General features: G+C 73.7%; 34 protein-coding genes, 2 tRNA genes and 1 pseudogene (1 of these 37 only partly in view). 8 read left to right on the top strand and 29 right to left on the bottom strand.

What is annotated here, in order from left to right:
• Positions 1–17: 17 nt before the first annotated feature.
• Both ACZ6Z8_RS25235 and ACZ6Z8_RS25230 read left to right on the top strand, forming a co-directional pair.
• Positions 18–89: transfer RNA gene (locus ACZ6Z8_RS25235), tRNA-Val, on the top strand.
• Between the two features lie 44 nt (positions 90–133).
• Positions 134–205, top strand: a tRNA-Val gene (locus ACZ6Z8_RS25230).
• Positions 206–553: 348 nt separating this feature from the next.
• Here ACZ6Z8_RS25230 and ACZ6Z8_RS25225 read toward each other — a convergent pair.
• A complete protein-coding gene (locus ACZ6Z8_RS25225; RefSeq protein WP_465612334.1) occupies positions 554–754 on the bottom strand; it encodes a hypothetical protein in 201 nt (66 codons plus the stop codon).
• Positions 755–1160: 406 nt separating this feature from the next.
• Between ACZ6Z8_RS25225 and ACZ6Z8_RS25220 the strand changes: the two are divergent.
• A pseudogene (locus ACZ6Z8_RS25220) lies at positions 1161–2405 on the top strand (serine/threonine-protein kinase); the annotation flags it as partial.
• Positions 2406–3571: 1166 nt separating this feature from the next.
• Here the strand turns inward: ACZ6Z8_RS25220 and ACZ6Z8_RS25215 are convergent.
• Both ACZ6Z8_RS25215 and ACZ6Z8_RS25210 read right to left on the bottom strand, forming a co-directional pair.
• A complete protein-coding gene (locus tag ACZ6Z8_RS25215; protein WP_465612333.1) occupies positions 3572–4168 on the bottom strand; it encodes a 2'-5' RNA ligase family protein in 597 nt (198 codons plus the stop codon).
• Between the two features lie 109 nt (positions 4169–4277).
• Positions 4278–5099, bottom strand: coding sequence for a TrmH family RNA methyltransferase (locus ACZ6Z8_RS25210; protein ID WP_465612332.1), 822 nt, complete (start codon positions 5097–5099; stop codon positions 4278–4280).
• Positions 5100–5188: 89 nt separating this feature from the next.
• Between ACZ6Z8_RS25210 and ACZ6Z8_RS25205 the strand changes: the two genes are divergently transcribed.
• Positions 5189–7930: a SpoIIE family protein phosphatase gene (locus tag ACZ6Z8_RS25205; protein WP_465612331.1), complete on the top strand. Its 2742-nt coding sequence runs from the start codon at positions 5189–5191 to the stop codon at positions 7928–7930.
• 37 nt (positions 7931–7967) lie between these two features.
• Here the strand turns inward: ACZ6Z8_RS25205 and cobA are convergent, their stop codons facing one another.
• The 16 genes from cobA to ACZ6Z8_RS25125 form a co-directional block, all read right to left on the bottom strand.
• Positions 7968–9215, bottom strand: a complete 1248-nt coding sequence (gene cobA, locus ACZ6Z8_RS25200) for a uroporphyrinogen-III C-methyltransferase (protein ID WP_465612330.1) — start codon at positions 9213–9215, stop codon at positions 7968–7970.
• A 130-nt stretch (positions 9216–9345) separates the two neighbouring features.
• Complete coding sequence (gene cobT / locus ACZ6Z8_RS25195; RefSeq protein ID WP_465612329.1) at positions 9346–13293, bottom strand: nicotinate-nucleotide--dimethylbenzimidazole phosphoribosyltransferase; 3948 nt, start codon at positions 13291–13293, stop codon at positions 9346–9348.
• A 483-nt stretch (positions 13294–13776) separates the two neighbouring features.
• On the bottom strand, positions 13777–15033 hold the full coding sequence (gene cbiE / locus ACZ6Z8_RS25190; RefSeq protein ID WP_465612328.1) for a precorrin-6y C5,15-methyltransferase (decarboxylating) subunit CbiE: 1257 nt from the start codon (positions 15031–15033) through the stop codon (positions 13777–13779).
• A 136-nt stretch (positions 15034–15169) separates the two neighbouring features.
• Positions 15170–15805 (bottom strand): GNAT family N-acetyltransferase, encoded by a 636-nt coding sequence (locus ACZ6Z8_RS25185; RefSeq protein ID WP_465612327.1) that lies wholly within the window; start codon positions 15803–15805, stop codon positions 15170–15172.
• Between the two features lie 198 nt (positions 15806–16003).
• Positions 16004–16828, bottom strand: coding sequence for a MetQ/NlpA family ABC transporter substrate-binding protein (locus ACZ6Z8_RS25180; protein WP_465612326.1), 825 nt, complete (start codon positions 16826–16828; stop codon positions 16004–16006).
• A 58-nt stretch (positions 16829–16886) separates the two neighbouring features.
• Positions 16887–17621 carry a methionine ABC transporter permease gene (locus ACZ6Z8_RS25175; protein ID WP_465612417.1) on the bottom strand — a complete coding sequence of 245 codons (735 nt, stop codon included), beginning with the start codon at positions 17619–17621 and terminating at the stop codon, positions 16887–16889.
• A 5-nt stretch (positions 17622–17626) separates the two neighbouring features.
• Entirely contained in the window at positions 17627–18652 is a 1026-nt protein-coding gene (locus tag ACZ6Z8_RS25170) for a methionine ABC transporter ATP-binding protein (RefSeq protein ID WP_465612325.1), read from the bottom strand.
• 609 nt (positions 18653–19261) lie between these two features.
• On the bottom strand, positions 19262–19765 hold the full coding sequence (locus ACZ6Z8_RS25165) for a GNAT family N-acetyltransferase (RefSeq protein WP_465612324.1): 504 nt from the start codon (positions 19763–19765) through the stop codon (positions 19262–19264).
• Positions 19766–19994: 229 nt separating this feature from the next.
• On the bottom strand, positions 19995–20252 hold the full coding sequence (locus ACZ6Z8_RS25160) for a sigma-70 RNA polymerase sigma factor region 4 domain-containing protein (RefSeq protein ID WP_465612323.1): 258 nt from the start codon (positions 20250–20252) through the stop codon (positions 19995–19997).
• A 109-nt stretch (positions 20253–20361) separates the two neighbouring features.
• On the bottom strand, positions 20362–21786 hold the full coding sequence (gene argH / locus ACZ6Z8_RS25155) for an argininosuccinate lyase (RefSeq protein WP_465612322.1): 1425 nt from the start codon (positions 21784–21786) through the stop codon (positions 20362–20364).
• Between the two features lie 114 nt (positions 21787–21900).
• Positions 21901–22449, bottom strand: coding sequence for an arginine repressor (locus tag ACZ6Z8_RS25150; RefSeq protein ID WP_270148298.1), 549 nt, complete (start codon positions 22447–22449; stop codon positions 21901–21903).
• Between the two features lie 23 nt (positions 22450–22472).
• Positions 22473–23678: an acetylornithine transaminase gene (locus tag ACZ6Z8_RS25145; protein ID WP_465612321.1), complete on the bottom strand. Its 1206-nt coding sequence runs from the start codon at positions 23676–23678 to the stop codon at positions 22473–22475.
• Positions 23675–24550 (bottom strand): acetylglutamate kinase, encoded by an 876-nt coding sequence (gene argB, locus ACZ6Z8_RS25140; protein WP_465612416.1) that lies wholly within the window; start codon positions 24548–24550, stop codon positions 23675–23677. Before argB ends, ACZ6Z8_RS25145 begins: the two co-directional genes overlap by 4 nt.
• Before the next feature lie 151 nt (positions 24551–24701).
• Entirely contained in the window at positions 24702–25871 is a 1170-nt protein-coding gene (gene argJ / locus ACZ6Z8_RS25135) for a bifunctional glutamate N-acetyltransferase/amino-acid acetyltransferase ArgJ (protein WP_465612320.1), read from the bottom strand.
• Complete coding sequence (gene argC, locus ACZ6Z8_RS25130) at positions 25868–26896, bottom strand: N-acetyl-gamma-glutamyl-phosphate reductase (RefSeq protein ID WP_465612319.1); 1029 nt, start codon at positions 26894–26896, stop codon at positions 25868–25870. The genes argJ and argC overlap by 4 nt, the downstream gene beginning before the upstream one ends.
• Before the next feature lie 271 nt (positions 26897–27167).
• On the bottom strand, positions 27168–28379 hold the full coding sequence (locus ACZ6Z8_RS25125) for a methyltransferase (RefSeq protein ID WP_465612318.1): 1212 nt from the start codon (positions 28377–28379) through the stop codon (positions 27168–27170).
• A gap of 81 nt (positions 28380–28460) precedes the next feature.
• Between ACZ6Z8_RS25125 and ACZ6Z8_RS25120 the strand changes: the two genes are divergently transcribed.
• Both ACZ6Z8_RS25120 and ACZ6Z8_RS25115 read left to right on the top strand, forming a co-directional pair.
• Positions 28461–28865 carry a VOC family protein gene (locus ACZ6Z8_RS25120; RefSeq protein ID WP_465612317.1) on the top strand — a complete coding sequence of 135 codons (405 nt, stop codon included), beginning with the start codon at positions 28461–28463 and terminating at the stop codon, positions 28863–28865.
• Positions 28866–28963: 98 nt separating this feature from the next.
• Positions 28964–29338 carry an RNA-binding S4 domain-containing protein gene (locus ACZ6Z8_RS25115; protein WP_402816353.1) on the top strand — a complete coding sequence of 125 codons (375 nt, stop codon included), beginning with the start codon at positions 28964–28966 and terminating at the stop codon, positions 29336–29338.
• Positions 29339–29351: 13 nt separating this feature from the next.
• Here ACZ6Z8_RS25115 and ACZ6Z8_RS25110 read toward each other — a convergent pair whose 3' ends face one another.
• The 3 genes from ACZ6Z8_RS25110 to ACZ6Z8_RS25100 form a co-directional block, all read right to left on the bottom strand.
• Positions 29352–29861: an FBP domain-containing protein gene (locus ACZ6Z8_RS25110; protein ID WP_465612316.1), complete on the bottom strand. Its 510-nt coding sequence runs from the start codon at positions 29859–29861 to the stop codon at positions 29352–29354.
• 38 nt (positions 29862–29899) lie between these two features.
• The gene (locus tag ACZ6Z8_RS25105; RefSeq protein WP_465612315.1) at positions 29900–30466 is read right to left on the bottom strand and encodes an HD domain-containing protein; all 567 of its coding nucleotides are present in this window, start codon (positions 30464–30466) and stop codon (positions 29900–29902) included.
• Positions 30467–30661: 195 nt separating this feature from the next.
• Positions 30662–31546, bottom strand: coding sequence for an SAM-dependent methyltransferase (locus tag ACZ6Z8_RS25100; protein WP_465612314.1), 885 nt, complete (start codon positions 31544–31546; stop codon positions 30662–30664).
• A gap of 206 nt (positions 31547–31752) precedes the next feature.
• On the opposite strand from ACZ6Z8_RS25100, the gene ACZ6Z8_RS25095 reads away from it, so the two are divergent.
• Positions 31753–32652 (top strand): polysaccharide deacetylase family protein, encoded by a 900-nt coding sequence (locus tag ACZ6Z8_RS25095; RefSeq protein ID WP_465612313.1) that lies wholly within the window; start codon positions 31753–31755, stop codon positions 32650–32652.
• 54 nt (positions 32653–32706) lie between these two features.
• On the opposite strand, the gene ACZ6Z8_RS25090 is transcribed toward ACZ6Z8_RS25095, so the two are convergent.
• Entirely contained in the window at positions 32707–33525 is an 819-nt protein-coding gene (locus ACZ6Z8_RS25090; protein ID WP_465612312.1) for an SDR family NAD(P)-dependent oxidoreductase, read from the bottom strand.
• Between the two features lie 318 nt (positions 33526–33843).
• Between ACZ6Z8_RS25090 and ACZ6Z8_RS25085 the strand changes: the two genes are divergently transcribed.
• Positions 33844–34713 carry a 3-hydroxybutyryl-CoA dehydrogenase gene (locus tag ACZ6Z8_RS25085; protein ID WP_465612311.1) on the top strand — a complete coding sequence of 290 codons (870 nt, stop codon included), beginning with the start codon at positions 33844–33846 and terminating at the stop codon, positions 34711–34713.
• Between the two features lie 72 nt (positions 34714–34785).
• Here the strand turns inward: ACZ6Z8_RS25085 and ACZ6Z8_RS25080 are convergent, their stop codons facing one another.
• From ACZ6Z8_RS25080 to pheT, 6 genes are all read right to left on the bottom strand, one after another.
• Positions 34786–35871, bottom strand: coding sequence for a substrate-binding domain-containing protein (locus ACZ6Z8_RS25080; protein ID WP_465612310.1), 1086 nt, complete (start codon positions 35869–35871; stop codon positions 34786–34788).
• Between the two features lie 246 nt (positions 35872–36117).
• Positions 36118–36960, bottom strand: a complete 843-nt coding sequence (locus tag ACZ6Z8_RS25075; RefSeq protein WP_465612309.1) for a chitosanase — start codon at positions 36958–36960, stop codon at positions 36118–36120.
• 117 nt (positions 36961–37077) lie between these two features.
• Positions 37078–38043, bottom strand: coding sequence for a hypothetical protein (locus ACZ6Z8_RS25070; RefSeq protein WP_465612308.1), 966 nt, complete (start codon positions 38041–38043; stop codon positions 37078–37080).
• Entirely contained in the window at positions 38040–38978 is a 939-nt protein-coding gene (locus ACZ6Z8_RS25065; RefSeq protein ID WP_465612307.1) for an ATP-binding cassette domain-containing protein, read from the bottom strand. Before ACZ6Z8_RS25065 ends, ACZ6Z8_RS25070 begins: the two co-directional genes overlap by 4 nt.
• Positions 38978–39415, bottom strand: coding sequence for a GntR family transcriptional regulator (locus tag ACZ6Z8_RS25060; RefSeq protein ID WP_270148273.1), 438 nt, complete (start codon positions 39413–39415; stop codon positions 38978–38980). The genes ACZ6Z8_RS25065 and ACZ6Z8_RS25060 overlap by 1 nt, the downstream gene beginning before the upstream one ends.
• Positions 39416–39529: 114 nt before the next feature.
• Positions 39530–41684, bottom strand: the 3' portion of a protein-coding gene (gene pheT / locus ACZ6Z8_RS25055; protein ID WP_465612306.1) for a phenylalanine--tRNA ligase subunit beta. It continues 347 nt past the right edge of the window; 2155 of the gene's 2502 nt are visible here — the last part of the coding sequence; the start codon falls outside the window, past its right edge; its stop codon occupies positions 39530–39532.

Raw genomic sequence — 41684 nt, 5'->3', positions numbered from 1 at the left:
CACAACCGCCACACCAGGCGCGATTAGCTCAGCGGGAGAGCACTACCTTGACACGGTAGGGGTCACTGGTTCAATCCCAGTATCGCGCACAGTAACGGGCCCCTCGGGGCCTGCTGCACAACCGCCACACCAGGCGCGATTAGCTCAGCGGGAGAGCACTACCTTGACACGGTAGGGGTCACTGGTTCAATCCCAGTATCGCGCACAGTAACGGCCGAGGCCGCGATCCGTCAGGGTCGCGGCCTCGGCCTTTTCGCCGTTCCGGCGGTGGGCGGGTGGGTGGCTGGGTACTCGGTGGAAGGCTGGGGCTGGGGCGGGAAAGAGAAGAGCCGCGTACGGTCGCCCTCACCGACGTCCGTACGCGGCGTCTCCGCCTGCCGGGGCGCTCTGCGCACCGCTCTCGCCCGTCCGCGTGTCATCGCGGCCGCGGCCTCCCCGGCGGCACTGCTCCCCGTCCCCTGGGGAACAGTGCCCGTCTTGGTGTTCCTCTTTCCGTGGCTTCCTGGCTTCCTCGGCCTCGGCGGCCTGGGTGGCCTCCGCGGCTCCGGCGGCCTCAGCGGCCGATCAGATCGGCCAGGGCTTCGGCCTGGTTCGCCATCTGCTCCCACCCGCCGAACAGCAGCACCAGGAGCACGGCGCACGGCAGGGCCATGGCCAGCGCCACGGCGGGGTGCCGGGTGGGCTGCTCGGCGGACTGGGGCTGGGTGAAGGCCGGCCGCCGACGGCGGGTGGCGCCCGTCTGCTGCGTTGCCATGGCCTTGCTCCTGATCCGGTCGATTGAGCGCGGTGGACGGCTTACCTCGGGGGACGAGCTCCCCGTCCACCGCTGGGCACAACGCTATTCGTCAGGGGGCCGTTCGGACGTCATGCCGTCGTACTGTTCCTCGGGCATCCCGGAGGATGACGCTCAGACTCAAGGCGTACTACCGGAGGGGGAGGGTCGACTCACCCCGTCCCCGAGGGAACCCTGAGGGGCGACCCCGAGAAACGATTCGGCGCCCCTGTGACCTGCAGCTCAGAGCACGATCCGACAATCGCACGGTGGCTTGAGGTGTTGCGTATCAGCACACCGCAGCGGGCAGTCCGTAAGCTGTGCCAGACAGGAACTGACGATGCCCCAACCGACGGGGCCTCACCCACAGGCTGACGGGGAACGAGACATGGCGATGATGCGGCTGAGGCGTGAGGACCCCCGCATCGTCGGGCCGTACCGCCTCCACCGGCGACTCGGAGCCGGCGGCATGGGCGTGGTCTACCTCGGCTCCGACCGCCGCGGGCAGCGCGTCGCCCTCAAGCTGATCCGCGCCGAACTCGCCGAGGACCAGGAGTTCCGCACCCGCTTCGCCCGCGAGATCGCCGCCGCCTCCCGGATCCGGGGCGGCTGCACCGCACGGGTCGTCGGCTCCGACATCGAGGCCGACCGCCCCTGGCTCGCCACCGCGTACGTCCCCGGGCCGTCCCTCTACAAGCAGGTCGGCGACGAGGGGCCGCTCAGCTGGCCGGACGCCGCCCGGATCGGGGCCGCGCTGGCCGACGGGCTGGTCAAGGTGCACGAGGCCGGGGTCGTCCACCGTGACCTCAAACCCTCCAACATCCTGCTCTCACCGCGCGGCCCGCGGATCATCGACTTCGGCATCGCGTGGTCGCGCGGCGCCAGCACGCTCACCCACGTCGGCACCGCGGTCGGTTCCCCCGGCTTCCTCGCGCCCGAGCAGGTGCGCGGCGCCGCCGTCACCCCGGCCACGGACGTCTTCGCCTTCGGGGCCACCCTCGCGTACGCGCTCACGGGGGACACACCGTTCGGGTCCGGGGCGTCCTCCGAAGTGATGCTGTACCGGGTCGTCCACGAGGAGCCCGACCTGTCGGCCGTGCCGCCGCAGCTCGCCCCGCTGATCCGGGCCTGCCTGGCCAAGGAGCCCGCCGAGCGGCCCGGCGCGGCCGCGCTGCACGAGCGGCTCAGCGAACTGGCGGCCCGCGGGGCGGCGACGACCGGCGGCAGCGGGCGCACGACGCGGCGGGGCCCGGCCCCGGCCGCCGCAGCCGCCGAGGCCGCGGCGCCGGCCGGTGCGCCCCTGGCGCCGCAGGCACCGCAGCAGGACGGCGGGCGGCAGAGCGTTCCGGCCCCCGGGCGCTCGCCCGACCCGGCCGCGTCGGCCCCCCGCGCCCGGGCCGCGGCCCGGCGCCCACAGGGTGGCCCGCTCCCCCGACCCGAGGCGACGCCGGTCACCCGTCCACTGCGGGAACGCCCGCACACTCCCCCGCCGGCCCGCCCGCGACCCCGGGACCGCCAGCACACCCCCGCCCCCGGCGGACGGCCCGGCACGGCGCGGCAGCGACTGCTGCGGCAACGGCTGATCGTCTTCGTCACCGTGACGATCGGCGTCGCGCTGGCCATCGCGGCGGCGCAGGGCTGCGAGAACCGGAGCAACCAGGGGGCGCGGCCGGTGGTCGGACAGACCGCGACGGCGAGCACCGGGCACGGCGGCGAGCAGTCGGTGCCCGGGAGCTCGGCGGACGTCGCGGCGCAGACCTCCGCGACCCCGCTCCCGGCGGCCGCGCGCGGCACGGCGAACGGGGCGCTGGCGGCCGCGCAGGGGCCGGGGCCCGTGGTGGACTGGCCCAACCGCAGCTACTCCGACGGGGCGGGCGGGCCCGCGGTCACGCTGAAGGACGGGCACTCGGCTGGGGCCGGACCGCAGCTCGCGCTGAGCGCGGTGCTGCCGGCCCGGTACAAGGGCCAGCCGGCCACGGTCGTCGTCCTGCGTCGGGCGGAGGGATCGGCGCCGGTCGACCTCGTCCAGCTCTACACGTTCACCGGCGACACCCCCGTCGCCACCACCACCCGGACCTCCACCGCCGACCCGCAGGCCACCGCCAGCTGGCGCCTGGACGGCAGCGCGGTCGTCCGCGAGGAGCGCGTCGCCGCCACCGGCGCGGTCATCTCCACCCGCTACACCGTGCGCGCCGACGGCACCCTCGACGAATCCTGGCCCGGCGCCGGCGCCTCCGGCGGCGCCCCCACCACCCCTCCCCCAGCCGCCGCCCCGGCCCCACCCACCGCCGCGTCCACCACCGGCTGACCCGCACCGGAAGTCGGCCCGGCCGACTTCCGGTGCGAGGTGGATTGATGCGAGAGGCAGAGCTGACGCCGCAGGATCCGGAAGCGCCTTCGGACGGCGCACTGCCAAGCCGGGACGCGTGAGGTTCTAAGGCCAGAACGAGAAGTCCGACGGGCCGACCTCCTGTACACCGACAGGCAGGCGTGTGGAGCGGCGAGCCAGCGCCCCAGGGCCGGGACCAGGCGCGGACTCCGCAGACAGGCGGAACCGGCATCGGACGCGACTCCAGCCGACGGGCCGCGGGAGAGCTCACGCCAGTGAAGCAACTGCGGGCGGGGATCAGGGGGTGGTGACGGCGTAAAAGGCTACGGCGGCGGCGCCGACGTTGAGCGAGTCGATGCCGGACCGACCGGCGAGAGGGCAACCCGTCCAGCAGGGTGAACGGCGGGATACCGGCCACCCAGTTACCGCCGATGACCTCGAACGCGTCGGTGGGGGGCTGGGACTCGCGCTCACGCGGGTCCGGGGTCCGGCAGCTGCCGGACCTCGCCCGTGCCCAGCTCGACCGTGAACCGGGCCCGCATCGGGCCGTCGCCCCGGCGGGAGAGGAGCGTGAGTTCGGTGACCGATGCCGAGGTGGTGCCCAGGCGGGCGGCCAGTTCGGGTGCGAGCCGGCGCGGGTGCTGGGTCCGCCCCAAGGACAGGTGGGGTGTGAAGTCGTCCGCCCGACCCCGGCAGCGGGGGAAGCGCTCCACCAGGGAGCCGTGGAGTGCCTGCCACGGGCCGGGGCCGCCACCCGCCGGGTCGAGCCAGACCGTGGCGTCGTGGCGGTGGGGGAAGTGACGCACCCCGTGCAGACGCGCGGTGAACGGGGCGTGCTCGGCCGCGGCGGCGCCCAGCAACGGGAGCGCGGGCCCGAAGTCCGACTCCGGGACGAAGCCGAACAGCACGTTGACGTGCGGCGGCCAGCGGCGGATCTGCGGATCGTGCTCCTCCCGGATCCGCTGGACGGCCTGCCACAGTTCCGCCGGCGGCAACCAGGCAAGCGCCGTCCGGGGCGTCGGTCCGACGTCCAGGGCGCCCGGAACGCCGATCGGGTGTCTGTCCACCCCTCCATGGTGACCGCTCCTGCGGGCACCCTGTCGTCCCTTTGACCTGACTGTAGGGCGGCGATGATCACGGGGAGGGGGGCCAAAACCCAAGCGTTGCCCTGAGCAACTACCGGACGAGCTCGCGTCGCGGGCGGGTGGCGTAGAAGGCCACCGCCGAGGCTGCTGCGACGTTGAGCGAGTCGACCCCGGCGTCCATCGGAATGCGGACGTGCTCGTCGACCGAAGCGAGCGTCTTGGCGGCGAGGCCGTCGCCCTCCGTGCCGAAGACCAGGGCGAGCTTCTCGTCGTCCCGCGAAGCGAGTTCATCGAGGGTGATCGCCTGGTCACTCAGGCACAGTGCCGCGACCGTGAAGCCTGCGGTATGCAGAATCTCGACGTCCTTCGGCCATGCCTCCAGGCGGGTCCACGGCACCTGGAAGACAGCCCCCATCGACACCTTCACGGACCGGCGGTAGAGGGGATCGGCGCAGCGTGGAGTGAGGAGGATCGCGTCGACGCCCAGGGCGGCTGCGTTCCTGAAGGCCGCCCCCATGTTGGCGTGATCGACGATGTCCTCGAACACGGCGACGCGGCGGGCGTCGGTGAGGAGGGCGGCGGCGTCGGGGAGGGGCTTGCGTTCCATCGAGGCGAGGGCGCCGCGGTGGACGTGGTAGCCGGTGACGGCTTCGGCGAGTGCGGGTTCGACCACGTGGACGGGGGCGTCGGCGTCGGCGATGACGTCGGCCATCACGTCGAGCCACTTGGCGGTCAGCAGCATCGACCGCATCCGGTAGCCCGCGGAGAGGGCGCGGCGGATGACCTTCTCGCCCTCGGCGATGAACAGGCCCTCGGCGGGTTCGCGGTGGCGGCGCAGTTCGACGTCGGTGAGGCCGGTGTAGTCGGCGAGGCGGGGGTCGGCCGGGTCGGTGATGGTGCTGGGTTCGGACACCCTGCGATCTTGCCAAGCCCGGACGGGGAAGGCCAAACGGCCCAGGGGGCGGGGTGGTCCCGGGCTGGCCGGAGTGCAAATATGACCGTATGGCCCGAAATCCGGGCCGATCTTGGGCTCCGTCGGCCTCTGGTGCCACCGGCGACGCCGGCTCCTTCGGTAGGCGCCCACACGGTCGGCAAGAACTGCCACGCGCGAAGCGTCCGCGACCGGCTCGGCACCGGTCGGTCGCCGGGCAGGTGTTCGCGCTCCAGATCCTCGTCGTCCTGCTGCTGGTGGCGGGGGCCGCGGTGGCGCTGGTGGTGCAGTCGCACACCGACGCCGACCGCGAGGCGCGCAACCGGTCGGTGGCGGTCGCGCAGTCCTTCGCCAACTCGCCGGGCATGGTGGACGCGCTGCGCTCCCCCGACCCGACCGCGATCCTGCAGCCGAAGGCGCAGTCCGCGCGGGTCGCCTCCGGCGTGGACTTCATCGTGGTGCTGAACAACCAGGGCATCCGCTACACCCACCCCAACCCGGCGCGGATCGGCCAGAAGTTCATCGGCACGTACGAGCCCGCGCTGCACGGCCAGGTGGTGACCGAGCACCTCACCGGTACGCTCGGCCCGCTGGTCCAGGCGGTGGTCCCGGTCTACGCGCCGGACGGCTCGGTGGTCGGGCTGGTCTCGGCCGGGGTCACCCTGAGCAACGTCTCCACCGTGAGCGAGCGCCAGCTGCCGGTGGTCCTGGGCGCGGCGGCGGGCGCGATAGGCCTGGCGACGCTGGGCACGGCCCTGATCAGCAGGCGGCTGCGGCGGCAGACCCACGGGCTCGGCCCGGTCGAGATGACCAGGATGTACGAGCACCACGCGGCGGTGCTGCACGCGGTACGCGAGGGCGTGATGATCGTCGCCGGGGACGGGCGGCTGTTGCTCTGCAACGACGAGGCGCGCCGCCTGCTGGACCTGCCGCCGGACGCCGAGGGCCGTCAGGTGACCGAACTGGGCCTGGACCCGGCGCCGCTGGAGCTGCTGACCGCCGACCGTCCGGTGACCGACGAGGTGGTGCTGGCCGGGGAGCGGCTGCTCGCGGTGAACGTCCGGCTGACCGACCGGGACGGCGGCCCGCCGGGCTGCGTCGCCACCCTGCGCGACTCCACCGAGCTGATGGCGCTGACCGGCCGGGCCGAGGGCGCCCAGCGGCGGCTGCGGCTGCTGTACGACGCGGGCATGACGGTGGGCAGCACGCTGGACGTCACCCGGACGGCGGAGGAGCTGGCGCAGGTCGCCGTGCCGCGCTTCGCCGACTTCGTCACGGTGGACCTGGCGGAACAGGTGCTGTCGGGCGAGGAGCCGCCGCGGGGCACCTCGCTGAACCGGATGCGGCGGGCGGCCGTCGTCGGGACCGGCGGGCACGGCCCGTTCTACCCGGTGGGCACCGCCCTGGACGTGGTGCCGGCCACGCCGCTGGCCAGCGCACTGCACAGCGACCTGCCCCGGCTGGAGCCCCGGCTGGCCGAGGCGCAGGGCTGGCGGGAGCAGGATCCCGAGGGGGCGGAGCAGGCGCTGGCGTACGGGGTGCACTCGCTGGTGCGGGTGCCGCTGCGGGCGCGCGGGGTGCTGCTGGGGGTGGCCCGGTTCTGGCGGGCGGAGCGGCCGGAGCCGTTCGAGGCGGAGGACCTGACGCTGGCCGAGGAGCTGGTGGCGCACGCGGCGGTGTGCATCGACAACGCCCGCCGGTACACCCGTGAGCACGCGATGGCGGTGACGCTGCAGCACAGCCTGCTGCCGCGCAGCCTGCCGGAGCAGAACGCGCTGGAGGTGGCGCACCGCTACCTGCCCGCCCAGGCCGGGGTGGGCGGGGACTGGTTCGACGTGATCCCGCTGCCGGGCCTGCGGGTGGCCCTGGTGGTCGGCGACGTGGTCGGCCACGGGCTGCACGCGGCGGCGACGATGGGGCGACTGCGGACGGCGATCCACAACTTCTCGACGCTCGACCTGCCGCCGGACGAGCTGCTGGGCCACCTGGACGAGCTGGTGAACCGGATCGACCAGGACGCGGCGGGCGGCGGCGAGAGCGGCGGGCTGACCGGGGCGACCTGCCTGTACGCGATCTACGACCCGGTGTCGCGGCGCTGCACGCTGGCCAGCGCCGGGCATCCGCCGCCGGCCGTGGTGGACCCCCAGGGCCGGGTGACGTTCCCGGAGCTGCCGACCGGGCCGCCGCTGGGGCTGGCGGTGCTGCCGTTCGAGACCGCCGAGCTGGAGCTGGCCGAGGGCACTCGGCTGGTGCTGTACACGGACGGGCTGGTGGAGGACCGCGAGCGGGACATCGACGACGGGCTGGCGCTGCTGCGTGAGGCCCTCGGCGGGCCGCCGCGCACGCCGCAGCAGACCTGTGCGGACGTGCTCGGGGCGATGCTGCCGGCTCATCCGCAGGACGACATCGCGCTGCTGGTCGCGCAGACCAGGGTGCTGGCGGAGGACCAGGTCGCGCAGTGGGACGTGCCCACCGATCCGGCGGCGGTGGGGGCGGTCCGGGCCCAGGTGGCGGAGCGGCTGGCGGACTGGGGGCTGGACGAGGCCTCGTTCGTCACCGAGCTGATCCTCAGCGAGCTGGTGACCAACGCGATCCGGTACGGCTCCGCGCCGATCCGGGTACGGCTGCTGCACGACCGTTCGCTGATCTGCGAGGTGTCGGACGGCAGCAGCACCTCGCCGCACCTGCGGTACGCGGCGACGGAGGACGAGGGCGGCCGCGGGCTGTTCCTGGTCGCGCAGTTCGCGGACCGCTGGGGGACGCGCTACACGGCGACCGGGAAGGTCATCTGGACGGAGCAGCAGTTGGAGTAGGAAGTCGGACCGGCCGACTTCCCACTCCGCGGAGCCGTCAGCGCCGGAAGGCGGCGGCCAGCACGTTCACCACGTCGCCGACCACGATCACCGCCGGGGGCTTGACGCCCTCGGCCTCGACCACGGCGCCGACGGTGGCCAGGGTGGCGTCCACCCGGCGCTGGGCGGCGGTGGTGCCCTCCTGGACGACGGCGACCGGGGTGTCGGCCGGGCGGCCGTGCTCGACCAGCTTGGCGGCGATCGCGCCGATCTTGTCCACGGCCATCAGCAGCACCAGGGTGCCGCTCATCCCGGCGACGGCCTGCCAGTTGGTGACCGAGCGCGGGTCCTCCGGGCCGACGTGGCCGGAGACCACGGTGAACTCCTGGGTCAGCCCGCGGTGGGTGACCGGGATGCCGGCCGTCTCGGGGACGCTGATCGAGCTGGAGATGCCGGGCACCACGGTGACCGGGATGCCCGCCTCGGCGCAGGCCAGCAGCTCCTCGCCGCCGCGGCCGAAGACGTACGGGTCGCCGCCCTTGAGCCGGACCACGAACCTCCCGGCCTTGGCGTGCTCGATCAGCGCCTGGTTGATCGCCTCCTGGGCCATCTGGCGGCCGTACGGGATCTTCGAGGCGTCGATCACCTCGACGTGCTCGGGCAGTTCGGCGAGCAGCTCGCGCGGGGCGAGGCGGTCGGCGACCACCACGTCGGCGTCGGCGAGCAGGCGGCGGCCGCGCACGGTGATCAGGTCCGGGTCGCCGGGGCCGCCGCCGACCAGGGCCACGCCGGCGCCGTGCGAGCGGTACGAACGGGTGGCCAGCGAGCCGTCCCGCAGACCGCCGACGATGGCGTCGCGCAGGGCTGCGGAGTGCCGCGGGTCGCCGGTGAGGACGGCCACGGTGGCGCCGGCGTCGCGGCCGCTCGCCGGGGTCCAGGCGGTGGCGGCGGAGGCGTCGTCGCTGCGGGAGCAGAACACCCGCTCGCGCTCGGCCTCGGCGCTGACGGCCGTGTTGACCGCCGGGTCGTCGGTGGCGACCAGGGCGTACCAGGCGCCGGCCAGGTCGCCGTCGGCATAGGGGCGGGCGTGCCAGGTCAGCTCGCCCGCGTCGGCCATGGCCTGGACGGCCGGGGTGGTGACCGGGGATATCAGGTGCAGCTCGGCACCGGAGGCGATCAGGGCCGGCAGCCGCCGCTGCGCGACCTGGCCGCCGCCGACCACCACGACACGGCGGCCGGCCAGCAGCAGGCCGACCGGGTAGGGGGTGCGGCCCTCGGTGCTCGGGTGCGGGGTGGGCGCGGTCATCGGCGGTGCTCCTGATCGGGAGTGAGGGTCTGGGCAGTGCGGTGGCACGCCACCCGGCGGACCGGGTGGCGGTACGCCGCTCCGCGGGCCGGCGCGCCTCGGGCCGGTCCGCGGAGCGGTGAGCAGATCGTCAGGCCTTCTCGGTGACCCCGGCGGAGTCGAAGGTGGCTACATCGTGCATCGCGCGGGCCGCACTCTGCACCAGCGGCAGCGCCAGCAGGGCACCGGTGCCCTCGCCGAGCCGCAGGTCGAGGTCGATCAGCGGACGCAGGCCCAGCTTCGCCAGCGCGGCCTGGTGGCCGGGCTCGGCGGAGCGGTGGCCGGCGATGCAGGCGGCCAGCACCTCGGGGGCGATCGCCTTGGCGACCAGCGCGGCCGAACCGGCGATGACGCCGTCCAGCACCACCGGGGTGCGCAGCGAGGCGGCACCCAGCAGGAAGCCGGCGATGGCCGCGTGCTCCAGGCCGCCGACGGCGGCGAGGACGCCGATCGGGTCGTTCGGGTCGGGCTGGTGCAGCGCCAGCGCGGCGCGGATGACCTCGATCTTGCGGGCGTGGGTCTCGTCGTCGATGCCGGTGCCGCGGCCGGTGACCTCGGCCGGGTCGAGGCCGGTGAACACCGAGATCAGGGCGGCCGAGGCGGTGGTGTTGGCGATGCCCATGTCGCCGGTGACCAGTGCCTTGTTGCCCGCCGCGACCAGGTCGCGGGCGGTCTCGATGCCGACCTCGATGGCCTGGAGGGCCTCCTCGCGGGTCATCGCCGGGCCCTGGGTCATGTCGGCGGTGCCGGGCTTGACCTTGCGCGGCAGCAGTCCGGTGGCGCGGCCCTGCTGGACGGCCTGCGGCAGCTCGGCGGCGACGCCGACGTCCACCACGCAGACCTCGGTGCCGATCTGCTTGGCGAAGGAGTTGATCACCGCTCCCCCGGCCAGGAAGTTGCCGACCATCTGGGCGGTCACCTCCTGCGGCCACGGGGTGACGCCCTGGGCGTGCACGCCGTGGTCGCCCGCGAAGATCGCCACGCAGGCGGGCTCCGGGATCGGCGGCGGGCACTTGCGGGACAGGCCGCACAGCTGGGCGGAGATGATCTCCAGCATGCCGAGCGAGCCGGCCGGCTTGGTCATCCGCTTCTGGCGGTCCCAGGCCTCGCCGAGCGCCTTGGCGTCCAGCGGGCGGATGCCGCGCAGGGTCTCGGCGAGCAGGCTCTGCGGCTCCTCGCCGGGCAGGGCGCGGTTGCCGTACTGCTCCTCGTGGACGACCCAGGCCAGCGGGCGCTTCTTGGCCCAGCCCTGCTGCTCCAGCTCCGGCTCGTCCGGAAAGGAGTCGACGAAGCCGACGCACAGGTAGGCGACGACCTCCAGGTGCTCGGGCAGGCCGAGCTCGCGGACCAGCTCCTCGTCGTCGAAGAAGCTCACCCAGCCGACACCCAGACCCTCGGCGCGGGCGGCCAGCCAGAGGTTCTCGACGGCCAGGGCCGCCGAGTACGGGGCCATCTGCGGCTGGGTGTGGCGGCCCAGGGTGTGGCGGCCGCCGCGGGTGCGGTCGGCGGTGACCACGATGTTCACCGGGGTTTCGAGGATGGCCTCGATCTTGATCTCGCGGAACTGCTTGGCCCGGCCCTTGGGCAGCGAGTCCGCGTACGCCTCGCGCTGGCGCTCGGCCAGGGCGTGCATCCGCCTGCGGGTCTTCGCCGAGCGGATCACCACGAAGTCCCAGGGCTGCGAGTAGCCGACGCTGGGCGCGGTGTGGGCGGCCTCCAGGACGCGGATCAGCACCTCGTGCGGGATCGGGTCCGGGCGGAAGCCGTTGCGGATGTCGCGGCGCTCGCGGATCACCTGGTGGACGGCGTCGCGGCCGGCCTCGTCGTAGCCGGGGGCGGCCGGGCCGCGGGGCTCGGCGGGCTCGGCGGGCTGCTCGTCCTCGGCGGCGGGGGCCTCGGACGGCTCGGCCGACTCGGCGGTCCCGGCGGACTCGGCGGACTCTGCGGACTCTGCGGACTCTGCGGACTCTGCGGTCACGGCGGGCTGCTGGTCGGCGGGCTGCTCGTCCCGGGCCTCGGGCTGCGGCTCCTCGGCGGCGGGGGCCCCGGGCTGCTCGGCGGGCTGCTCCGCGACCGGCTCGGCGGAGGGGGCCTCCTCCTGGACGGCCTCCGGGGCGGCGGGCTCGGCCTGCGGCTCCGCGGCGGCGGGCGCCTCGGCGGCCGGGCCCTCGGCGGGCTGCTCGGCGGTCTCCGCGTTCTCGGCGACGGCCTCGGTCGTCGGCTGCTGCTCGGCCTCCGTGGCGGCGGCGGCCTCGACGGGCTGCGCGGCCTCGGCCTCGGCACCGGTCTCCACGGGCTGCTCGACCGCCTGCTCCGCGACGGCTTCGACGGCCTGCTCCGCCACCGGCTCGGCCGGGGCCTCGGCGGGCTGCTCGGCGGCCACGACCTGCGGCTGCGGCTGCGGCTGCTCACCCTCGGCGGCGACCGGCTCGACGGCGACCGCCTCGGTGACGGCGGCCTGGGCGACGACGGCCTCGGGCTCGGTGGCAACCGGCTCCTGGCCGGCGGACTCGGCGACGGCCTGCCCGGAGGGCATCTCACCGGTGCCGGCGGCGGTCTCGGCGACCGCCTCGACCACGACGGCCTGAGCGGCCTCGACGGCCTCCACGACCTCGGCGGCCTGCTCGGCCGGCTCGGTCTGCTCCGCCACCTGGGCCACCTGGAACGCCTCGCCCTCCGGGCCCTGCTCAACGGCCTGCGGCGCGTCGGCGACCGCTATGGGGGCGGGCTGCTCCTGCGCCGCCTCCTCGGCCACCGGGGCCTGCTGGGCCGCCTCGACCTTGGGCAGGCCGTGCGGCGTCGGCGCGGCGAGGAAGGCGGAGATCCGACGCGGCTGACCGGCCGGAGCGGCGCCCTCGGGCTGCTCGACGGGCGCGACACCCTCCGCGACGACGGTCTCGGCAACGGCCGTCTCCACGGCGGCGGCGTCGACGGCCATGGTCTCGACCGCGGCGTTCTCCACCGCGACCGCCTCGGCGACCGGCTGGGCGACCGGCTGGGCGGCGGCGTCGGCCGGGACCGGCTCGACCACGACGGCCTGAGCGGCCTCAGGAGCCACCGCCTCGGGAGCCGCCACGGCCTGCACGGCCTCGGCGGCCGGCGCGGCGGCCTGGACGGCCTCCGGCAGCTCGACGACCTCGACCACCTCGATCGCCCCGACCGTCTCGACGCCCATCAGGCCCTCGACCGGCTGCCCGGCCAGCGGCACCTGCTGGTAGCCCGGTGCCTGCGGCACCTGGTGAACCTCCGGCCCGCCCTCGACCGTGGTGGCCACCGGGGGCACCGGCGCGGCGGGCGCCATCGGGGCGGCCTGCGGCACACCCTGCGGCACGGCACCCGGGACGGGCGCGGCGGCCTCGCCCATCGGCGGGCGGCCGACGACCGGGATGCCGTGCGCGGGCGTGCCGCCCTGCGACGGGCCGCGGTCGGCCAGCGAACGGACCGGCACCTGACCGGTCATCAGCGAGGGGTCCGGGATCGGCGGACCGGCGTGCAGCGGCCGGCGCGGCGGCTGAGCCTGCGTCATCGGCTGCTGGACGTGCGGCTGCGCCTGGGCGGCCTGGAGGTGCTGCTGGCCGTGCTCACCGCCGAGCACCGGCGGCTCCACCGGCGGCCAGGACGGCTCGACCGGGGTGCCCTCCTGCTGCGCGAACGGCGCCTGCTCGGCACCCCAGGAGCCCTGCGGACCGGGCATCAGCAGGACGTCGTCCTCGTCGTCCAGACCGTCGGGCTGGTCGACGAAGTGGAAGGCGGGGCGCGGGGCGCCCTGGTCGACGGCCCAGCCGTCGCCCGGGACGGCCTGGGGCGGCACGCCGGTGAAGTTCGGCTGGCCCTGCGGCGGGATCACACCCGCGCCGGGGGGCATCGCACCGGGCACCGCGCCGGTCGGCGCCGCCGGGTTGGGGATCATGCCGCCGTCGGTCGCGACGCCCTGCAGGGGTGCAACGCCCGCGACGCCGTCCGGTCCGCCGAGCGGGTCGGGCCCGGCGTGCAGGTGCTCCGGCAGTCCCTCGCCCGGGACGTGGCCGCCATCGGTCATTGTCAAAGCTCCTTCCAGGCCGCTGCCGCGCCCCTTGGCGACGCGATCACCGACCGCAGCGCCCATCCGCACGGGCCGGACCTGCACCGACCCGCCCCTCAACCACACGTGGCCGCCGCGCCGTGGCGCTGCGGCCCAAGTCCTTCCGGCGCGCTGCGGCACCCCGGTCCGGGCACCGCCCGCGAGGACGGTGCACCATCTGAAACAACGACAACCCGGAGCAACCGGCACGACCGCACCGGACCCTACGGCATTCTCCAGGTCCGGCACGCGGCGCGTCGAATTGCCCACACTCCGAGCGGAACCGGGTTGCACCACGTCAAAAAGGTGACAAACCGACCGAATCGGGCAGGTCGCCTACGGCTGCAGCCGCCTGGGACGCCACACTACCGGCCCGGCGCGCTGACCTCTCGAATCGGTGTCCGGATGCGACCTGGATCACCGCCAGGGCCGCCCACCGGCCCCGGCGCGCACCCGAGGCCTTCACACGATCTGCTCACCCCAGAGCAGCAGGGCGCCGCCCTCGCCCGCCCCGAGCGCCAGCCCGCCGCCCTCCTCGGCCGCCCGCAGCGGGGTGGCCTGCAGCAGCGCGCCGTCCGCCCGGTAGCCCGCCCCCGCGATGGCCCGGTGGATCTCCTCCGCCTCGGCGAAGGTGCGGGCCAGCGCGACGAAGCGCTCCGGCTTCCGGGCCAGCACGGCCCGCACCACCTCGGGCCCGCCGGACTCCACCACCGCCGCGTCCGGCTCGGGCAGGCCGCCCAGCACCTCGGGGCCCTGCCCGTACACGGTCTCCACCTCGACCCCGTACCGGCGGGCGTTGACGGCGAGCCGGGCACAGGCCGAACGGGAGGCCTCGACCGCGACCACCGCGGCGCCGAACCGGGCCGCCTCCACGGCGAGGGCGCCGCTGCCCGCGCCGACGGACCAGACGAGGTCCCCCGGACGTGCACCCAGACGGGCCAGCACCAGGGCGCGCACGTGCGCGGGCAGCGCCTCCGATGCGCCCGGCTCGCCCTCCGTGCGCCCGGCGCCCGTGTAGGCGTCACCGGGGAGCGCCCAGCCGCGTTCCGCGCCGGGGTAGCCGACCGGGCGCCCGGCCAGCCAGCCGGCCGCCTCCCCGACCGCGCCGACCTGGGCGCCGCCGCCGATCACCAGCACCACGTTGGGGTCGCGCCAGACGTGGTCGGCGATCCGGTCGGAGGTCAGGACGGTGACGTCCTCCTCCGGGGTGCCGAGGGCCTCGCAGACCACGAAGGTGCGGTGCACCCCGCGCAGCATCAGGGCGAGTTCGCCCGGGCCCGCGCCCGGGGCGGTGAGCACCGCGACCTTGGGGTGGGCCCGGCAGATGTTGGCCGCGCGGCGCAGCCGGCCGCCGTGGGCGCTGACCACCTGGGCGTCCTCCCAGGGCATCCCGGCCCGGGCGAAGGCGGTGGCGACGGAGGAGACGGCGGGCAGGACTTCGAGTTCGAGGCCGTACTCGGGGCGGCGCAGGGTGCGCACCACGCCGAAGAAGCCCGGGTCGCCCTCGGCGACCACGACGGCGGCGCCGCGGTGCTCGGCGATGGTGCGGGCGGCCTGCCGGATGTTGCCGAGGGTGATCCGCTCGGCGTCCTCCGGCACCGGAAGGGCGTCCAGTTGGTAGGGCGCTCCGGCCACCAGGGTCGCCGCGGCGAGGGCCGCACCGGCGGCCTCGGTCAGCGGCGTACCGTCCCACCCGATGACCGTGATCCGGTCAGCCATCTGCGGCCGTTCTCCCTCGACTCGTCCCGACGCGGCGCCCACTGCGCGGCGCCGGTGCAGAGGCTACCGGGTGCGACCGCCCGGAGGCCGACATCTCGCACAGATGTCCGTGCCGGGCGGGTGGCCGGACGGCGGCTCAGTCGCGCAGCACGTAGCGGTGGTCGCCGTGCCAGCCGTCGCGGTGCAGTTCGGGCGACTCCAGGTCCTCCGGGAGCAGGCTCCACAGGATCAGGTCGCTCCGGCTCTCCTCGACGACCTCGCCGGACTCGCCGCGCACTATCCAGGCGCTGCGCAGCACGCCCTCGCTGATGCCGCCGATCTTCTGGGCGACCTGCTGGGCGGCGGTGTTCCCGGCGGCGGTGCGCATCTCCAGGCGCAGGAAGCCGCGGTCCTCGAAGAGCCACTGGGCGACGCCGAGGACGGCCTCGGGGGCGTAGCCCTCGCCGCGGGCCCAGGTGGCGGTGACGTAGGAGATCTCGGTGCTGCGCAGCCGCCAGTCGGTGTTGCGCAGTTGGACCAGGCCGACCAGGCGCTGGGTGAGGTGCTCGGTGACGGCGAGGACGATGCCGTGCCCGGCGGCGCGGTGGGCGGGGGCGAGGGTGCGGGCGAGCTCGGCCGCGTAGTCCTCGGTGAAGGGGTGCGGGTGGTCCGTCCAGGCCAGGACGAGGTCGTCGGCCATCATGGTGGCCAGGCCGGGGGCGTCGTCCTCCGCAAGGGGACGCAGCAGCAGCCGTTCGGTGCTGATGGCGGTCTCGGGGAAGCTCGCTGCCATGCCGTCTCTCCTCGCCGGGTCGTGAACACAACACCGTACGCCTCCGGCGCGCCCGGGTATCACGCGGTGCGCCGGTCGCACGACGGTACGTCAGAACCCGGTCCACGGTGGTGTCCCTGGTGCATACTGCCCGACCGGGCCCCCGCCGAGGTGCGGCGGGGGCCCGGTCGGGCGCTACGCGGTATGACCGTACGACGATCAGAAGGCCGGGATGACCGAACCCTGGAACGTGTCGTTGATGTACTTCTTGACCTCGTCGGAGTGCAGCAGCTCGGCCAGCTTCTTCACCCGCGGGTCGTTCTCCTTGCCCTTCTTGACGGCGAGGATGTTGGCGTACGGGTTGCCCTCGGCCTTCTCCAGCACCAGGGCGTCGGTGGCCGGCTTCAGGCCGGAGTCGAGCGCGTAGTTGCCGTTGATCACGGCGGCGTCGAGGTCGGCGATGGAGCGGGGCAGCTGGGCGGCCTCCAGCTCCTTCCACTTGAAGCCCTTCGGGTTGCCCGTCACGTCCGCCGGGGTGGCGGCGGTGCCGGCGCCGTCCTTGAGGGTGATGAGCTTGTTGTCGGCGAGCAGCTTGAGCGCGCGGCCCTCGTTGGTGGCGTCGTTCGGCAGGCCGACAGTGGCGCCGGAGGGCAGGTCGTTGATCGACTTGACCTTCTTGGAGTAGACGCCCAGCGGCTCCAGGTGGACGGTCTCGACCGAGACGATGTCCGTGCCGTTCTTCTTGTTGAAGTCATCCAGGTACGGGACGTGCTGGAAGTAGTTGGCGTCGGCCGAACCGTCCTGCACCGCCGTGTTGGGGGTCACGTAGTCGGTGACCTCCTTGATGTCGAGCTTGAGGCCCGCCTTGGCCGCGAGGTTGTCGTTGACGAACTTCAGGATCTGCCCGTGCGGGGTCGGGCTGGCGACGACCTTCAGCGGCGCGTTCGGGTCCGAGGAGGACGAACCCGAGCTGCCGCAGGCAGCCAGCGACAGGGCGAGGCCGGCGGTGGCGAGGACACTGGTGAACTTCAGAACGTTGCGCACGAAAAGTGCCTTTCTGCGTGATACGGGGAGCCGCGTCCGGAGGTCGGACGAGGGAGGTCTAGGAGGCGACGAGGTCCTCGTCGGGGGCCGGGGTGGTGGCGCGCGGGCGGAGCAGGCGGGTGCGTCCGCCGCCACGGCCCCGGTTGGCCAGCCGGCGCACGGCGAGGTCGCCGGCCAGCTGGATCACGGTGACGATGATCGCGATCTCGGCCACGATGATCCACATGAAGGCGGTCTCGAAGCGCAGGTAGCCGTAGCGGTAGGCGAGGTCGCCCAGGCCGCCGCCGCCGACCGTGCCGGCCATCGCGGAGTAGCCGATCAGCGCGATGACCGTGGTGGTGACGGAGGCGACGATGCCGGGCAGGGCCTCGGGGACGAGCGTCTTGCGCACCAGCGTCCAGGTGCTGCCGCCCATCGCCTGGACCGCCTCGATCAGACCGCGGTCCACCTCACGGACGGAGGTCTCGACCAGCCGGGCGAAGAAGGGGATCGCGCCGACGGTCAGCGGCACGGTCGCGGCCTGCCAGCCGAGGGAGTTTCCGGTCAGCCACCGCGTGAAGGAGATCAGCGCGATCATCAGGATGATGAACGGCAGCGACCGGGCGAGGTTCACGATCGCGCCCAGCACCTTGTTCACCGGCTGGTTCTGCAGCGCCCCGCCCTTGGAGGTGAGCACCAGCAGCACGCCGACGGGCAGGCCGACCAGGACGGTGCAGACCGTCGCGACCCCGACCATCTGGAAGGTCTCCTGGGTGGCGGGCCACATCAGGTCCTGCATCTGGTCCCAGCTCAGGCCACTCATGCCGCCGCTCCGTTCGCCGCACCGAGCACGTCCACCTGCAGGCCCTGCTCGCGCAGGTAGCCGATCGGCACCACGTTGTCCTGGTGGCCGCCGGGCAGCTCGACCCGCATCCGGCCGACCATCCGGCCCGCGATGGTCTCCACCGCGGCGCCCAGGATGTTGATGTCGATCTGGTAGGTGCGGGCCAGCTGGGAGACGAACGGCTGGGCCGGGGTGTCGCCCTGGAAGGTGATCTCCAGGACGGTGGCACCGGGGTGGCCGGTGCCGAACTCGCTGAGCGGGAACAGCTCGCGGGCCAGCTCCGAGTCGGGCTCGGCCAGCAGGTCGGTCAGCTCGCCGGACTCCACCACCCGGCCGCCGCGCATCAGCGCGGCGGAGTCGCAGACGGACTTGATGACGTCCATCTCGTGGGTGATCAGCAGGACCGTCAGGCCCAGCTGCTGATTGAGGTCGCGCAGCAGCTTGAGGATCGAGCGGGTGGTCTCCGGGTCGAGCGCCGAGGTGGCCTCGTCGGAGAGCAGCACCTTGGGGTCGCCGGCCAGGGCGCGGGCGATCCCCACCCGCTGCTTCTGGCCGCCGGAGAGCTGGCTGGGGTAGCTGCGGGCCTTGTCGCCGAGGCCGACCAGGTCCAGCAGTTCGGCGGCCTTGCGGCGGCGCTGGGTGCGGTCCAGGCCGATGATCTCCAGCGGCAGTTCGACGTTCTGCTGCACCGTGCGGGAGGAGAGCAGGTTGAAGTGCTGGAAGACCATGCCGATCCGGCGGCGCGCCTCGCGCAGGTCCTTGCCGGCCCGGTTCTCGCCGCCGGACAGGGCGGTGAGCTCGACCCCGTCCACGGTGACCGTGCCGGAGGTCGGGCGCTCCAGCATGTTCACGCAGCGGATGAGGGTGGACTTGCCGGCGCCGCTGGTGCCGACGACTCCGTAGACCTCGCCCGGGCGGACGTGCAGGTCGACACCGGCGAGGGCGGTCACCTCGCGGCCTCGGGAACGGTAGACCTTGGTCAGGTCCGTGGTGGTGATCACAGCTGCTTCCGTGGGTCGGGGGCGGGCGGCGGTGTCGACCGGCCGACCGGGATGCGGCCGGCGGTGTCCTACGACGCCTCACCAGGGGGATCCGGAGCTGCCACCCCTTGATCGTGGCCGCGGAACGGCCGGGCCGCGCGACGGCGTGGCCTCAACGAGTCATCGACGGCCGCGGGTGGGCGGGCACGCCGGAGGGGAGGGTTCCGGGAGGAAGGCGTGCTCGCGCGGGCGGGAGCGGCGCCGGATTCTCGCTTCGGGGCGCGAGGGGGAGGCACCCTCGACGGGGTGCCCGGGGGCGGTGGCCCTCAGCAGTGACACATTCGACGGCACATGGCACGCTCACCTGCCGGCAGCGTGCCGGTGGGGGTCCAGTTCGTCGTCGCAGTCATGTGAGCCAGTAAAACAGATGAGTCGAACTGCACCCAACTGTTCGACGGCGGATGTCCGCATTGCGGACACCAGTCGTTCCGACCTGTGGAGATGCACCTCGACGCCGCCACCGGCTGTCCGGATGGTGGCGGCGTCGAGGGTGCCCGGGGGCGGCCGGGGCCGAGGCGGACGGGCTCAGGCGGGCGCGGCTCAGGCGGGCGGGGCTCAGGCGGGCGGGGCTCAAGCGGTCGCGGCGAGCGGGGTGGCGACCGGCTTCTCCAGGTGCACGAAGCTCAGCCGGCTGCTGACCTGCTCGACGGAGGTCTGCCGGTAGCCCTGGCGGGCGTAGAGCCGCAGGTTGCCGAGGCTGCGGTGGCCGGTGAACAGCCGGTAGGCCGTCACCGGGCGGCTGCCCTCGGCCATCCGGCGCTCCAGCGCCTCCAGGAGCCGGCCGCCCAGACCGTGCCGCTGCATCCGGGGGTGGACCACCAGACGCCCTATCCGGCCGATGCCCTCGGCGTCGACGTGGCCGCGGACGGCGCCCACCACCTCGTCGCCCAGGCGGGCGACCAGGACGTGCTGCTCGGTCAGTTCGGTGCGGAGGCTCTCCAGGGTCTGGGTCAGGGGCTCGATCGCCCAGTCGCCGTACAGCTCCGCCTCGGGCTGGTAGCCCAGGTACTGGAGCTTGAGGATCTGCTCCGCGTCCTCGGCCGCAGCGGCCGAGATGATCACGCTCATGCCCATGTGGAGGGGCCTCCCCAGTCGTCGTGCCCGGCGCGCATAGGGTGACGCGCTCACGCTCAGTATCCGAGCGTATGCGCCACCGTCAAGAGTGACGTTCGCCAGCGTGCTACCCGGGTGTCAGCTTCCCTCAACCTTCGGAGGGGCAGACGTGGCAAGGGTCACGCCGCGGTGGGGGCCGGGGCGGACGTGGCAAGCGGTCAGGCGGGGCGAGACAACGGGCGGGGCGTGCTCAGGGGTAGCGCTCGGCGTGGAGGAGGAGGCGCAGGCAGGCCAGGCAGCGGGAGCGGGTGGGCCCGATGGAGCCGCGCGGCATGCCGAGGCGCTCGGAGAGTTCCCGGTACGTGGGTGGCGGGTCCTCGGCCAGGGCGGCGATCAGCTGGGGGCAGCGGCCGGGCAGGGCGGCGACGGTCTCGCGGACCACGCGGCGGCGGTCCTCGGCGAGGTAGACGTCCTCGGCGGAGGGGACGGCGGGAAGGGGGGTGCACACACCGTGCATGACGGGCCCGGGCGGGGCCGGTTACGCCCGGACCGGGGCGCGCACGCGGGAGGGGCGCGCCGGTCGGCCCGCCGCGCCCCTCCCCCGGCCGCTCCGGGGCTCAGCCCTGGACCCACTCCTGCTGCCGCGCCAGGTCCGCCTTCACCTCGGCGAGCTGGACCGCGACGGCCGAGGGGGCGGTGCCGCCGCGCCCGTTGCGGGCGGCGATGGCGCCGTGCACGCTGAGCACCGAGCGGACCTCGGGGGTCAGGTGCTCGGAGATCGAGGCGAACTGCTCGTCCGTGAGGTCCCCGAGCTCGATGCCCTCGGCCTCGCAGACCTTGACGCAGGCCCCGGCGACCTCGTGCGCGACCCGGAACGGCACGCCCTGCTTGACCAGCCACTCGGCGATGTCGGTGGCGAGCGAGAAGCCCGCCGGGGCCAGCTCCTCCAGCCGCTCCCGGTGCACGGTGAGGGTGGCCATCATCCCGGTGAACGCGGGCAGCAACACCTCCAGCGTGTCGCAGGAGTCGAAGACCGGCTCCTTGTCCTCCTGGAGGTCCCGGTTGTAGGCGAGCGGCAGCGCCTTGAGGGTGGCCAGCAGGCCGGTCAGGTTGCCGATCAGCCGGCCGGACTTGCCGCGGGCGAGCTCGGCGATGTCCGGGTTCTTCTTCTGCGGCATGATCGAGGAGCCGGTGGAGAAGGCGTCGTGCAGGGTGATGAAGCCGAACTCCTTGGTGTTCCAGATGATCACCTCCTCCGCGATCCGGGAGAGGTTGACGCCGATCATGGCGGTGACGAAGGCGAACTCGGCGACGAAGTCCCGCGAGGCGGTGCCGTCGATGGAGTTGCCGGCCGACCCGCCCTCGAAGCCGAGGTCGGCGGCGACCGCCTGCGGGTCGAGGCCGAGCGAGGAGCCGGCCAGCGCACCGGAGCCGTACGGCGAGACGGCGGTGCGGGCGTCCCACTGGCGCAGCCGCTCGGCGTCCCGGCCGAGGGCCTGCACGTGCGCGAGGACGTGGTGGGCGAAGAGCACCGGCTGGGCGTGCTGGAGGTGGGTACGGCCCGGCATCGCGGTGTCCGGGTGCGCCTCGGCGAGGCCGACCAGGGCGTGCTGGAGGTCGAGCAGCAGGCCGCCGATGGTCCTGGCGTGGTCCCGCAGGTACATCCGGAACAGGGTGGCGATCTGGTCGTTCCGCGAGCGCCCGGCCCGCAGCTTGCCGCCGAGGTCGGCGCCGAGACGCTCCAGCAGGCCGCGCTCCAGGGCGGTGTGGACGTCCTCGTCGGCGACGGTGCCGACGAAGGTGCCCGCCTGGACGTCGGCGAGCAGCTGGTCGAGGCCGGCCAGCATGCCGGACAGCTCCTCGTCGGAGAGCAGGCCGGCCTTGTGCAGCACCCGGGCGTGGGCCTTGGAACCGGCGATGTCGTACGGGGCGAGGCGCCAGTCGAAGTGGACGGAGGCCGAGAGCCTGGCCAGCGCCTCGGACGGGCCGTCGGCGAAGCGCGCGCCCCAGAGGCGGACGTCGGAGGACTGCTGGGCGGTCATCGCGGTGGCTCCTTACACTTGTGCAGTGGATGGCATAAGTATGCATGACGCCGTATGAAACACAAAACCCCTGCCGCGGGGCTCCCGCGGCAGGGGTTCGGGGTCGGACGGGGGCTACTGCGCCTTGGCCTGGGCGAGTTGCATGAGGTGGTCGGCCAGCGCCTGGCCGCCGGCCGGGTCGCGGCTGATCAGCAGCACGGTGTCGTCACCGGCGATGGTGCCGATGATCTCGAACACCTCGGCCTGGTCGATCGCCGAGGCGAGGAACTGCGCGGCCCCGGGCGGGGTGCGCAGCACGACCAGGTTGCCGGAGGCCGTGGCGGAGACCATGAGTTCGCCGGCCAGCCGGGCCATCCGGCCCTCGCTGGCCGACTCCCCCATCGGCGCGCGCGGCGTGCGGTCGCCGCCCTCCGCCGGGACGGCGTAGATCAGCGCGCCGTCCCGGTTGCGGATCTTGACCGCGCCCAGCTCGTCCAGGTCCCGGGAGAGGGTGGCCTGGGTGACCACGAGTCCGTCGTCGGCGAGCAGCTTCGCGAGCTGGCTCTGCGAACGCACGGGCTGGCGGGTGAGCAGGTCCACGATCCGCCGGTGGCGCGCGGTGCGGGTCTGCGGGACCTGCGGCGTCGGGCCGGCGGCGGACGGGCCGGAGCGGGAATCGGTCATGTGATTATTCTCCCGGACGACGGTCAACTCGCATCGGCCGGGGCGCTCTCGCGCACCGTCCGGAGGATGCCCGGCAGCGCCGCGAGGAAGGCGTCCGCCTGCTGCTCGGTGAGCACCAGCGGCGGCGTTAGCCGTACGGCGTCCGGGACGGCGGCGTTGACCAGGAAGCCCGCCTGCTGGGCGGCGGCCTGGATCCGGGCGGAGACCGGCTGGGTGAGCACGATGCCGAGCAGCAGTCCGGCCCCGCGCACGTGCGAGACCAGCGGGTCGCCGATCGCCTCGATGCCGTGCCGCAGCCGGTCGCCGATCTTGCGGGTGTGCTCCAGCAGGCCCTCGGACTCGATGGTGTCCAGCACCGCGAGGCCGGCCGCGGCGGCCACCGGGTTGCCGCCGAAGGTGGTGCCGTGCTGGCCCGGGGTGAGCAGTTCGGCGGCCTCGCCGAAGGCCAGGACCGCGCCCATCGGCAGGCCGCCGCCGAGCGCCTTGGCCAGGGTGACGACGTCCGGCTCGACGTCCTCGAAGGCCTGGTGGGCGAACCAGTAGCCGGTGCGGCCGATGCCGGTCTGGATCTCGTCCAGGATCAGCAGGGTGCCGGTGGCCCGGGTGATCGCGCGGGCGGCCGCCAGGTAGCCCTCGGGCAGCGGGATCGCGCCGTTCTCGCCCTGGACCGGCTCCAGGAAGACGGCCGCGGTCTCGGTGGTGACGGCCGCGCGCAGCGCCTCGACGTCGCCGAACGGGACGTGGGTGACGTCCCCGGGCAGCGGGCGGAACGGGTCCTGCTTGGCGGGCTGGCCGGTGAGCGCGAGGGCACCCATCGTCCGGCCGTGGAAGCCGCCCTGGAGGGCGACCAGGTGGGTGCGGCCGGTGCGCCGGCTGATCTTGAAGGCGGCCTCGTTGGCCTCCGCGCCGGAGTTGCAGAAGAACACCCGGCCGCCCTCGCGCCCGTCCAGCCGCAGCAGCCGCTCGGCGAGGGCGATGGTCGGCTCGGCCATGAAGAGGTTGGAGACGTGGCCGAGGGTGGCGATCTGCTTGCTGACGGCCTCGACGACGGCCGGGTGGGCGGTGCCGAGGACGTTGACGGCGATGCCGCCGAGCAGGTCGGTGTACTCCTTGCCGTCCGCGTCCCAGAACGTGGCGCCCTCGCCGCGCACCAGCGGGATCCGGGGGGTGCCGTAGTTGTCGGTGAAGCTGTGCTGCCACCGCTCGGTGAGCTGCTCGTTGTGCGTCATGCCAGTCCCCCGGTCACGGTCGGTTCGTCGTCCGGCACGACCATCGTGCCGATGCCCTCGTCGGTGAAGATCTCCAGCAGCAGGCTGTGCTCCACCCGGCCGTCCAGCACGCGGGCGGTGCCCACGCCGGAGCGGACGGCGCGCAGGCAGCCCTCCATCTTGGGGAGCATGCCGCTGGCCAGACCGGGCAGCAGGGCCTCCAGCTCGCCGGCGCTGAGCTGGCTGATCACGTCGTCGGAGTTCGGCCAGTCCTTGTAGAGGCCCTCGACGTCGGTCAGCACCACCAGCATCTCGGCGCCGAGGGCGACCGCCAGGGCGGAGGCCGCGGTGTCGGCGTTGATGTTGTAGACGTGGCCGTCGGCGCCGCGGGCGATCGAGGAGATGACCGGGATCCGGCCGTCGGCGATCAGCGCCTTCACCGCGCCGGCCTCGATGTTGACGATGTCGCCGACCAGGCCGATGTCGACCTGCTCGCCGTCGACCACCGCGTAGCGCTTGACGGCCGTCATGGTGTGGGCGTCCTCGCCGGTCATGCCGACGGCGAACGGGCCGTGCCCGTTGAGCAGGCCGACCAGCTCGCGCTGGACCTGGCCGGCCAGCACCATCCGGACCACGTCCATGGTCTCGGGGGTGGTGACGCGCAGGCCGTTGGTGAAGTTGGACTCCAGGCCGAGCCTGTCCAGCTGGGCGCTGATCTGCGGGCCGCCGCCGTGCACCACGACGGGGTGCAGTCCGGCGTAGCGGAGGAAGACCACGTCCTGGGCGAAGGCCGCCTTGAGGCTCTCGTCGACCATGGCGTTGCCACCGAACTTGATCACGATGGTCTTGCCGTGGAAGCGCTCCAGCCAGGGCAGCGCCTCGATCAGCGTCATGGCCTTGGGCAACGCGGTGTTGTTGCGGGCCTGTTCGCCCTTGGGTGCGATCTGCACGGGATCCCTCGTCGATGGGGGTCCCCCGGCCGGAGGCTGGGGGAGGATGTCGCGGATCAGCGGACGGGTGGCCGGCGGACCGGCTGTCGGCGGATCAGCTGGAGTAGGCGCTGTTCTCGTGGACGTAGTCGGCCGTGAGGTCGTTGGTCCACAGCGAGGCGCTCGCCGTACCGGCGTTGAGGTTCGCGGTGATGACGACGTCGCGGGCCTTCATGTCCACCAGGTCGCGGTCCTCGCCCACGCCGCCGTCCTTGCACACCCAGACGCCGTTGATGGCCACGTCGAGCCGGTCGGGGTCGAAGGCGGCGCCGGTGGTGCCGATCGCGGACAGCACCCGGCCCCAGTTGGGGTCCTCGCCGTGGATGGCGCACTTGAGCAGGTTGTTGCGGCTGATCGTGCGGGCGACCTCGACGGCCTCGTCCTCGGTGGCGGCGCCCGTGACGTCGATCCGGATGTCCTTGCTGGCGCCCTCGGCGTCGCCGATCAGCTGGCGGGCCAGGTCGGCGCTGACGGTGCGGACGGCCTCGGCGAACTCGGCGCGGTCCGGGGTGATGCCGGTGGCGCCGGAGGCGAGCAGCAGCACGGTGTCGTTGGTCGACATGCAGCCGTCGGAGTCGATCCGGTCGAAGGTGGTGCGGGTGGCGCCGCGCAGCGCCGCGTCCAGCTCGGCGGAGTCCAGATCGGCGTCGGTGGTGAGCACGACCAGCATGGTGGCCAGACTCGGGGCGAGCATGCCCGCGCCCTTGGCCATGCCGCCGACCGTCCAGCCGGCCGGGCTGGTGAACTGGGCGGTCTTGTGCACGGAGTCGGTGGTCTTGATGGCGATCGCGGCGGCCTCCCCACCGGTCTCGCTGAGCTGCCGGGCGGCCAGGGTGACGCCGGGCAGCAGGACGTCCATCGGCAGCCGGACGCCGATCAGGCCGGTGGAGGCGACGGCGACCTCGCCGGCGTTGAGCTCCAGCTCCGCGGCGACGTGCTCCGCGGTGGCGTGGGTGTCCTGGAAGCCGGCCGGGCCGGTGCAGGCGTTGGCGCCACCGGAGTTGAGGACGACGGCGGAGACCTGACCGCCCTTGAGGACCTGCTGGGACCAGAGCACGGGCGCGGCCTTGACCCGGTTGGCGGTGAAGACGCCGGCCGCGGCGAGCGAGGGGCCGTCGTTGACCACCAGGGCGAGGTCCGGGGTGCCGGAGGCCTTGATGCCCGCGGTCACGCCGGCGGCGCGGAAGCCCTTGGCGGCGGTCACGCCGGTGTTCTGGGTGGTCACGGTGCGACTCCGTTCAGCGGAAGGCCCAGCTCCTCGGGGAGGCCGAGGGCGATGTTCATGCTCTGCACCGCGCCGCCCGCGGTGCCCTTGACGAGGTTGTCGATCGCGCTGATCGCGATGATCCGCCCGGCGGCGGCGTCCAGGGCGACCTGGACCAGGGCGGTGTTGGCGCCGTAGACGCTGCTGGTCTGCGGCCACTGCCCCTCGGGCAGCAGGTGGACGAAGGGCTCGTCCCCGTACGCCTCGGCGTAGGCGGCGCGCAGGCTCTCGGCGCTCACGCCCGGCTTCGCCTTGGCGGAGCAGGTGGCGAGGATGCCGCGCGGCATCGGGACGAGGGTGGGGGTGAAGGAGACGGTCACCGGCTCGCCGGCCACCGGGGTGAGGTTCTGCACCATCTCCGGGGTGTGCCGGTGCACGCCGCCGACGCCGTACGGGCTGACGCTGCCCATGACCTCACTGCCGAGCAGGTGCGGCTTGGCGGCCTTGCCGGCGCCGGAGGTGCCGGACGCGGCGACCACCACGGCCTCCGGTTCGGCGAGCCGGGAGGCGTACGCCGGGAACAGCGCGAGGGAGACGGCCGTCGGGTAGCAGCCGGGCACGGCGATCCGGTTGGTGCCCTTCAACGCGGCGCGGTGGCCGGGAAGTTCGGGCAGGCCGTAGGGCCAGGTGCCGGCGTGGGAGGTGCCGTAGAACTGCTCCCAGTCGGTGGCGGCCTTGAGCCGGAAGTCGGCGCCGCAGTCGATCACCAGGACGTTCTGGCCGAGGGCCTCGGCGACGGCGGCGGACTGGCCGTGCGGCAGCGCCAGGAACACCACGTCGTGGTCGGCCAGCACCTCGGGGGTGGTGGGCTGGAGGACGCGGTCGGCCAGCGGGATCAGGTGCGGCTGGAGCTCACCGAGCCTGCTGCCCGCGTTCGAGCCGCCGGTCAGCGCCCCGATCTCCACCTCGGGGTGGCCGAGCAGCAGTCGCAGCACCTCGCCGCCCGCGTATCCGCTCGCGCCGGCGACGGCGACTCGCAATGCCATGGCGTTCCTCCTTCGTTGTGGCATGAATATACGCGGGAGGGAAAATCCATGCAAGGCTGGGCGTCGGACTCCCTGGGCCGGCATCAGGGGTCGCGGATCGGAGTGACCGTCGTGGACCGGCCCGGGGACCGTGGTGGGCGGCCGGTGGCGGGAGTTCGAGGAGCGGACCGGCCCCCACCGACCGGGCCGGGTGGCCACCGAGGCGCAGCGACGCGGCCAGGGCGCGGCCGGGGCGCGGCCGGGGCGCGCTGCCGGCCGGGGCCGCCACGCGCTACCGCTTGACCGCGCGCAGCACCACGAACTTGGGGTTCCCGGCGACGAGTTCGCAGTTGCCGAACAGCTTGCGCAGCTTCACGTGGTACCCGAGGTGCCGGTTGCCGACCACCCAGAGCTCGCCGCCGGGCCGCAGCGCCCGCCGGGCACCGGTGAACATCCGCCAGGCGGTGGCGTCGGTGGTGGCCTGGTGGGAGTGGAACGGCGGGTTGTTGAGCACCAGGTCCACCGAACCGGCCGCGAACACCGCCGGGTCGAGCGCGTCGGCGGTGCGGAACTCGGCCGGGGCGTCCGGGCCCAGGTTGGTGCGGAAGGTCTCCTCGGCGGAGGCCACCGCCTGGTGGGACTCGTCCACGAACACCAGTTCGGCGCCCGGCCCGGCCAGCGCGGCGGCCGTGCCGACCACGCCGTTGCCGCAGCCGAGGTCGACCACCCGGTCACCGGGGGCGGGGGTGGGCAGGTGGGCCAGGAAGAAGCGGGTGCCGATGTCGAGCCGCTCGGCGCAGAAGGTGCCCGCGTGGTTGACCACCGTCCGGCCGGCGGCCGGGCCGATGTCCGGCGGCAGTGCGTAGCGGTGCGGCCACGGGCTGGGACCGGGGGCGAGCGCCGGGTCGGGGGTGCAGAAGATCAGCCGGGCCTTGCGGACGGCCAGCGAGGTGCGCGTGGGGCCGAGGACCTTCTCGAACAGCTGCAGGGTGGAGGTGTGGATCTCGGTCACCATGCCGGTGCCGACCACGACGGTTCCGGGGTGGATCGCCGGGGCGAGCCGGTGCAGCTGGTCCTCCAGCAGGGCCAGGCTCTTGGGGACGCGCACCAGCAGGACGTCGATCCGCTCCGGCGGGGTGTCCCGGGTGGTAAGCAGCCGGGTCTCGTCGACGGCGGCGCCGGCCCGGGCGAGGTTCTCCCGGGTGGCCTGCCGGCCGAGGTGGGAGTCGGTGATCTGGACCGGCTCGTACGGCGCCAGCGCGGTGGCGAGCGCGCCCCAGCGGTCGCCGAGGACGGCGATCCGGCGGCCGGCCAGCTCGGTCGGGACGCCGTCGGCACTGTCGGCCTCTCCGGCGAGGTGGCGCAGCAGGTACTCGTCGGCCGCGTCCCAGGCCCGCAGCCGCTCGCGCGGATCCACCGGGAACCGGGTGAGGTCGAGGGCGCCCCAGGGCGTCGCGAACGAGGTGGCCGGCGCGGGCCCGGCGGACGTGGTCTGCGGATTCATCGTGTTCTCAGGCTATCCGAAGCCCACCGGGGAAGGGTTCGGGCAGATACTGGAAGTGCCCGACCGAGAGGGGTGAGGGCGATGGACTGGAAACTCGAAGTCGTGGTGCTCCCGGTGGCGGACGTGGACCGCGCGAAGCTCTTCTACGAGGAGCAGGCCGGCTTCACCGTGGACCACGACACACGGCTGCGCGACGGGGTCCGGGTGGTCCAACTGACTCCCCCGGGTTCGCGCTGCTCGATCGTGGTCGGCACGGGGGTGATCGACGCGGCGCCCGGCTCGGTGAAGGGGCTCCAGCTGGTGGTCGCCGACATCGAGAAGGCGCACGCGGAACTGGCGGCGCGCGGCGTGGAGGTCAGCCCCGTCCAGCACTTCGTGGCGGGGACACGGATGAACGGGCACGGCGAGGCCTGGAACAACTTCGTGTTCTTCAACGACCCGGACGGCAACGGCTGGGCCGTCCAGGAGGCGCCCGCCGCCGCTTAGCAAGCGGCTCGGAACAGCTCGGCACGGCTCCGCGTGGGAGGCGGCTCGGGGCGGGGCTGGGAACGCGGCTGGGGACGCGGCTTGGGTAGGCTCCGGGGATGGCTGAACACGAGGGAAGCGTGCGGGTGGACGTCTGGATCTGGTCCGTCCGCCTGGCCAAGACGCGCTCGCTGGCGGCGGCCGCCTGCAAGGCCGGCCACGTACGGGTGAACGGCGAGCGGGCCAAGCCCGCCCAGACCCTCAAGCCGGGGGACGAGGTCCGGGTCCGCGAGGAGGGCTACGAGCGGGTCGTCGAGGTGCGCAAGTTGATCCGCAAGCGGGTCGGGGCCCCGGTCGCGGCGGAGTGCCTGGTCGACAACAGCCCGCCGCGACCGCCGCGCGAACTCACGGCGCCGGTCTTCGAGCGGGACCGCGGCGCGGGGCGTCCGACCAAGCGGGAGCGCCGCGACCTGGACCAGCTGCGCCGACGGTAGCCGGCCGCGGCCCTCAGGCCGCCACGGTGTCGGTGAGCACCCGGGCCAGGAAGGCGTCGAGGTTGAGCACCGTACGGGCGACCTGATCCTCCAGCGGCAGCGACTCGTCGGGGCGGGTGACCAGGGTGGACTTCTTCAGGCCGCGGACGTAGAGCGAACAGGCCAGGTCCGCGCAGATGTACGTGCCGACGGTGTTGCCCTCGCGCCCGGCGGCCCCGGCCCGGCGGGCGGCCAGCAGCGCCACGCCCGACCCGGCGTGCGCGGTGATGCACAGCGAGCACACGTTGGTCTTGGTCAGACTGCGCCGGATCGTCGGCGAGCGCAGCGTCACCCCGACCAGCTCGCCCCCGTACGGCGCCACCAGGTAGGCCCGGTCGGGCGCGCCCTGGTCCCGCCAGCCGAGGAAGTCCAGGCTCTCCCAGGGCAGTTCGGCCAGACCCCGGGGCAGGTTGAGCCGACGGGCCTCGCCCTTGGAGCAGTTGACGAAGGACGCGCGGATCTCCGGATCGCTGAGGGGTTCCATGGCGCGGAAGCTAGCACCGCCCGTTGGGCCCTGTCGCGTCAATTTCGCCCGGTACGCACCGGGTGGGCGGCCTGCAGCGCGAGCCGCCGCGGGGCGTCCTCGCCGATCCGGGTGAGCAGGTCGTCCAGGGCGAGGAAGGCCTCCCAGCGCTCCCGGCCGGTGGCCTCGGCGAGCCGGTCGACCACGAGATCCTCCAGGTCCTGGACACGCTGGTTCTTCCAGGCCTTGTCGGCCAGGCTGACCAGCAGTTCCTCGGTGGTGGTGCCGGGTTCGCCCCAGCTCGCGTGGCTGCGGGCGAAGCGGGCCAGCGGCTCGGCGACGCCGTGGGCCAGCAGCAGGGCGTGGCCCGCGGGTTCGTGCGCGGAGCCGGGCCCGGAGAGTTCTTCCGGATGGACGGCCTTGCCGATGTCGTGGGTGGCGGCGCCGAAGCGGACGGCCTCGCGGTCGAGGGTGAGGCCCTCGGCGGCGCAGAACTCGGCGATCCGCTCGGCGACTTGGTGCACGAGCGCGAGGTGGGCGACCAGTCTGGGCGGGGCGTCGACGGCCCGCAGCAGCTCGGCGGCGGCCGGTGGCAGGGGCGGGAGCGGCGGCAGTGCGGTGGTCACGCCGCAGGGTATCCGGGCCGGTACGGGATTGTCAGTGCTCGCCCGTAGCCTGCGAAGGCCGGTCCCGGCGCCGGAGGGGGGCGCCGGGACCGGCCACGGGTCAGGGCCGGACGCCCTTACGGCTTCACGTCCTCACGGCTCCGCGCTCGCACGGCTCCACGTCCGCACGGGTCACGTCCTCACGGCTCCACGTCCTCACGCCTTGACCGCGACGCCCGCGTACGCGGAGACGTCCTGCCAGCCCTCCGGCAGCTCGGCGGTGCGGACGTGCCCCGCGACCGGGCGCCAGAGCGGCAGTTGGACGAGCCCGGGGCCGACGAACTCGAAGTCGCCGAAGAAGGGTTCGACGGCCGCCCGGGGCCGCAGCACCAGCGGGGCGCTGGCGCTCCGGTAGATCCGGGTGCCCTCGGCGGCGCTCTCGCGGGAGGCGAAGTCGGGGCTGCCGTGAGAGAGGATCAGTGCGCTGCCGGGGGCGAGCGCGTCGCGCAGGGTGCGGACGATCCGCTCGGCGCCCTCCTCGTCGCGGATGAAGTGCAGCACCGCGACGAGCATCAGCGCGACGGGCTGGGAGAGGTCGACGGCGGCGGCCAGCGCGGGGTGGCCGAGGATCGCCTCCGGGTCGCGCAGGTCGGCCTCGATGACCGAGGTGTGCCCGGCCGGGTGGCCGGCCAGCAGGGCGCGGGCGTGGGTGGCGACGATCGGGTCGTTGTCCACGTAGACGACCCGGGCGTCCGGGGCGACCCGCTGGGCGACCTCGCTGGTGGAGCCCACGGCCGGGATCCCGGTGCCGATGTCGACGAACTGGCGGATCCCCCGGCCCGCCGCGAACTCGACGGCCCGGCCGAGGAACTGCCGGTTGGTGCGGGCCAGCAGCGGCAGCGCCGGGTAGGCGGCTATCGCGGCCTGGGCGGCCTTGCGGTCCGCCTCGAAGTTGTCCTTGCCGCCCAGGTAGTAGTCGTACATCCGGGCGGTGTGCGGGATGCCGGTGTCGAGCTCGCTCGGCGGCTGCCAGTCGTCGGCTCTGGCCCACTCCCAGCCGGTGCGGGTGTCCCGGTCGACGGCCGCGGTGTCCTCGTGCATCCTGTTCCGCCCCCAATGCGCAATGCCGGAATATGCCTACTGCCCCGTAACACGTGGTGCGCGGCGATCGTATCCAAGGACCCGCCTTGGAAACAGCGGGAGTTCAGGTTTACGCAACACCCGCGAAAGAGAGTGTGTGCACGTCAAAGCCACGAACGGCGGCACCGGATCGCCTGGCGGTGCCGCGCTCTCTATGCTGGCTGCCGATGACTGCCGACCGCCGCACCGTACTGCGCACCGCCGCCAAGCTGGCCGCCCTGTCCGCCTCCGGCGGACTCCTCACGTCCTGCGGCAGCCGCACGCCCCGCCGCGCCGAGCCCGGGGCGGCGCTCGCCGCGCACCCCGGCAGTTTCGACCCCCAGCACACCACCGACCCGGCCTGGAACGGCGGCGAGGGGCCCTCCCCCGCCGCGGCCTCTCCGGCGCCCACCGCCACGGCGACCCCCGCCACCGCCCAGGCCTCCGCCCCGCCGACCCCTCCGGTGCTGCCGCCGCTGGCCGCCGGCACGCCGTACGAGGTGGTGCACGGGCCGCGCACCGCCAAGAACGTGGCGCTCACCTGCCACGGGAGCGGCGACCCGAAGCTCGCCACCGCCCTGCTGGAGGCCGCCGAGCAGCACGGCGCCAGGCTGACCGTGATGGTGGTCGGCAGCTGGCTGGACCAGCAGCCGCAGATGGTCCGGCGGATCCTGGACGCCGGCCACGAGCTGGGCAACCACACCCAGAACCACCTCAACATCTCGGCGATGACCCCGAATCAGGCCCGCGCCGAGATCGCCCAGTGCGCCGACCGGCTGAAGGCGCTGACCGGCTCGATCGGCCGCTGGTTCCGCCCCTCCGCCGCGCAGTACGCCACCTCGATGGTGGCCGAGCAGGCCAAGGCCGTCGGCTACGAGCACGTGCTGTCCTTCGACGTCGACCCGCGCGACTACAACGACCCGACCGCCGCCGAGCTGCAGCGCCGGGTGCTGACCGCGGTGCGCGGCGGCTCGGTGGTGGCCCTGCACATGGGCCACCAGTGCACCATCGACGCACTGCCGGCGATCCTGGACGGGCTGGCCAAGGCGGGGCTCAAGCCGGTCACCGCCAGCCAGCTGTGCGCCTGAGCGGCCGGGCGAACCGGGCGGCCGGGCGAACCGGGCGGCCGGGCGCCGACCCGGTCAGACCAGCGGGTCGTCCTCCTTGTACGGGCGCAGCCGCAGCGTCCGGGCGTCCGACGTCCGGATCTGCTCGGCCCGCTGGACCAGCTCCTCCAGGTCGTCCCGCCCGGCGTGGATGAACCGCCCGTGCAGCGCGTCGAAGCGGCCCCGGGCGGCGTCCACGGTGACCGCGACCATGTACGGGATGGAGCCCCAGGCCTTCATGTCCCGGAACATCGGCATCCCGGCGGTCATGTCGGTGGCCACCGCGCCGGGGCTGATGTCGAGGACCACGACGTCGTGCCGGGCCAGCGAGTCCGCCATGTTGTCGGACAGCTGGAGCAGCGCGCCCTTGGAGGTGGCGTACGCGGTGTAGTTGCCGTCCGGGCGCAGCGCGAACCCGGAGTTGAGGTTGACCACCCGGCCGCTGCGGCGGGCGACCATGCCGGGCAGGACGCAGCGCAGCAGGTTGTAGGGGCCGCGCAGGTTGGTCTCGACCACCTGCCACCACTGGCTGGGGTCGGTCTCCCACAGCGGCACCTCCTCCCGGTCGACCAGGCCGGCGTTGTTGACCAGCAGGTCGGTCGGACCGAGGTCGCGCTCGATCAGCCGGACCGCCTCGCGCACCGAGCCGTGGCGGCAGACGTCGGCGGTAACGGCGACACCCCGGGAGCCGTGCTTGACGCACTCCTTGAGGGTGGCGGTCAGCGTGTCGTGGGTACGGCCGACCAGACCGACGGCCATGCCCTCGGCGGCCAGCCCGATGGCGATCTCCCGGCCGATGCCGCGGCCGGCGCCGGTGACCAGGGCGACCTGTCCTGTGAGCGATCCCGTCGGCACCGTGTGCTCCCTTCCCGTCCCCGGCCCCCGTCTGCGGCATTCTGTCGGGCGCCGGGCGGCGGGGGCCCCGGGTACACGCGCGGGCGGCGCGGCCTCACCCGTTCGGAGGGCCCGTCCGCCCGGCGCCGCGCCGGGGAGCGCACCGGGGAGCGCGCCGGCACTGCGCCGGGGAGGGGGTGACCTACTCGCCGGTACGGAGTAGTAACGTCGTCGGGGCGGTGACCGGTGCACCCATTCCGGTACACCGACCCGTTGACCAGCAGCTCGCTGGGCCACCAGTCCGCTGGGCGACCCCCAGCACCACCGAAGGGCAACTGAGTGAGTGACATCGCGCGCGTCGGAGTAGTCGGCTGCGGACTCATGGGGTCGGGCATCGCCGAGGTCTTCGCCCGGGCCGGGCTGGACGTCATGGTGTCGGAGGCCAGCGGTGAGGCGCTGGAGTTCGGCCGCACCCGGTTGACCAACTCCCTGGAGACGGCGGTCAAGCGCGGCAAGCTGACCCCGGAGCAGCGGGACGAGGCGCTGGCCCGGCTGTCCTTCACCGTCGACCTGTCCGACTTCGCCGACCGCGACCTGGTGGTCGAGGCGGTCGCCGAGCGCGAGGACGTCAAGGTCAAGATCTTCGAGACCCTGGACCGGGTGATCGAGCGCCGCGACGCGATCCTGGCCTCCAACACCTCCTCGATCCCGATCGTGAAGCTGGCCGCCGCCACCTCCCGCCCGGAGCAGGTCATCGGCCTGCACTTCTTCAACCCGGCGCCGGTGCAGAAGCTGGTCGAGGTCATCCCGACCCTGACCACCTCGGCCGCCACCACCGAGCGGGTCGAGACCTTCGCCTCCCAGGTGCTCGCCAAGGAGCCGATCCGCGCCCGCGACCGGGCCGGCTTCGTGGTGAACGCGCTGCTCGTGCCGTACCTGCTCTCCGCGGTGCGGATGTTCGAGTCGGGCGTGGCCACCGCCTCCGACATCGACAAGGGCATGGAGGCCGGCTGCGCCCACCCGATGGGCCCGCTGCGGCTGTGCGACCTGATCGGCCTGGACACCATCGTGTCGATCGCCGAGTCGATGTACGACGAGTACAAGGAGCCGCTGTACGCCGCTCCGCCGCTGCTGTCCCGGATGGTCGACGCCGGTCTGCTGGGCCGCAAGTCGGGCCGCGGCTTCTACGACTACACCGCGAGCGCCTGACGTTCGACGACGAGGGCGCGGCCGCACCGGTTCGGTGCGGCCGCGCCCTCGTCGGTTCCCCGGTGGCCCGGGCTACTTGACGCCGGCCTCCGCGCAGACGTCCTGGTACTGCTGGGTGCAGATGTCGGCCGCCTTGTAGAGCCCGCCGGCGACGACGGTGGCCTCCACCCTCGACTTGGTCACCACGATCGGGGTGAGCAGCAGCGAGGGGATGTGCAGGCCGCCGCTGTCCGTGGACGAGGTCGCGGTGGTGCTGATGTCCATGCCCTCGGCCAGCTGGACGGCGATGGTGCCCGCCGCGTCCGTCTCGGGCTTGTACGGCTTGTAGATGGTGTAGGCCTGCTCGCCCGTGAGCACCCGGCGGATCGCGTCGATGGAGGCGTCCTGGCCGCCCACCGGCACGTTCTTGATGCCCGCGGTCTTCAGGGCCTCGATGACGGCGGCGGCCATCCCGTCGTTCGCGGCGTAGACGGCCTGGATCCCGTTCTTGCCGAGGCTCTGGATGGCCTCGTTCGTCTTCGCCGTGGCCACGTCCGGCTTCCACTCGCCGGACTGCTCGTAGGCGATCTTGACCTTGCCGTCCAGCGCCAGGTGCGCGCCCGTCCTGAACTGCGCCGCGTTGGGGTCGGACTCGGCGCCGTCGATCATCACGACGTTGGCCGAGGAGGCCTTCGGGCCGAGGGCGTCGAGCAGGGACTGGCCCTGGAGCTGGCCGGTCCGCTGGTTGTCGAAGGAGACGTACGCGGCGACCTTGCCCTCGGCCAGCCGGTCGTAGGCGACGACCTTCACGCCCTTGGCGTCGGCGGCGTCCACCCACGGGGCGGTGAGCTTGGCGTCGACCGGGTCGAGCAGGATGACCTTCACGCCCTTGGCGACCAGGTCGTCGAACTGCTTCTTCTGGACCTTCGCGTCGCCGCCCGCGTTGGCGTAGCTCACCGTGCACTTCGTGCAGAGGCCCGCCACCGTCTGCTCGATCAGCGGCTTGTCGAACGCGTCGTACCGGGTGGAGGATGCGCTCTCCGGCAGTAGCAGACCGATGCCCTCGCTGCCTCCGCCGGCCGCCGCCGGCGTCTGGGTCTGGGGCGCTGCGCTCTGGCCGCAGGCCGAGAGGACGAGGGCGAGCGACACGGCGGCCGTGCCCGCGGCCGCGAGACGCATGGGTCTGATCATGATCGGTGGTGCCTCCTGTGCTGCGCCGCGACTCTGCGGCAGAGGAGGGAGTCAAACCCCACCGGGCGAACGAGTCAATGCGGGAGGGATCCTTCGTTATCCTCCTGCTCGATTCGTTACGGGATGAACAGGACTTTCACATTCCCTTGGGTATTTCGCGGGGGGGGAGGGCTGAATGCCGTTGCGGCGGGAGACCGGGACGGACGGCCTCCCGCCACTGCCGCGGCCCGGGCGTCAGCTGTCGATGCTGTAGCTGTCGCCGTAGACCTTCCACTTGAGCGGCGGATTGAGGTCGAAGTTCCTGGCGTTGAGGAACACCAGCTGCTCGGTGTCGACCCGGCTGGTGTCGGAGTGCGCGGCCTCCTTCTTCATGGCCACCTTGCGGGCGTCCAGGAAGGCCTTGAGGTAGGTGGCCTCGTCGCCGCCCTGGGCGGGCGTCCTCGCCTTCTTCATGGCGGCGGCGCGGATGCCGCCGAAGCTGTCGGAGCTGTTGCCCGGGCCGTGCATCACGATGGCGTCGTAGTAGGCGAACTGGCCGAGCGCGCGCAGGCCGTCGGCCTTGGCCTGGTCGACGGCGGGGTTGAAGTACACCCGGTCGCGCTCGTCGTTCTGGGCCTGCTGGAAGGCCGGGTCCTTGGCGGCGGTGGCCCAGTCCCTGGTGAAGGCGGTGCCGAGGCCGGCGTGCGAGTCGCTGCCGTTGACCTTCTTGAGCGCGGGCAGGTACTTGGCGAGGACGTTGCCGGGCTTGAGGTCGGTGTAGTGCTGGACCAGGTCCAGCATGTCGCCGGTGCCCGAGCAGAAGCCGATGATGCCGGCGGTGTAGCCGCGGCCGTCACCGATGTCCTCGATGTACTTGTACTGGGCCTTCCAGTCCAGCGAGGAGTTCTCCGCGCTGGACACCAGCTGCATCGCGATGTCCTTCTTGTGCGGGTCGTCGAGGCCGGCCCCCTGGAGCCGGACGGACGCCGCGGCCGCGGGGGCGGCCTGGGCGGCCGAGGTGGCCGCGACGGTGAGGGGCGCGGCCACCAGGGCGGCGGCGAGGGCCAGGCGGAGGGCACGACGGGGCTGAGGGCGCATGGATGCTCCGGTTCCTCGTAGGTTAGGAAACCTTCCTAACGAGAAGCAAACGCCCCGAAGTCCCGACCCCGCAAGGGATTTGACGGATTCGCTTCAAGCCAATGTGAACGGCCCAGGTCAGGCCGCCCGGCGCCGCACCCACCAGACCGCCGCCGCGCACAGCGCCACGGCGAGCAGGGTCGTCCAGCCGAACTCGATCCACTGGAACGGCCAGAACCGGTCGGCCGGCTGGTACACCTCGTGCACGGTGTAGCCGCCGTCGCGCACCAGGGACTGGAGGTGGGCGTAGTCGCCGCCGAGGTGGTAGAGGTCGGCCTCGGAGATGCGGTTCCCGGCCGGGTCCGAGTACCAGACGCTCAACACCCAGCGGTCGTCCACCGCCAGGGACGTCATGGTGTGCACCGGCTCCTCCAGCGGTGCCATGTAGTGCGAGCGCACGGCCTCGGAGAGGAACGGCAGGGCGACCGAGGCCGCCAGACCGAGGCCCACCGCGAGCACGGTGCGGCGCAGCACCGCGCCGGCCAGCGCCGCGACCCCGAAGGCCACCAGCACCCGGCCGATCAGCACCGGCGACGCCTGCACGAAGAGGTCCGGGTGGAACTGTCCGCCCATGAGTGCCAGCGGCGCGCTCCACCAGCGCAGCACCAGCCCGAACAGCGCCGCCACCACCGCCAGCACCGCACCGCCCAGAACCAGGCCGCCCGCCGTCCAGCGGGTCCGCCCGGCCCCCTGGGTCCAGGCGAAGCGCACCGTGCCGTGCTCGAACTCCCGCGCCAGCAGCGGGCCGCCGAGGAACGCGCCGAACACGCCGCCGAGGACGTAGGCCACGCTGCCGAGCATCGGCATGCTGTCGGCGTACTGGTGCAGGTACCGCTTGAACGTGGCCACACAGGCGGCGTCGGCCGGATCGCAGGAGCCCGCGCCCGTGCGGTCCAGGCCGTCGTGCAGGTACCAGCCGTGCAACAGCAGGACGAGCGAGACCGCTCCCATCACCGCGAGCAGGGTCAGCAGCGCCGGCCGGTGCCGCAGCCCGGCGGCGCGCAGCACGGCGGAGCGGGGCGGGGCGAGGGTGGTCGAACTCATGACAGCACCTTCTGGTTCGTAGCCTGCTGGTTCGTACGGACGGCCCCGCGCGGGCCGGGCAGGGCGGAGGCGGTCGGCTCGCGCAGGTAGGCGAGCACCAACTCCTCCAGGCCGATGCGCTGTTGGCGCCAGCCGTCGGAGACCGGGGCGTCCACGCCGCCGGTGCGGACCAGCAGGTGCGACTGGCTGCCGGCCCGGCGGTCGCGGACCACCGGCAGGCGCTCGGCGACCGCGTCCGCCCCGGCGGTCGGGCCGGTGAGCATCCGGTGGCCGGCCAGCAGGTCGTCCACCTCCCCCGACACCTGGACCCGGCCGCCCGTCAGCACCACCAGGTAGTCGCAGCTCTGCTCCAGCTCGTTGACGGCGTGCGAGGAGAACACCACCGAGAGGCCGTCCTCGGCCACCGCGGTGAGCAGCACGGACATGAAGTCGTGCCGGGCGAGCGGGTCGAGCGCGGCCAACGGCTCGTCGAGGAGCAGGAGTTCGGGGCGCTTGGCGAGGGCCAGGGCGAGCGAGACCTGGGCCTGCTGGCCGCCGGAGAGCCGGCCGTACTTGCGCTCCAGCGGGATGCCGAGGCCGTCCAGGTGGTCGCGCGCCCGGGCGTCGTCCCAGCGCCGGTTGAGGTGGCGGCCGATCGCGAGCAGGTCGCGCACGGGCAGGCCGGGGTAGAGGGCGGCGTTCTGGGCGACGAAGCCGATCCGGTCCAGGGCCCGCGGTGAGCCCGGGAGTTGGTCGCCGAGGACGGTCATCGCGCCCTCGCTCGGCAGGGTGAGGCCGGCGGCCAGGCTGAGCAGCGTGGTCTTTCCGGCACCGTTCGGCCCCACCAGGGCCACCACGTGGCCGGCCGGGACGGCGAGGTGGCAGTCCCGAAGCGCCCAGGAGCGGCGGTAGCGCTTGCCGATCCCGCCGCAGTCGATCACCGTGTCCGTCGCCATCACGCCACCACCCCGTCGCGGCCCTCGCGCAGGTCGCGCAGCGCGTCCTCGAACACCGCGACCATCCCCCCTTCGTCCAGCCCGGCGGCCCGCGCCGAGCGCATCCAGTCCAGCAACCCCCGCCGCAGCGCGGCCCGTTCGCGCAGCGGCACCACTCCGGCGGGCAGCCCGCGCACGAAGGTGCCCTGGCCGCGCCGGCCGGCCGCCAGGCCGCGGTGCTCCAGCTCCCGGTAGGCCTTGAGCACGGTGTTGGGGTTGATCGCCAGCCCGGCGACCACCTCGCGCACCCGGGGCAGCCGGTCCCCCTCCGCCAACCAGCCCATCCGCAGCGCCTGTTCGACCTGCTGCACGAGCTGCAGATAGGTCGGGACACCGGAGGCCGGATCCAGGCGGAACTCGATCGGGGAGGGCTGGTCGGCGCCTTTATCTAGTTCCATAGTTAATGAGTTAAGTGGAGATGGTGACGGCTTGTCAATCCGGGAAAGCCGAAGGGCCCCGCCCGGACCGAGGTGGTCCGGGCGGGGCCCTTTCGCAGGCCCTGCCGAGAGGGGTCAGGCCCCGCGCAGCACCGCGCCGGTGCGGCTGACGGCCTCGGCGACGGCCGCCTCGCGGGCGGCGGTGGCCTCGTCGGCGGTCAGCGTGCGGTCGGCGGCACGGAAGCGCAGCGCGTAGGCCAGCGACTTCTTGCCCTCGCCGACCTGCTCACCGGTGAACACGTCGAACAGCCGGATGGCCTCCAGCAGTTCGCCCGCGCCCGCGCGCAGCGCGGCCTCGACCTCGGCGGCCGGGACGGCGGTGTCGACGATCAGCGCGACGTCCTGGGTGGCCACCGGGAAGCCGGAGACCGCCGGGCCGCTGACCTTCTCCGGGCCGTCCGCCGTCAGCAGGTCGATGTCGACCTCCATCGCCGCCGCACGGGCCGGCAGCCCGAGCGCCTTGACCACGCGCGGGTGCAGCTCACCGGCGTGGCCGACCACCCGGTCGGTGCCGGCCACGACCAGCTCGGCGCAGCGGCCCGGGTGCCAGGGCGCCAGCTGGCCCTGGCGGACGGTCAGCTCGACGCCGGCCGCGCGGGCCACCGTGCGGGCCGCCTCGACGGCGTCCGCCCAGGAGGCCTGGGCGCCCTTGCCCCACCAGCCGGAGGGCAGCCGCTCGCCCGCGAGGGCGACCGCGACCCGGCGCGGCTGGTCCGGCAGCGCGGCGTCCAGCGCGGCCAGCTCCTCGTCGCTCGGCCGGTGGTCGACGGCCGGGCGCGGGGCCACGGTCAGCTCGTCCTTCGGCAGGAACACGGTGCCGGTCTCGTAGATCGCCAGGTCGGTGTTGCCCCGGCCGATGTTGCGGCGCAGCGCGCCGAGCAGGCCCGGGAGCAGCGTGGTGCGCAGCGACGGTTCCTCGTCGTTGAGCGGGTTGACCAGCTTGACCGTACGGCGGCGGCGGTCGTCCGGCTCCAGGCCGAGTGCCTCGAAGGCGGCCTCGCCGAGGAACGGGTAGTTGTTGACCTCGACGTAACCGGCCCCGGCCAGCGCGACGCCGATCCGGCGGTGGATCCGCTGGGCCTCGGTCAGGCCCTTGCCCGGCGGCACGTTCGGCATCCGGGCGGGGACGTTGTCGTAGCCCTCCAGCCGGATGACCTCCTCGGCGAGGTCGTACGGGTCGGTCAGGTCGGGCCGCCAGGTCGGCGGGGTGACCTCCAGGACGTCGGCGCCCGCGACCGAGCAGCCGATCTCCTGCAGCCGCCGGGTGACGGTCTCGCGGCCGTAGGCGGTGCCGGCGACCCGGTCGGGCAGGTCGGCGGCGATGGTGATGGTGCGCACCGGGTGCGGGGCCGCGATGTCGGTGACCCCGGCCTCGGCGGTGCCGCCGGCGATCAGCACCAGCAGGTCGACGGCGCGCTGCGCGGCGGCGCGGGCGGCCTCCGGGTCGACGCCGCGCTCGAAGCGCTTGGACGCCTCGGAGGGCAGCTTGTGCCGCTTGGCGGTGCGGGCGATGGAGACCGGGTCGAAGTGCGCGGCCTCGATGATCACCTCGGTGGTGCCCGGACCGGCGGCCGGGTCGAGGATCTCGGTGGAGGCGCCGCCCATCACACCGGCCAGGCCGATCGGGCCGCTGTTGTCGCAGATCAGCAGGTCCTCGGCGGCCAGCTTGCGCTCGACGCCGTCCAGGGTGGTGAGGGTCTCGCCCTCGACCGCCCGGCGGACCGTGATCGGGCCGTCCACCCGCTGCTTGTCGTACGCGTGCAGCGGCTGGCCGACCTCCAGCATCACGTAGTTGGTGATGTCGACGGTCAGCGAGATCGGGCGGATGCCCGCCTTCTGCAGGCGGCGCTGCAGCCAGATCGGGGACTTGGCGTTCGGGTCGACGCCGACGACCGTGCGGGCCACGAAGCGGTCGCAGCCGGCCGGGTCGTCGACCTTGACCAGGTAGCCGAAGGAGTTGGCCGGCGGCACGTCCAGCAGCGCCGGGTCCGCCAGCGGCAGCCCGTACGCGGCGGCGGCCTCACGGGCCACGCCGCGCATGGACAGGCAGTAGCCGCGGTCCGGGGTGACGGCGATGTCCAGCACCTCGTCGACCAGCTGGAGCAGCTCGATGGCGTCGGTGCCGGGCTCGTACTCCGGCGGGAGCACGATGATGCCGTTGTGGTCGTCGCCCATGCCCAGCTCGCGGGCGGAGCAGATCATGCCGGCCGAGGTGTGGCCGTAGGTCTTG

It is taken from the genome of Kitasatospora sp. NPDC101108, assembly GCF_055584725.1.
Note: the sequence above shows the minus strand (reverse complement) of the source record. Positions and strands in the feature narration are given on the sequence as shown.

Coding starts and splice junctions, on each gene's coding strand:
- ACZ6Z8_RS25110 (WP_465612316.1), bottom strand. CDS start 29,861: ATGGAACCCCTCAGCGATCCGGAGATCCGCGCGTCCTTCGTCAACTGC.
- ACZ6Z8_RS25095 (WP_465612313.1), top strand. CDS start 31,753: ATGACTGCCGACCGCCGCACCGTACTGCGCACCGCCGCCAAGCTGGCC.
- ACZ6Z8_RS25065 (WP_465612307.1), bottom strand. CDS start 38,978: ATGGCGACGGACACGGTGATCGACTGCGGCGGGATCGGCAAGCGCTAC.
- ACZ6Z8_RS25225 (WP_465612334.1), bottom strand. CDS start 754: ATGGCAACGCAGCAGACGGGCGCCACCCGCCGTCGGCGGCCGGCCTTC.
- argC (WP_465612319.1), bottom strand. CDS start 26,896: ATGGCATTGCGAGTCGCCGTCGCCGGCGCGAGCGGATACGCGGGCGGC.
- ACZ6Z8_RS25100 (WP_465612314.1), bottom strand. CDS start 31,546: ATGCACGAGGACACCGCGGCCGTCGACCGGGACACCCGCACCGGCTGG.
- ACZ6Z8_RS25165 (WP_465612324.1), bottom strand. CDS start 19,765: ATGGGCATGAGCGTGATCATCTCGGCCGCTGCGGCCGAGGACGCGGAG.
- argB (WP_465612416.1), bottom strand. CDS start 24,550: ATGACGCTGATCGAGGCGCTGCCCTGGCTGGAGCGCTTCCACGGCAAG.
- cobA (WP_465612330.1), bottom strand. CDS start 9,215: ATGACCGCGCCCACCCCGCACCCGAGCACCGAGGGCCGCACCCCCTAC.
- ACZ6Z8_RS25205 (WP_465612331.1), top strand. CDS start 5,189: ATGGCCCGAAATCCGGGCCGATCTTGGGCTCCGTCGGCCTCTGGTGCC.
- ACZ6Z8_RS25145 (WP_465612321.1), bottom strand. CDS start 23,678: ATGACGCACAACGAGCAGCTCACCGAGCGGTGGCAGCACAGCTTCACC.
- ACZ6Z8_RS25120 (WP_465612317.1), top strand. CDS start 28,461: ATGGACTGGAAACTCGAAGTCGTGGTGCTCCCGGTGGCGGACGTGGAC.
- ACZ6Z8_RS25185 (WP_465612327.1), bottom strand. CDS start 15,805: ATGGCAGCGAGCTTCCCCGAGACCGCCATCAGCACCGAACGGCTGCTG.
- ACZ6Z8_RS25150 (WP_270148298.1), bottom strand. CDS start 22,449: ATGACCGATTCCCGCTCCGGCCCGTCCGCCGCCGGCCCGACGCCGCAG.
- cobT (WP_465612329.1), bottom strand. CDS start 13,293: ATGACCGATGGCGGCCACGTCCCGGGCGAGGGACTGCCGGAGCACCTG.
- ACZ6Z8_RS25080 (WP_465612310.1), bottom strand. CDS start 35,871: ATGCGTCTCGCGGCCGCGGGCACGGCCGCCGTGTCGCTCGCCCTCGTC.
- ACZ6Z8_RS25075 (WP_465612309.1), bottom strand. CDS start 36,960: ATGCGCCCTCAGCCCCGTCGTGCCCTCCGCCTGGCCCTCGCCGCCGCC.
- cbiE (WP_465612328.1), bottom strand. CDS start 15,033: ATGGCTGACCGGATCACGGTCATCGGGTGGGACGGTACGCCGCTGACC.
- ACZ6Z8_RS25060 (WP_270148273.1), bottom strand. CDS start 39,415: ATGGAACTAGATAAAGGCGCCGACCAGCCCTCCCCGATCGAGTTCCGC.
- ACZ6Z8_RS25070 (WP_465612308.1), bottom strand. CDS start 38,043: ATGAGTTCGACCACCCTCGCCCCGCCCCGCTCCGCCGTGCTGCGCGCC.
- ACZ6Z8_RS25125 (WP_465612318.1), bottom strand. CDS start 28,379: ATGAATCCGCAGACCACGTCCGCCGGGCCCGCGCCGGCCACCTCGTTC.
- argH (WP_465612322.1), bottom strand. CDS start 21,786: ATGACCGCCCAGCAGTCCTCCGACGTCCGCCTCTGGGGCGCGCGCTTC.
- ACZ6Z8_RS25115 (WP_402816353.1), top strand. CDS start 28,964: ATGGCTGAACACGAGGGAAGCGTGCGGGTGGACGTCTGGATCTGGTCC.